The organism is Altererythrobacter chaiwopuensis (assembly GCF_054957755.1).
Map to the genome: position 1 here is coordinate 667,135 of NZ_JBTXJG010000001.1, position 57,671 is coordinate 724,805.

Here is a 57,671-nt window from a genome sequence, read left to right on the forward strand (position 1 = left end):
ATGGAGCACCTTTCCTACGCATGGTCAATACTTATGCCACTAAAATCCAGCGTTTCCTTTGATTCCGTGTGACAAAGTGACAGTAGATCGCGCATAAATTGTATAGCAGCGACATTTTAATGATACTGCGCGTGTGACGGTGCATATGCCCAGTAAATCAGCGCGGCAGTTCGGTTGCGCCCATCAATGCTTCGTCAACCGCGCGCGCCGCCTGCCGCCCCTCGCGGATCGCCCATACCACCAGGCTCTGCCCGCGCCGCATATCACCGCAGGCAAACACATTCTCGATGCTGGTCGCGTAATTATCGGTATCGGCGGAGACATTGCCGCGCGCATCGAGCTTGACGCCAGCCTGGTCGAGCAATCCTGCCTTCTTCGGCCCGACAAAACCCATAGCCAGCAGGATCAGGTCAGCCTGGATCACGAAAGCACTGCCTTCGATCTCCTGCATTTGGCCGTCTTTCCATTCGACGCGTATGCATTCCAGCCCGGTCACGGTTTCACCGTCGCCTATCACCCGCTTGGCCAGCACGGCCCAGTCGCGCTCGACCCCTTCCTCATGGCTCGAGGAGGTCCGTAGCTTCATGGGCCAATCGGGCCAGGTCAGCGCCTTGTCCTCATGCTCCGGCGGCTTGGGCATGATCTCGAGCTGGACCACGCTCTTGGCGCCTTGCCGGTTCGACGTGCCCACGCAGTCGCTGCCCGTATCGCCGCCGCCGATCACCACCACGCGTTTGCCGGTGGCGAGCAGCGAACCGCGCGGTGCCGCGCGCACTTCGTCATCGCCCGCATTACGCTTGTTCTGCTGGGTCAGGAATTCCATTGCCAGCCGCACGCCGGGCATTTCCGCGCCAGGGATAGTCAATGTGCGTGCATCTTCTGCGCCGCCTGACAGAACCACCGCATCGAAGTTCTCCTGCAAGCTCTTGAACGAGATATCGACGCCCACTTCCTTGCTGGTTTTGAACTCGACCCCTTCGGCCTCCATCTGCACCGCACGGCGGTTGATCAGATGCTTTTCCATCTTGAAGTCGGGAATGCCATAGCGCAGCAGTCCGCCGATCCGGTCATTCTTCTCGAACAGGGTAACGGTGTGGCCGGCGCGGGCCAATTGTTGGGCGCAGGCGAGGCCGGCAGGGCCTGAACCGACCACAGCCACCGATTTGCCGGTCTTGTGCTTGGGCACTTGCGGCGTAATCCAGCCCTCTTCCCAACCGCGATCGACGATCGCGCATTCGATCGACTTGATCGTGACCGGCTGGTCGGTGATATTGAGCGTGCAGCTCGCCTCGCAAGGCGCAGGGCAGATACGGCCGGTGAACTCGGGAAAATTGTTGGTCGAATGGAGCACGTCCAGCGCGTTCTTCCAGTCGCCTTCATAGACCAGATGGTTCCAGTCCGGGATGATGTTGTTCACCGGGCAGCCGTTGTGGCAATAGGGGATGCCGCAATTCATGCAGCGGCTCGCCTGCGCCCGCAGCGTCGCATCGTCCGGCTGGACCACGAATTCGCGGTAGTTGCCCAGCCGCTCTTTCGGATCGAGATAATCCCGCTCACGCCGGTCGAGTTCGAGAAAGCCTGTTTCCTTGCCCATGTTCTGGCGTCCCGTCTCTTCTATTCCGCCGCGACCGAAGCGGCTTCTTCGCGCTCGGCCTCGAGTTGTTCCAGCGCGCGCTTGTAGTCGCGCGGCATGACCTTGATGAACTTGCCCACTTCGCTGTCCCAATTGTCGAGCAGTTGTGCTGCCTTGGCGCTGCCGGTGTGGAGCTTGTGGCGTTCGATCAGGATCTTCAGCCGCTCGCTGTCATGGCGCAGCATGTCGCCCATGCCGAAGTCATTGACCGAGCGCGGCCGCTGCGTTGGCCGCCCGGCCCCGTCATTTTCGTCGCGCACGCCGGTTATCGGCACAAGATCGACCTGGGCCGGATTGACCAGCTGAGCGAATGTGCCATCGGGATCGTAAACATAGGCCAGGCCGCCGCTCATGCCGGCGGCAAAGTTGCGCCCGGTCTGGCCCAGCACCACCACCACACCGCCGGTCATGTATTCGCAGCAATGGTCGCCCGCGCCTTCGACCACCGCAATGGCGCCCGAATTGCGGACCGCGAAACGCTCGCCCGCAACACCTTCGAAATAGGCCTCGCCCGCGATCGCGCCGTAGAGCACGGTATTGCCGACGATGATGTTTTCGCCCGGATCGCGCGACACGCTTTCGGGTTGCTTGACGATGATGCGCCCGCCTGAAAGGCCCTTGCCGACATAGTCGTTGGCATCGCCGGTGAGGTCCAGCGTCACGCCATGCGCCAACCATGCGCCGAAGCTCTGCCCGGCCACGCCGGTGAAGTTGATGCGGATCGTGTCGGCAGGTAGGCCTTCATGGCCATAGGCCCTGGCGATTTCGCCTGACAGCATGGTGCCAACGGTGCGGTTCACATTGCGGATTTCACGGCTCAGTTGGACCGGTTTGGCCTCCACAATCGCATCCTTGCAGGCAGCAATCAGCTCGTTGTCCAATGCTGCGGCAAGCCCGTGATCCTGGCTTTCGGTGTGATGCAGCGGCGCGCCTTCGGGAATCCTTACCTGCGTCAGCAAGCGCGACAGATCGACCCCGGCGGCCTTCCAGTGGCGGTGGGCCCGGCGCATGTCGACCCGGTCGACCCGCCCGATCATCTCTTCCACGGTGCGGAAGCCCATCTCGGCCATGATCTGGCGCAGTTCTTCCGCGACGAAGAAGAAATAGTTGATGACGTGCTCGGGCTGGCCGGTGAAGCGCGCGCGCAGCACCGGGTCCTGCGTGGCAACGCCGACCGGGCAGGTGTTGAGATGGCACTTGCGCATTATGATGCAACCGGCGGCGATAAGGGGAGCCGTGGCAAAGCCGAATTCGTCCGCGCCAAGCAGCGCGCCGATGGCGACATCGCGCCCGGTGCGAAGGCCGCCGTCGACCTGCACCGCGATGCGGCTGCGCAGATCGTTGAGGAGCAGAGTCTGCTGGGTTTCGGCGAGGCCGATTTCCCACGGGCTTCCGGCATGGGTCAGGCTGGTCAGCGGCGATGCGCCCGTCCCGCCTTCATAGCCGGAAATCGTGACATGGTCGGCGCGCGCTTTGGACACGCCCGCAGCCACCGTGCCCACACCCACTTCTGACACCAGCTTGACCGAGATTCGCGCCGGCGGATTTACGTTCTTGAGGTCATGGATCAGCTGAGCCAGATCCTCAATCGAATAGATGTCATGGTGCGGTGGCGGTGAAATCAGGCCCACGCCGGGGGTCGAATGGCGCACTGCGCCGATCCGCTTGTCAACCTTGTGGCCGGGCAGCTGGCCGCCTTCACCAGGCTTCGCGCCCTGCGCCATCTTGATCTGGATATCGTCCGAATTGACGAGATATTCGGTGGTCACGCCAAACCGGCCACTCGCAACCTGCTTGATCCGGCTGCGCATCGAATCGCCATTTTCCATCGGGATAAAGCGTTCAGGCTCTTCGCCGCCTTCGCCGGTATTCGACCGGCCCCCGATGCGGTTCATCGCGATCGCCAGCGTCGAATGCGCTTCGTGGCTGATCGAGCCGAAGCTCATCGCGCCGGTGCTGAACCGCTTGACGATTTCGGATGCCGGTTCAACTTCGTCCAGCGGGATCGACTGTTCGGCCTTCCTGAATTCCATCAGCCCGCGGATCGTCAGCAGCCGTTCTGACTGCTCGTTGATCGATCTGGCGAATTCCTCGTAATCCTTCGGCTTGTTGCCGCGCACGGCGTGCTGGAGGAAAGCCACATTCTGGGGCGTCCAGGCGTGGTCCTCGCCGCGCAGGCGGTATTGGTAGATCCCGCCCGCGTCGAGCATGTTCCTGTACAAAGGATTGTCGCCATAGGCCTGCGCGTGGCGGCGCACGGTTTCCTCGGCCACTTCGATCAGGCCGACGCCTTCGATCATTGTCGCGGTGCCGGTGAAATAACTCTCTATGAACTCGCTGGACAGGCCAACGGCATCGAAGATCTGCGCCCCGCAATAGGACTGATAGGTGGATATGCCCATCTTGGACATGACCTTGAGTATGCCCTTGCCAACCGCCTTGATGTAGTTCTTCTGCACTTCGGCAGCAGTCATTTCGGGATGCTTGCGGGCGCGCACGTCTTCGAGTGTCTCGAATGCGACATAGGGATTGATCGCCTCGGCGCCGTAGCCGGCCAGCACGCAATAATGGTGCACTTCGCGCGCTTCGCCGGTTTCGACGACCAGGCCGGTCTGCATGCGCAGGCCCTGACGGACAAGATGATGATGCACTGCGGCGGTGGCGAGCAGCGCGGGCATGGGAATCCGGTCCGCCCCCTGCGCCCGGTCTGACAGCACCAGGATGTTCTTGTCCTGCAGCACCGCTTCGGTGGCGGCCCAGCACATTTCCTTGAGCGCCATCCTGAGGCCCTTGGCACCCTTGCTGGCGCGCCAGGTCATGTCGATCGTCTCGGTGCGGAACGCGCCATCCAGCGCCACTTCGACCGAGCGGATCTTTGCCAGGTCTTCATTGGTAAGGATCGGCTGGCTGATCTCGAGCCGCTTGTGCGTGCCGGCCTCCATGCCCAGCAAATTGGGGCGCGGACCGATCATCGACAGCAGGCTCATGACCAGTTCCTCGCGGATCGGGTCGATCGGTGGGTTGGTGACCTGGGCAAAGTTCTGCTTGAAATAGTCGTAGAGCAGGCGACTGCGGTTGGAGAGCACCGCGATCGGCGTATCGGTGCCCATGGAGCCAATCGGATCGTCACCGCTCACGGCCATCGGTTCGAGGAAGCGGCTGATGTCTTCCTGCGTATAGCCAAAAGCCTGCTGGCGCTGGAGCAGCGTGGTCTCATGCTGAGCCACCTGGCTCAGTTCGGGCTCGATATGGTCGATATCGCCAAGCGTATATTGCGCCTTTTCCAGCCATTTGGCATAGGGCTGGGCAGCCGCGAGCTCCGCCTTGAGTTCGCCATCCTCGATGATGCGTCCTTGGTTGAAGTCGATCAGCAGCATCTTGCCCGGCTGGAGGCGCCATTTGCGCACGATGTCCTCTTCGGCGAACGGCAGCACGCCGCTTTCCGATGCCAGACACACGATATCGTCCCTGGTGACGCAGAAGCGTGCGGGGCGCAGGCCGTTGCGGTCGAGCGTCGCGCCGATCTGGCGGCCATCGGTAAAGGCCACCGCGGCCGGGCCATCCCACGGCTCCATCAAGGCGGCGTGATATTCGTAGAATGCCCGGCGCGCAGGATCCATCAGGTCGTTCCTGGCCCATGCTTCGGGCATCAGCATCATCATCGCATGCGCGAGGCTGTATCCGCCCGCGAGCAGCAGCTCGAGCGCATTGTCGAGACATGCCGTGTCAGACTGCCCATGCGGGATCAGCGGCCACATCTTGTCGAGATCGGCGCCCAGCAGCGGGGATTCCATCGTGCGGCGGCGTGCGTTCATCCAGTTGACGTTTCCGCGCACGGTGTTGATCTCGCCATTGTGCGCCATGAAGCGATAGGGGTGGGCGAGCCGCCAGCTGGGGAAGGTGTTGGTGCTGAAGCGCTGATGCACCAGGCCCAGCGCGCTGACGCAATCGGGATCGCGTAGATCGTCGTAAAAGCTGCCGACCTGGTTCGCCAGCAGCAGCCCCTTGTAAACGATCGTGCGGCTTGAAAAGCTTGCGATATAGGCCTGCGTCAGCCCAGGCAGGCCGTGCTTTTCGGCCTGCGCGGCAAGCGGGTTCAGCGTCTGCTTGCGAATCACGATCAGCTTGCGCTCAAAGGCATCCTGATCGGCGCAATTCTCGCCCCGCGCGATGATGGCCTGCTGGATCACCGGCATCGAATCGACCACCGCCTTGCCCAGCCCGTCGAGCGAGGTTGGCACATCGCGCCAGCCGATCAGGCGCTGGCCCTCCTTGGCGGTGAATTTCTCGAACTGTTCGGTCACGAAGGCGCGCGCCGATTCGTCCTGCGGCATGAAGCACATGGCAATGCCATAATCGCCGGGCGCGGGCAGTTCCTTGCCTTCGCTCTTCGCCCATTTGCGAATCAGCGGATCGGGAATTTGCAGCAGGATGCCTGCTCCATCGCCCAGCAAGGGATCAGCGCCCACTGCGCCGCGATGGTCGATGTTTTTGAGGATCTCGAGCGCCTGGGTAACGATGTCGTGCGACTGTTTGCCCTTGATATGCGCGACAAAACCGACGCCGCAGGCGTCATGTTCGTTGCGCGGATCATACAAGCCCTGGGGCGCCGGGTATCCCATTTTGCAAAGTCCATTCTGTCAGATGCCGGAAGTTGCGACCGTCCCGAAGGTGCCGACCGGCAATTAAGCGCAATTCTTGCTGCCGCAGCGCGCAGCATTTCCATTGCTGAGGGCCCTCATGGCGACATGAAATGATTTTTGCAACCGCGAAGAGAATAGCAATGTTTGAGCCGCCCAAGGCCCTGCTATCGCAGTTTGCGTGCTTTGGTCCCGGCTGGCCGGGGCCGGAGACTGTCAGGCCGGATTGAGCTTGCGCAAGCGAGTGGCCAGATCGGCTGACGGGCGCAGGCCGGTATACGTATGCGCGGCCCCTTCACCACGCCGGCGATGGTCATCAAGCGCGACTGCAAACCGCTCGATCAATTGCGGCATGGCGAGATCGGCGGTGTCCTGGGAACGCAGCAGGCGGACGGCCTTGCCGTGGCGCGTGGGTGGCTCTGCAAAGGGCGGGCCTTCGGGTTCAGGCGGTGCTGCCTCAGCATCGGGTGGCCGGGGCGGTTCAGTGTCAGCTTCAACGAGCGATCTGGCGCGCACCGTTGGCGCTTCGCTAAGCGTTGCCGTCTCCGCCGGCTTGAACGACTGGAGCGATGCGGCAATGCGTGCCGCCGCAAAACCCACCAAGCCGCCGATCAACATAGCTGCCACAGCGATCATGACCTCGCTGTTAAATACAGAGGGCGGCAATATGAGCCCGAAACCTTGCGTAAGTCCGGTTGCCCGTCCGGCCGGCATGACTGCCACCGATCCGCCCAGCAGCGCGGCAAACCACAGGGTTACCAAGGGCACGAATGCTGGATGTCGGCTCAGCGGTGCGGCTTTGCTGCGGTAGAAACTGTTTTGGACCATGGCTGGTGCGCGCTCCCTGCTTCGGCGGCATGATAGCAAGGCAGGGTAAAGCACTCGATAACGGCCAGGCTTGGGGGGCAGGGTCACGAATCGATGCAGGGCCGGGCGCTGCCGCTGCGCGCGTGCACAAGCTCGCCTTGTTTCTGCCCCGCCATGCCGTAGCGGCAGGTTGACGTTTACGGAAACCGCGTTGCCATCCGGCTCGGGATGCGCCATGAAGCCCGGGTGTCGGGTGGCCGGAGTCGCCCGGATTTGCGCAATTTCGAGATCCGCTTTTTGAGGAGAGAGCCGCATGAGCCCGCAGGATTTGGCCGCCAGGACCGGCGAAGTAATCGGAACCAGTCAATGGGTGGAAATGAGCCAGGACCGCATCAACATGTTTGCCGATGCGACCGGGGACCACCAGTTTATCCATGTTGATCCGGAAAAGGCCAAGCTGACACCGTTCGGCGGCACGATCGCGCATGGCTTCCTGACATTGTCGATGATCCCCTATCTTTCCGCCAACAGCGACATTCCCAAGGTCGACGGCGTCAAGATGGGCGTGAACTATGGCGGCAACAAAACCCGCTTCATCTCGCCGGTACGTGCAGGCAAGCGCATTCGTGGGCACTGGAAGCTGGCCGAAATGGTCGAGAAGCGCCCCGGCCAGTGGCAGCAGACCGCCGAAATCACGATCGAGATCGAAGGCGAGGAAAAACCTGCGCTGATCTGCGAGTGGATCACGCAGTTCTTTATCTGACCGTCATCCCAGCGAAAGCTGGGATCGCTCTCTACCGAGCGCCAAACCGAAAATGATCCCAGCTTTCGCTGGGATGACGAGCTAGGAATTCCCAATGTCACGCGACGCAGTTATCGTTTCAACCGCCCGTACCCCGCTAACCAAGGCCGGGCGCGGCGCATTCAACAATACCACCGGCGCCACGCTGGGCGCATGGTCGATCAAGGCTGCGGTTGAGCGGGCGGGCCTCGAAGGCGGCGAAGTGGATGACGTGCTGATGGGCTGCGCGGTGCAGCAGGGCTCGACCGGTACCAATGTTGCGCGCCTTGCCGCTCTGCGTGCCGGCCTGCCAGTAACGGTTCCGGCGATGACGATTGACCGCCAGTGCTCCTCGGGCCTGATGACCATCGCTACTGCCGCCAAGCAGGTGCTGGTCGACAATATGGATATCTGCGTTGCCGGCGGGGTCGAAAGCATTTCCAAGGTTTCGGGCAGTGGCAAGCTGTTCGTGGAACCCGATCGGGAACTGCTGGAAATGCATCCGCATATCTACATGCCGATGATCGGCACGGCGGAAGTCGTGGCCAAGCGCTACAATATCAGCCGTGAATACCAGGACGAATACTCGCTCCGGTCGCAGCAGCGCACCGCCGCCGCGCAGGCCGCAGGCAAGTTCGATGACGAGATCGTCCCCTGCGCTGCCACCATGGCCGTCGTCGACAAGGAAACCAAGGAAGTCTCCTATCAGGAAGTCACGGCAGATCGTGACGACTGCAACCGGCCCGACACCACGCTGGAAGGGCTCGCCAGCCTCAAGCCCGTGATGGGCGAAGGTCATTGCATCACCGCAGGCAATGCCAGCCAGCTTTCAGACGGCTCCTCGGCCTGTGTGGTGATGGAAGCCAAGACGGCTGAAAAGCGCGGGCTCCAGCCGCTGGGCCGCTATGTCGGTATGGCGGTTGCGGGCACCGAGCCCGATGAAATGGGCATCGGCCCGGTCTTTGCCATCCCCAAGCTGCTCGAACGCACCGGCCTCAAGCTGGACGATATCGGGCTGTGGGAACTGAACGAAGCCTTTGCCGTGCAGGTGCTTTACTGCCGCGACAAGCTCGGCATTCCTGACGAGCTGCTCAACGTCAACGGCGGCTCGATTTCGATCGGGCACCCCTTCGGCATGACCGGTGCGCGCTGCACCGGCCACGCGCTGATCGAAGGCAAGCGGCGCGGGGCGAAGTATGTGGTTGTTACCATGTGCATCGGCGGCGGCCAGGGCGCAGCGGGCCTGTTCGAAGTGCTTTGAATGAGCGCCTACGGGCGATGCAGTTCAAGACGGCGCGGGAGCAATCTCGCGCCGTTCTTTGTTGGGCGGGTGGCAGCGACCTAGACTTCCGCTTTCGGGAAGCGATCCAGAAGCTCATTAGGCAGGAAGTGGGTGGGGCGCGGGCAATTTATACCAGAAGGGTTCAGCCAACTGGGAAGAATGCCTGTTCCGGGCCTGTAACTTCTACTGCGCGCTTGATTTCTGTCCTGAAGTCATAGCCAAGGTCTTCTCCATCGGCACAGTCTGGCCAGATGTCATGCGCAATCCAGAATTGGGCCAGACCAAGTCTCGCGCAAAGTTGTGCAAAACGGCGATCAACACGCAATTCAGGCCAATGCCTGATAAACAGTATCAAGGTAGCGTTGGCAGTGTAGTCCGAGCCTGTCTGACCGCTGCTCGCTAAACCGAGTTCAAGTTGCTCGATGAGATCGTAGGCTGCGGCGGTCGAACTATAGCGGGCCAGATAGAGCGCGCTGGCCAGATCGAATTTCTTGGACTCCAAGAACCGATGGCGAATTGCTTGCGCGATTTGCTCTCGCTGATCGGAGTTCTGAGAAAACTCGACACGGGTTATGGTTTCAAGGAAAGCGTATTCCCTGAGCGGATAATCCTTCAGCCTATCCAGAAGGTCGTTCGCTAACCCTTCGTCCGGCAGAACAGTTGCACAGGCAAGCAGCGTTGCGAGGACATGATGATCCGTTGGGTTCCTTTCGTGTTCAGCGAGCAACTGCGGCCGCGCCTTCTCCAATTGGCCGGAGAAATATAGGCAAGACCCGGTAAAGCTCGAATATATCAAGTCATCCGGGTCCAGTTCAGCGGCCTTGGCTGCTGATCGACAGGCCGCCTCCATGCGTCCTGTTTGAACCAGGCTGAAAGCTTCGAAAAAATGAAAGGGAGCGGAGTTGGCCATCGCCTCCCTCATGCTGATAAGCAATTCCCTGGCTTGTTCGAACGCTCCATAAGGCGGAAGTAACTGATATTCGGCGGCCAGTGCTCCCGGCTCGATGGGATCGATCGCTTTGGCTCGATTAACCGCTTCCAGCGCATCTGACCTGATCCGTTCCCAGTCGTTAAATGGTCTTTCAATTCGATAGACAGCGTGAGTGGTTGCCAATTTCCCCCACGCGGGTGCGAATTGGGGCGCTTCACGAGTGACGCGCTCAAGCAAAGCGATTGCGGTTTCGCTGATCGGTCTTTTGCTCGCTGCTTCGTTTGCTCGGAGATAAAGATCATAGATCTCTGGCCTGATCTCTCCCCTTTCTCTATGATCGAACCGAGCCGACAACGTCGCGGAGATTGATGCTGCGATCGTCGTCTGCGTTCGAAGAAGATCGCTTACGCTTGCATCGAAAGTATCCGACCAAAGTGTCTTGTTTTCCTTGAGATCGAGCAGATGGGCGCTGATTCTTACTTGGTCCTCGAATTTACGGACGCTCCCGTCCAGGATGTGAGTCGCATCGAGCGTAGTCTGCGCTCGGGCCTTATCCGCTCCGCGAAAGGCAAAGCTCGATGTTCTACCTATTGTTTCAATATTTGATCCGCGAGACACAACGGACAGGATCTCTTCGCTCATTCCGTCGGACAGATAGGTCATGTCTCCGTTCGGAGAGAGGTCGTCGAACGGGAGGACGGCAAGTTTGGGAACCGGTTGCCTATGCGTCGGGTCTGATGAGCCTGAACTGTCCGCGTCACGGATGATTTTGTCAGTCTCAAGGCGGTAGCCTTTGCCGTAGACTGCGCGGATCATGCCATCCTTGCCCCGGTCGTCCAGAGCGATGCGCAATTCGCGGATGACCGAAGTCAGCGCAGCGTCGCTAACAGCCAGTCCCTGCCAAACATCCGCAAACAGCTGATCCTTGGTGACGAGCCGACCATCTGCTTCAAGGAGCGACCAGAGAACATCGAAAGCCCGTCCGCCTATATGGATTGGGCCACCAGGGCCGATGAGACGCCGGTCGGCGGGATCGACGGTAAATGCGCCGAACTGGATGGGGTGCGGCTGTTCTCCCATCCCTGGTGCATAGCATCGGTTGCGGTCAGGGGTGAGATGGTAATTCTGGAAAGATTCTGAGTCAGAAAATTCCCCGGCTTCTCTCAAGATAGCAGGGAAGGCCGCGGCTATTCCCTCTCCATCGCATCCAAACCCTAATCCGATGGAGATAGAAAATGATCCGCTTTACGTCGCTCTCTGCTGCAGCCATTGCCGCTGTCGTTGCTGCCACGCCGGTGCAGGCGGAACAGCTTCAGATATCTTTCCAATACAATCCGGCCGAGCTGGCCACGACCGACGGGGCGGCGGCCGTCTACCAACGACTGCGCTTGAGGGCCAAGCGCGCTTGCGAAGTTCCCTCGCCAATCCAGAAACGGCAACAATTCGAATGCCGGCGCGACATCGAGAACGATCTGGTTGCCCAGGTCGGCAGCCCAATTCTCCTTGCGATGCATCGCGATGCCCAACATCCGGTGCGTGTCGCCAAGACCGACTGACAGATTGCTCTCCATTCTGCAGTCAATTGACTGAGACCCTGGCGGCCAAGGGCTGCTAGGGTCTTTTTTCGCAGGTCGGCGGCTTGAGATCTCGCGCCTTGTATGCAGCGAACGCGAATGTCCGAAAGTGGGTCGCTAGCTGGAAGGCGGGTTTGGGTACAAGGCTTGCCAAACCTGCCAGTCCAGCTCCGTCGGATCTAGCCCGCATGCGCCGCGATAAATTCCTCGACCACCGGTGCGACTTTCGTCCGCCACCTGCTGCCATTGAAGATGCCGTAATGTCCGGCACCTTCGGCCATGTAGTAGCGTTTCTTCTTCGCTGAGAGGCCAGTCGCGAGGTCCAGCGCCGCCCTGGTCTGGCCGAGCCCCGAAATATCGTCACGCTCGCCTTCGATCGCCAGCAAGGCGGTGTCGGCGATCTTGCCCAGATCCACGATCTCGCCCTTGTGGCGGAACTCGCCATTGGGGATCGAGTGTTTCTGGAACACCTCCTCAACCGTCTGGAGATAGAATTCTGCGGTCATGTCGCACACGCTGCGATACTCGTCGTAGAAATCCTTGGTTGCCTGCGCGCTGTCATCGTCCCCTGCCGTGAGGTGTTTGAACATCTCGTAATGGCTCATCAGATGGCTGCCCAGATTCATGCTCATGAACCCGGCAAGCTGCAGGAAGCCGGGATAGACCCGGCGGCCGCCGCCACTATGGTTCATCGGTACTGTCGCGATCACCGTCTGCCGGAACCATTCTATCGGTCGTTCCATCGCCAGATTGTTGACCGTTGTGGGCGAGCAGCGAGTGTCGATCGGCCCGCCCATCATGGTCAGCGTGGCGGGTGTGGCCGGATCCCGGTGCAGGTTCATCAAGGCGGCAGTGGCAAAGGCCGGCACGGATGGCTGGCACACCGCCATCATATGCGGCCGTTTGCCCTGAGAATCGACGCCGATATACTGCAGGAACTCAATCAGATAATCGATGTAGTCGTCGAGATCGAAGCTGCCTTCGTGCAGCGGCACCGTTTTCGCATCGGCCCAATCGGTGATGTAAACCTCGCAATTTTCGATCATACGTTCGACCGTGCCGCGCAGCAGCGTGGCGTAATGACCGCTCATCGGAGCTACGATCAAAAGGCGCGGCGCATCTTCGGGCAGGCCATCGCGGCGGAAGCGCATGAGATCGCCGAACGGCTTGTTGACGACAATTGCTTCTTCGACCTGGTGTATCTTGCTATCGACCGCGACGCTTTTGATGCCAAAGGCCGGCTTGTCATAGCTTGCGGTGGCGTGGGCAAATACGTCCAGCGCGCTCGCCGCCATCGGGCCCAGGCCGGTATAACCCACCGGATTGACCGGATTGGTAAGCAGTTCTGCCCCGATCGAGGCCATGGCGCTGGCGCTGGAAAGCCAGGCGCGCTGCAACTCATAGGCGTGGTAAAGCAAGGCGTTCCCCTGTTGTTATTTTTCAAGCGGCGCCTTTGCCCAGGCGCCTGAATGCCACATCTTGGACCTGTGATCGCCCTTGTGCAATGCACAATTACCGGCACACATTGCTATTGAGCGACACCGCGCGGATTTAGCGCGTGAAATTTGTGCGCTGTAAGTCTACCTGTGGCCACCAATGGACGGGCATGAAGATACAGAACAGGCGCAAAGGCGCCGTTGGGGCTTGTTTCGCAGCCGCGAGGCCGAAGATCTGGACAAGGATGCGTTGCCCAGGGTGAAGAGCCTGGGGCCGCTCAAGATGGTGTTTGCGGCCGCAGCCCAATATCCGGCGCAAATCGCGCTGGCCTTTCTTGCGCTGCTGACAACCGCCGGGGCGACGCTGGCAATTCCATGGCGCTTCAAGGTGATCATTGACGAGGCTTTCGGAGGCACCACCGGACCTGACCAGATCGCCCATGCCTTCCAGTATCTGCTGATGATCGTGCTGGTGCTGGGGATCGGCACTGCGTTGCGGTTCTATTTCGTCAGCTGGATCGGTGAGCGCGTGGTGGCCGATATTCGCACCAGCGTGCAGCGCAACCTGCTGCGGCTGGCGCCGGCATTCTATGAGGAAAACAGCCCGAAAGAGATTTCGAGCCGCATGACCAGCGACACGGCGGTTATCGAGCAGGTGGTTGGCACCACAGTTTCGATCGCGCTGCGCAACACCTTGACCGCGATTGGCGGCACGCTGCTGCTGCTCTATCTCGCGCCCACGCTCACAATCGGCCTGCTGATAGGGATACCGCTGGTGATCGCGCCAATCGTGTTTTTCGGCCGCCGCATCCGCACGGTGTCGCGTTCGAGCCAGGACCGGGTGGCGGATGTTGGCGCGATGGTGACTGAAGTGCTCTCGGCGATGAAGATCGTCCAGGCCTTCGGGCAGGAAGGTCGAGAGGGTCAGCGTTTCAGCGATGCGGTGGAGCGCACCTTTGCCACTGCGAAACAGCGCATCCTGCTGCGCGCGGCGATGACAGCGATTGTGATCGTGCTGATTTTCGGCGGGATTACCATGGTGATGTGGCGCGGCGCGATCGCCGTTTCCGAAGGCGCGATCTCGGGCGGGACGATCGCGGCCTTCGTGATCACTGGCGGGCTGGTGGCAGGCTCGTTCGGCTCTCTCACCGAGGTTTATGGCGATCTGCTGCGCGGCGCTGGGGCGGCCAGCCGCTTGAGCGAACTCCTCAACGCTCGGCCTTCGATTGCGCCGCCATTGCGGGCCGAAAAACTGCCTGAGCCGCCGCGCGGCAGCCTGTCATTCCGCAATGTCACCTTCCGTTATCCCACGCGCCCCGAAGCCGCCGCGCTCAAGGATTTCACGCTCGAGGTGGAGCCTGGCGAGACAGTGGCGATCGTGGGGCCTTCGGGCGCGGGCAAATCGACCATTTTCCAGCTGGTCGAGCGCTTCTATGACCCGCAGGCGGGCACGATCAGGCTCGACGGCATGCCGCTGACAATGGTTGATCCTGCCGATATCCGTGCGCGGATCGCCTTTGTGCCGCAAGACGGCGTGCTGTTCAGCGCCAATGCACGCGACAATCTGCGCTATGGCCGCTGGGACGCGGGCGAAGAGGAAATCTGGCAAGCCGCGCGCGCTGCCAATGCGGAAGGCTTCCTGCGCGACCTTCCCGAAGGGCTCGATACCTATCTGGGGGAAGGCGGCACCCGGCTTTCAGGCGGGCAGCAGCAGCGCATTGCCATCGCCCGTGCACTGCTTCGCGACGCGCCGATCCTGCTGCTGGACGAAGCGACCAGCGCGCTTGATGCGGAAAGCGAACAATTGGTCCAGCAGGCGCTTGACGGGCTGATGAAGGATCGCACCACGCTGGTGATCGCACACCGCCTGGCGACGGTCAGGGCGGCGAACCGGATTGTGGTGCTCGATAACGGCCGGATTGTGGAGCAGGGCACGCATGATCAGCTTGCCGGGGCGGGCGGGCTATATGCGCGGCTGGCAAAGCTGCAGTTTACAGCGGGCGAGGCCGCCTGATCCGCTGGTTTGCGCTGTAACTATTCGACGAACTGCAACTTCAGCCGACCAATGCCGCCTGCCGGGCGGCCAGATAGTTTATGCCCACCCGCATGGAGCGCGCGCAAGCGCCGGTCGCAAACTGCAATAGGGACGCATTCACATGATCAAGACACTGCTTGCCGCAGGTGGCAGCGCGATCGCGCTGGCGCTCGCCACACCCGCTTTCGCCGATGACCAGGGCGATGAGAGCACACAACAGCCTGCCGCCGCACCGGCGATGGACTTCGGCTCCTGGGGGGTCGATCCGGAATTGCTCGATGACAGCATCGATCCGGGCGATGACTTCTTCGCCTATGTCAACCAGAAGTGGCTCGATGCCAATCCGCTGCCGCCCGAATTCAGCCGCTTTGGTGCGTTCAATCTGTTGCGCGAGAAATCGACCAGTGATGTCAAGGCGCTGATCGACGATCTGGTGGCCAAGGATGTGGCAAGGCTCAGCAGTGACGAGAAGCGCATTGTCGATGCCTACAACGCCTATCTCGATGTCGCGGCGATCGATGCAGCGGGCATGTCTGCGGCGCAGCCCTATCTCGACAAGATCGTGACCGCGAACTCGCTGGCCGACCTTGCAATGCTGTGGGCGACACCGGGGTATCCTGGCCCGATCGGCGGCTTCGTAAGCGTCGATGCCAAGCAGCCGGACCGCTATGTCACCTATCTGGGCAGCGGCGGGCTTGGCCTTCCTGACCGTGATTACTATCTCGATGAAACCGACAAAGGCCGGGAAATCCAGACCAAGTACCGCGAATATCTCACCTTCCTGTTCGGCGAGGCGGGTTATGCCGATCCCGCCGCCGCCGCGGTGGCGGTATATGCCTTTGAGGACCGAATTGCGCGCGAAGTGTCATGGGCGCGCGACGTTCAGCGCAACCGCGATCTGACCTACAATGCGCTCACCGCCGATGAGCTGAGCAAGATGGCGGGCGACCTGCCCTTCGCCGCGATGATCGAGGAACTTGGCTGGACGAAGTCGCCGATCTTCGTGGTCAGCGCGATCCCACCCAGCGATGAACGGGCCAAGGAACTGGGGCTTACGCCCGAAGTTCTGGCGAAGATCGGCAAGGGCCTGCCCGGTATGCTGGAGCTGATCAATGAAACGCCGCTAGCGACGCTGCAGGCATGGACGATCAAGTCATTCCTGTCGAGCCATGCGGATGTCTTGCCGAGCCGTTTCGACGATGCGCGGTTCGATTTCTTCAGCCGCACCTTGCAGGGCGTGCCAGAGCAACGCCCGCGCTGGAAGCGCGCGGTTGATGCCACCGAAGGCGCGCTGGGCGAGCTGATCGGCAAAAGCTATGTCGCGCGCTATTTCCCGCCTGAAAACAAGGCCGCGATGACGCAGCTGGTCGCCAACCTTCGCCGCGCCATGGCGCAATCCATCGACGAGATCGAGTGGATGGGCGAGGAAACCAAGCAGCAGGCCCGCGCCAAACTGGCAAGCTTCGATCCCAAGATCGGCTACCGCGACAATCTTGAAACCTATGAAGGGCTGGCGATCACCCCCCATGATCCGCTTGCCAATGAAGTGGCGGCGCAAGCCTGGCAATCAGCCGATAATTCCGCCAAGCTGGGCCAGCCGATTGACCGCACCGAATGGTTCATGCTGCCGCAGACGGTCAACGCCTACTACAATCCGACCAAGAACGAGATCGTATTCCCGGCGGCGATCCTGCAGCAGCCCTTCTTCGGCATCGGCGCCGACATCGCTGTCAACTACGGCGCGATCGGCGGGGTGATCGGCCACGAAATGGGACACGGCTTTGACGATCAGGGCTCCAAGAGCGATGCCGCAGGCCAGCTCAGGAACTGGTGGACAGACGAAGATCGCAAGGCCTTCGATGCGCGCGGCGATGCGCTGGTTGCCCAGTATAACGCCTTCTGCCCGCTCGATGAGGGCAAAACCTGTGTCAACGGCCGGCTAACGCTGGGCGAGAACATTGGCGATGTCGGCGGACTTAGCATGGCCTACCGTGCCTACAAGCTTGCAACCGAGGGACAGGACGTGCCGGTGATCGACGGGTTTACAGGCGATCAGCGCTTCTTCCTTGCCTGGGCGCAGGTATGGCGTTCGGCTCAGCGCGAGGACGCCTATCGCCAGCGGTTGCGGACCGATTCGCACAGCCCTGAAGAGTATCGTGCCAATGGCGCGGTGCGCAATTTCGATCCGTGGTATGAAGCATTCAACGTCACAGAGGACGATGCGCTTTACCTGCCGCCGGAGGAACGCGTGCGGATCTGGTAAACAGCAACAGGTCAGTATTATTTGTTGGGGCAGGGCAGGTCGCTTGACTTGTCCTGCCCTTCGCTCAAGAGGCGAATTCCATGACCTTGTTCCAGCAGCTAATCATCGCCATCGTCCAGGGGATCACCGAATTCCTGCCGATTTCCTCGTCAGGCCACCTGATCCTGATCCCCTATTTCACCGAGTTGCCCGATCAGGGCCCGATGATCGATGTCGCGGTGCATGTCGGGTCACTGCTGGCGATCATCATATATTTCTGGCGCGATGTGCTGGGGCTGGCGCGGGGCGGCTTTTCGGCAGTCGGAATTGGCAGCGATCCGCTTCAGAAGCGGCTGTTCTGGTGGGTAGTGATTGGCACGATCCCCGCAGTCGCGCTGGGGCTATTCTTCAAGCTCAACGGCTATCTCGAAAGCTTCCGCAGCACCGATCTCGTGGCGATCAACCTGATCGTCTATGGCGTGCTGCTGGGTCTGGCAGACCGGTTCGGCAGGCAGGAAAAGCGTTATGAGGATTTAACACTGCGCGATGCGGTGCTGGTTGGCATGGCGCAGGCGCTGGCGCTGATTCCCGGCACCAGCCGTTCGGGGTCGACCATGACCATGGCGCGCTTCCTGGGATACGGGCGGGTTGAAGCTGCACGCTTCTCGTTCCTCCTCGCTATCCCCGCAGTAGCGGGTGCAGGCCTGCTGGCCGTGCTCGACCTGGCTGAAGCAAGCGCGCAGATGCAGTGGGACGCCTTGCTGACCGGCGCCTTCACATTCATTGCCGCTTTCGCGACCATGGCCTTCCTGATGAACTTTCTCAAGAAGGCCTCAATGATGGTTTTTGTGGTCTACCGGGTGCTGCTGGGGGCGGGGCTGTTATATTTCTTTTGAACCGCCGGTTTGGAACCATTCGTCTTGTGTGCTGTTCAAGGGCATAGAGCGCAGGAAAGTGAACTGGCCCGAGTATATGTACGAATGTCGATAATCATCCTGATCCTGATCGGTGTGCTGATCGGCTGGTTGGCCTCGATCCTGACCCGGGTCGAGGATGTTCCGGGCATTCGCCGCGACATCGCGCTGGGCGTGGGCGGCGCCTTGATCGGCGGTTTGGTTGCCAACAAGGGCGTGCTGCTGGGTGGGCTGAACTGGACGGCGCTGATCGCTGGCATTGCCGCCGCAATGCTGGTGCCTGCGATTTACAAGTTTGTGCAGCGAAGAGGCACTTCCTGAGCCGCTAGACCGGCTTGGCGCCGCTGCCGCGCCCGCCGCGCAGCAGATATTCCTGCGTTCCCTGATGGATCACATTGTCGACATCGATCACCGCCGTATTGGCATAGGTAAAGCTGGCGCCAAGGCTGCGATAAAGCCGGTCGAAATCGCGCTCCACCGTCTGGCGATAGAGGTCCTCGAAGCTCTCGATCACGAAATAGGTCGGCTGCAGATCGCTGATCACGTAATCGGTGCGCATCACCCGGTCGACATTGAGCATGATCCGGTTGGGGCTCTGCGCCTCGACTGAAAACACCGCTTCGGTGGGGCCTGACAATATGCCTGCGCCATAGGCCCGGATATCTCCCGGCGCCTCCTCGATCAGGCCGAATTCCACCGTGTACCAGTAGAGTGCACCCAGTGCCTTCAAGTGGTTGTAGCGCATCGCCTTCCACCCGGCGCGGCCATATTCCTGCATGTAATCGGCGAACACCGGATCAGTCAGCATCGGGGCATGGCCGAACACATCGTGGAACACATCGGGTTCCTGGATATAGTCGAATGTCTCGCGCGTGCGGATGAAATTGCCGGCGGGGAAACGGCGATTGGCGAGGTGCCAGAAGAACACGTGATCGGGGATCAGCATTGGCACCGGCACCACGCTCCACCCGGTCAGCGCCCCGAGTTCTTCCGATAGCTGGCTAAATTCGGGCACTCCGCCGCGCCCCAGATCGAGCTTTTCAAGCCCGGCCATGAAGGCGCTTGCGGCGCGGCCGGGCAGCACTTGCATCTGGCGGGCGAACAGATCGTCCCAAATCGCGTGGTCTTCGGCAGTGTAATTGGTCTGTTCGGGCTCGAGCCAGTCGTCGCCGACATGCGCGGGCTTTTTCAGCGGAGCGGTAAAGACATCCGCCGGCAAATCGGGCAGGATCGAAAAGTCCTGCTGTGGTTTTGCGATCGTAGCCATAGTTTCAAATGCAACTATATCACGTCACCGCGCGTGGTGCAAACGGGAGGTGCGCTTGGAAACGCTCAAACGCAAGCAGTATGAGGAGCTGCTCGAACCGCTCGAGGAAGAGCTGGTGGCGATGGCGCGTTGGACCAAGGCTGTGGGCGCGCGCATTTGCGTGCTGTTCGAAGGGCGCGATACCGCGGGCAAGGGTGGAGCGATCCGGGCAATGAGCGGGCAGCTCAATCCGCGCCAGTGCCGCACCGTGGCGCTGTCCAAGCCGAGCGATGACGAGCAGACCCAATGGTATTTCCAGCGCTACATCAAGCACTTGCCCAGCGCGGGCGAAATCGTACTGTTCGACCGCAGCTGGTACAACCGCGCCGGGGTCGAGAAAGTGATGGGCTATGCCAGCGAAGAACAGGTTGAGGCATTTCTGAAACAAGCGCCGGTGTTCGAAAAACAGCTCGCCGATGACGGTATCCTGCTGTTCAAATACTGGCTCACGACCGACCAGGCCCGGCAGGAAGAGCGGCTGGCAGAGCGGCTGGCAGACCCGCTCAAGCGTTGGAAGCTCTCGCCGATCGACCTCGCTGCGCGCAGCCATTACGATGCCTATACCGAGGCGCGCGAGGCCATGCTCAAGGCAACCCATAGCGCATGGGCACCGTGGACACTGGTCGACTTCAACGACCAGAAACGCGGACGGCTGACGCTGATACGTGACCTGCTTGACCGGCTGCCCGATACCAGGATCGATCCCCCGCCGATTGATTATCCCGAGCTGGGCCGCCAGCCGCAACCCGAGAGCTATTCAGTGCTGCAGCCGATTGCCGATTATCCGGTTGCGCAAGAGGGCTAGGCGCTGGCGGTCGCCTTCACGCACTGGCGGCCGTCACTGGCGAAAGTACCCAGCTCATATCCCTCATCGCCCTGTCGCAAGGCAAGATGCAGCGGCTCATCGGCGATGGCCGGGCTCACGGCGCGGAAGGAAAATCGCTTCAGTCTGTTCTCGCCCAATTCACGCGCCGCCATCTGCAGCAGCAGGCTCGCCATTAGCGGTCCGTGGACGACGAGGCCGCGATAGCGCTCGACATCGCGCGCATAAGGCAGGTCATAATGGATGCGGTGCGTGTTGAAAGTGAGCGCAGAAAAGCGGAACAGCAGCCGCGGATCGGGCGTGATGACATTATGCACGTCCCAGCCCGAAGGATCGAAGGCGCCATCGCCCGGTTCCGGCGGGCTTAGCGGCGCATCGGGCGGCACCGCGCCACGATAGACCAGCGTTTGCACCTCGCGGATCGCCGCCGTGCCATCGGCATGCGTGACATGCTCCACATCGACGAAGCCGAGCTTACCGGTCGATCCTTCCTTCTCGGCAATCGAGGCAATCCGGCTGATCCGTTCGATCCGTTGACCGATGACGAGCGGCTTCAGGAAGGCGATATCGCTCGCCGCCCACATGCGGCGCGGCAGCGGGATCGGCGGAAAGAAACTGTCTGCGCTGTTGCCGCGTGCCGGGTGCCCGTCCTCGCCCAGCGCAGCTTGCGCGGCCTCGGGCGTGCACAGGCACAAATGGATGCCCTGCGGCATCACACCATCCGCCGGCGGTTCGAGATCGAAGGCGCCGCACCAGCGCCTTGCCAGCGACGCACCCAGCCTGTCCTCCTGCCGGGCCTCGCGCCCGATCCAGGAATCCCACCGTCCCATGGTCAGGCTGCCCGCTCGAAGATCGCGGCAATGCCCTGCCCGCCGCCGATGCACATCGTCTCAAGGCCGTAGCGCACCTTGCGGCGATGCATTTCGGCGGCCATGTCGGCCAGGATGCGCCCGCCGGTCGCGCCGATCGGGTGGCCGAGCGAAATTCCCGAACCATTGACGTTGAGGATTTCGCGGCGGCTGTCATCGTCAGACCAGCCCCAGCCCTTGAGCACGGCGAGCACTTGCGGCGCGAAAGCTTCGTTGAGTTCGACCAGGCCGATATCGTCCCAGCCGATCCCGGTGCGCGCAAACAGGCGCTGGGTCGCCGGGACGGGGCCGATGCCCATGCGGCTGGGATCGCAGCCCGCCGCCGCCCAGCCATGGAACCACAGCGACGGTTCGAGGCCCAGTTCTTCAAGCTTGTCCTCGCCCACCACCAGGCAGGCCGCCGCCGCATCGTTCTGCTGGCTGGCATTGCCCGCAGTGACGATGGCATCGGGATCGCGTTTGAGGTCGATCGCACGCAAGGATCCGAGCGATTCCATGCTGGCGTCGGAGCGATAGCCTTCGTCGTGGTCGAAGGTTAGCGGATCACCGCGCCTCTGAGGGATTTCGACAGGGACGAGGTGGCCGTCGAACTTGCGTTCGGCCCAGGCCGTGGCCGCATTCCGGTGCGAACGAACGGCAAAGGCATCGGCTTCCCCACGGCTGATATCGTAATCCTTGGCAAGGTTCTCCGCAGTCTCGATCATACCGGTGATGACGCCGAAACGCTCGATCGGCTGGCTCATCAGCCGCCCGCGCGTAAGCCGGTCATGCAGCACCATGTCGCCCATGCGCACACCGCCGCGCAGATCGGTGGTATAGTGCTCGACGTTCGACATGCTTTCGCATCCGCCCGCGACCACGACATCGGCCATGCCGGTCTCCACCATCATCGCGGCGGTGGCGACCGCCTGCACGCCCGAGCCGCAGCGCCGGTCAAGCTGGAAACCGGGTACTTCCAGTGGCAGCCCGGCGGCAAGCCAGCTCCAGTGGCCGATCGCAGGGGCCTCGCCATTGCCATAACCCTGGCTGAACACAACGTCGTCAACCCGTGCGGGGTCGATTCCGCTGCGCTCGACCAGCGCCTTCAGGATGACCGCGCCCAGCTCGCCGGCATTGAGCGGGGCAAGCGAACCCCCGAACTTGCCCACCGGCGTGCGCAGGGGTGAAACGATTGCGGCGCGTCTTTTGCTCATCACCTGTCCTTGTCTGAAAGAGCGACTGTCCCGGTGTCGACCAGCCTGCCGATTGCGCCGGAGGAAAGGCCCAGCTTTTCCGCCAGCACTTCTTCGCTGTGCTCGCCGAGATAGGGTGCGGGCGCCGGATCGCCCGCCTGCTTTTCCGGCATGCTGGCAAAGCTGCGCGTGGCCGGATATGCGAACCCGCTGGGGTTGGCGGGTGATGGCCCGAACAGAGGATTGTCCGCCACCAGCACCGGATCGTTCGCGGCTTCGTGCATGGTGCGATAGCGCTCGAAAGTGCAACCCTGCTCGCCCATGCGCGCCGCCAGCGTGTCATAATCATGCGCCGCGGCGGCCTGCTGGAACAGCGCGAACAGGCGCTTGCGATGGGTGAAGCGCGGGGTATCGCCGTCGGCGAAGCGCACGCCCAATTCGGCTTCAAGCGCGGCGATGTCTCCCGCGATCCCGAAGGCGGCGACCAGCCCGTCCCACTGTTTCGGCGTGAGCGCCGCGACCATGAAGCGTTTGCCGTCCCTGCTCATGAAGTCGCGCCCGAACGCCCCCCAGATGGCATTGCCAAGCCGCTCGCGATCCTCCCCGCGATAGAGCATTTCGGCCATCGAGCCCGAATTGGCCATGGTGCCGATCGCGACATTGCCCAGTGGGATGCGCACTTCGCTGCCTTCGCCGGTGGCATCGCGGTGGCGCAGCGCGGCGAGCAGGGCGAACGCGCCATAGGCACCGGTGATGAAATCCCACGCGGGCAGAACCTGGTTTACCGGCGGGGCAGTGGACTGATCCCATTCTTCCGGCCCGCACATCAGCGGATAGCCGCTGGCGGCATTGACGGTGAAATCCATTGCCTGGCGCCCATCATGCCAGCCCATGATCCGCACGCTCACCATGTCGGGCCGCCCGTCTGCCATGGCGCCGTGGCTGAGGAAGCTCTGTTCGGGCAGGTTGGTGACGCATTGGCCAACAGTGCGCGCCAGCTCGACGCACAGCTCGCGCCCTTCGCCCGAGCGCAGGTCGAGCGCGAGCGATTTCTTGCCGCGGTTTAGATTTTCCCAGCTGAGCGAGCGGCCTTCCCGCGTCAGCAGATAGCGGTCGTAATCAAGCCCGCCCGCCTTGTGATCGACGCGGATTACCTCTGCGCCCATCTGCGCGCAGTAGAGCCCGATGGTTGGCGATGCGACGAAGCTGGAAACTTCGATGATCGAGAGGCCCTTGAGGAGTTGATACATCTGATCGGCAGCCTATCGTGATTGTCGCAGCGAACGGCTCGCTAGCGAGCCGCAAGGGCGCCAAAGTCGTCCGGCGCCCGCCCGCAGCGATGCGATCTTCAGATCGCGTGAGCGAGGATTTCGCGCGCCGGATGGCGTGCGGAGAATCAAGAAGCATTCCATTCGCGCAGCATGTGCTTGGCAATCTGGAGCTGCAGGATCTGCGTAGTGCCTTCATAGATGCGGTAGATGCGCGCATCGCGGAAGAAACGTTCGGCGTCATATTCCGCCAGATAGCCCGCGCCGCCATAGATCTGCACCACGCGGTCGACCACCCGGCCGCACATCTCGGACGCGAAGACCTTGAACGCGGCCGCCTTTACCAGGATATTCTCGCCCGCGTCGGCACGCGCGGTGACATCGGCCATCATGGCTTCAGCGGCGTAGATCTCGGTTTCGCTTTCGGCCAGCATCTGCTGGATCAGCTGGAAATTGGCGATCGGTTCGCCGAAAGCCTTGCGTTCATTGGCATAGCGCAGCGCGGAATCGAGCGCGCGGCGGGCATAGCCGGTGCTGGCTGCGCCCACCGAAATTCGGCCATTGTCGAGGCTTTTCATGGCAAAGACAAATCCCTTGCCCGTCTCGCCGCCCAGCAGCGCCTCGCCCGGCACATGCACATCGTCGAGCATGATGTCGGAGATATGCGCGCCCGCTTGCCCCATCTTCTTGTCCGGGCTGCCGGTCGAAACGCCCGGTGTATCCATTGGCACGATGAAGGCGCTGACATGTGCGTTCTTGGGCAATGCCTCCTTTTCGGTGCGCGCCATGATTAGCGCGACATTGGCGTGGGGGGCGTTGGTGATGTAGCGCTTGGTGCCGTTGAGGATCCAGCCGTTGCCGCTCGGGTCGGGCCGGGCGAAGGTCTGCATTGCAGCGCTGTCCGAGCCAGAGCCGGGTTCGGTCAGGCCGAAGCAGGCGATCTCGCCGCCCGCGATGCGCGGCCACCATTCGCCCTTCTGCGCTTCGGTGGCGCCGTTCTTGATCGCCGAGTTGAACATTCCGACATTGATCGAGAAGATTGAGCGGAAGGCCGGCGCGGCGTAGCTCATGCACTTCACAGTGCGGGCATATTGCGAGGTGTTGAGCCCCGCGCCGCCATATTCTTCGGGCACGGTCAGCCCGAACAGACCCATTTCCTTCATTTCGGCGAGGATATCGTCAGGCAGGCGATCGTTCTCGATCACATCCTTTTCCGCCGGGATCAGCCGCTCGCGCACATAGCGGTCAAGCTGCTCGATGAACTGTTCGAAGGTTTCAGGGTCCATTCCGGTGTGTTGTGTCACTCTGTGTTCCTCTCGCCGCAAGCCAAGTGTGCATTTCGACTGCGCTCGCCCATCGGGCGTGCGAAACCGGCTGTCACCTGCCGAATCCGGCAGTGTTCGTACACCCTGCCGCGCAGGCTTGCTGCCAGTAAATGAAAAAGCGGACGAATCGCCCGATGGCAACCCGTCCGCTCGACTATTTTGCGCTCTGCCACATCGGGCAGGGCGGTTATTGCTCGTCGCCTGCCGCCTCATCGGCTGCCATATCTGCAGCTGCTTCTGCCGCAGCAGCTACATCTGCTGCAGCGTCGGCTGCATCCGTAGCCATCTCTTCACTCACTGTTGCATCCGCTGCGTTGGCATCGGGATCTTCGACCGGAACATCCGTAATGTCGTCAAGCGCTGCGTCAGCCGGCATTTCAACCGTGTCGGCCTCGGCTTCTACCGAAGCGTCATCGGACGAGCCGCACGCGGCCAGGGCCATGGCGCCGGCACCAGCCAGCAGCGTAAAGGCGATTCTTCTCATCGTGGGTTCTCCCAAGGTCCAGGAACTTGTGCGCTTTTGCGCGGCTTGCTGGCATAGCCTTAGCAATTGCACCGAGCCAAGTATTAATCGGTGAACCGTTTGCTGCGACTACTCGAGCAGGTGACCAGACCTGTCGCGCTTGGTCGCCAGGTAGCGGGCATTGTGCGGGTTGTCGGCCAGCTGATGCGGCACGCGCTCGCTGACGGTTATGCCTGCGGCTTCGAGCGCAGCGACCTTCTTCGGATTGTTGGTCATCAAGCGCACTTCGTGTGCGCCAAGCAGTTCCAGCATGCGTGCAGCGGTGGGGAAATCGCGCGCTTCATCGGGCAAGCCGAGCCGCTCATTGGCTTCGACGGTGTCAAAGCCCTGGTCCTGCAAGCGATAGGCGCGCAGCTTGTTGACAAGGCCGATCCCGCGCCCTTCCTGTCGCAAATAGAGCAACGCCCCCCAGCCACCTTTGTCAGCTTCTTCGGCCATTGCCGCGAGCGCCGCATCCAGTTGCGGCCCGCAATCGCATTTGAGGCTGCCGAGGATGTCGCCGGTCAGACATTCGGAGTGCAGCCGCACCAGCGGCACTACATCTCCGCGCTGCTCGCCAATCACCAGCGCGACATGCTCGCGCGTGTCATCCGCGCTGCGGAAAGCCACGATTTCGGCACTTTCGCACGCTGCAACCGGCAGGTGGGCGCGCGTGGCGATGCCCAGCTGCGCGCGGTCAGCCCATGCGGCAAGATCGCTGGCTGCAACTGGCACAGCTTCTCCCGCTCCAGCCGGATCGACGAGATATGCTGGCAGGATACCCGCGATCCGCGCCAGTTCCAGCGCAGCCTCCGCTACTTCGCGCCAATCCAGCGCTTCGGCCTTGTATGGGCCCTTGAGCGGATGGATCAGGTCGAGCGCCGGGTCTGCTACGGCGCGCGCCTCCGCAAGGGTGAATGGCTCACCCGCTCGGATCAGCACCGGGGCATGCGGAACTGCCGCCTCGCGCTGGTTGGCAAGCTTGAGCGTGGCGGCGCGGGCTGCGGAGATCAGCATGTGCTGCGATGCCGCGTCAGCAGCTATTGCGGTTTCAGCGGGCAACAAACATGGCCCCCCGACAAACTGCAATGGCCAGCCGTGACGCAAGGCATCCACCGCTTGCGCGACCCGGCGCGAAGGGGAAGGCGTGACCAAAGTCAGAGCGTAAACTCCGTCACCAGCGGGATATGGTCGCTGGGCTTGCCCCAGTCGCGTGCATCTTCGCGCAGGCGGTGGCTGGTAGCTTGTTTCGCAAGCTCGGGGCTGGCCCACATGTGATCGAGCCGTCGCCCACGGTCATTCGCTTTCCAGTCCTTCGCGCGGTAGCTCCACCAGCTGTAGTAACGCTGGGGGTCACGAATAAACTCTCGCCCCAGGTCAACCCAGCCATGAGCCTGCTGGAAGCGTTCGAGCGTTTCGACCTCGACCGGTGTGTGGCTCACGACCTTGAGCAGCTGCTTGTGGTTCCACACATCGCTTTCGAGCGGGGCAATGTTGAAATCGCCCACGATCATCGTCGGGCGATCAACCTTTCCGGCCCACGCGGTCATCCGGGCCAGGAAATCGAGCTTCTGACCGAATTTGGGGTTGATCTCTCGGTCGGGCTCGTCGCCGCCTGCGGGAACATAGACGTTCTCCAGAATCATCCCCTGGCCAGGGCCGAGCAGTTCCACGCCCACATGGCGCGCCTCGCCATTATCCTGCCAATCGTGGCGGCTGAATTCCCTCAGCGGAATGCGGCTTACAGTCGCGACCCCGTGATAGCCCTTTTGCCCGTGGATCGCCTGATGCTCATAGCCAAGCTCGGCCAGCGCCTTGGCCGGAAACTGGTGTTCCTGGCATTTGATTTCCTGCAGGCATAGGACATCGGGTGCCTCCTCCTTGAGGAAGCGCTCGACGATCGGCAGCCGCAGCCGCACCGAATTGATGTTCCAGGTAGCGATAGAAACCATGCGCACAGCACTTAGGGTGCGCAATCTTATCGGTCCAGTCGCAGCTTTCTCTTTCCCGTCACATTGGTTGCCGATAGCGAAGCTCCCAAGGCAAGGAGATTACCCCGTGACCCGCCTGCACCTTTCGATCATTCTCACGGCAGCATTGGCATTGCCGCTTGGCGCTTGTGTGCCGGCGCCCCAGACCCGGAGTTCGGTTGCCAGTGCTTCTGCCGTGCCAATCAAAGCCCCGGCGCCAAAGGCAAAGAATGTCATCCTGTTCATCGGTGACGGGATGGGCATCTCCACGGTTACCGCCGCGCGGATCTATGCCGGGCAGAAGCTTGGCCTGAGCGGTGAGGAACATGTTCTGCCGTTCGAGAGGTTCGGCAATGTGGCACTGGTGAAGACCTACAATACCAATGCCCAGGTGGCTGACAGCGCGGGCACGACCAGCGCGATGCATACCGGGAAAAAGACCAATATCGGCATGCTGGGCGTTGGCCCGGAGGCGCGGCGCGGCGATTGCGCGGCCTCGCTGCAGCACCGGCTGCCGTTGCTTGGCGAACAGGTGAAGCAACGCGGGCTGGCGCTGGGAATTGTCACGACCACGCGGATCACCCATGCGACCCCGGCGGCGGTCTATGCCCATGCGCCCGATCGCGACTGGGAATCCGATGCCGCGATTCCCAAGGCACAGCGCGGCAAGGGCTGCACCGATATCGCCAGCCAGCTTGTATCCAAGCAGTTTGATGTCGCCTTGGGCGGGGGGCGTGCAGTTTTCTTCGGCGGCGAGCAGGGCGGGCGAAGGCTTGACCCCGGTGCCGATTTGCCCGCTGCATGGACCGCGGCAAGCGGGGGCAGCTATGTTGAAACTGCGGCGGAGCTCGAAGCGGCCCCGCAAGGCAAGCCGGTGCTGGGCCTGTTTTCACCCAGCCATATGACCTACATGGTTGACCGGGCCGGGGACTCGGCCGAGCCAACGCTGACCGAAATGACCGCCGCTGCCATCGGGCGGCTCGATCAGGACCCTGACGGCTATTACCTGATGGTTGAAGGAGGACGGATCGATCACGGCCACCATGCCGGGCAGGCGGGCTATGCGCTGGGGGAAGCGGTCGAGTTTGCCCGCGCGATCCAGTATGCGATCGACAACACAGATCCAGACGAGACGCTGATCCTGGTGACGGCGGATCACAGCCATGTATTCACCATGGCCGGATATCCCAGGCGCGGTAATCCGATCCTGGGACTGGTCGTGCCCCCGGGCGAGAGGGATGCGGAGCATGCCGGTACCGCAGGCGGGCCGAGGCTGGCCGCAGACGGCAAGCCTTACACTACCCTGGGTTATGGTAACGGCCCGGGCGCGATTGCGAACATGGCTGAGCGACCGATGCCCGAAACCGGAGTTCATGCGCACCAGCAGGCGACCGTTCCCATGGGCAGCGAAACGCATGGCGGCGAGGATGTGGCGCTATACGGCCAGGGCCCTGGTGCAGAGCGCGTGCGCGGCGTGATCGAGCAAAACCTGATCTACGACATTATCGTCAAGGCACTTGGCTGGAATGATTAGCGCAAACCGCAGCCAACCAATACCGAATCCAAAAAAGAAACCCTCGTGCCGGGGGCATTGGCACGAGGGTCCTTTTTGAGCGTTCGTCACGCTGTTGCAAGGCAGCCTTGTTGAAGGTTGGGGCAACAGGGGGGAAACCCGCCTTCGCTTGCCTTGCCCATGTAAACTAGGCGCTTTCAGCTTTCGCGTAAATGAATGGGATGCAGCGTCTTGTCGTATTCTTACAACCGCGCGCGGTCGAACCGTTCAGCGCGGTCGACGAGACGATTGGCGCGGATCGCGGAAGCGAAAAGCACTGTCATCCACCGCGACTCCATAGCGATGGTTGCGCAGCCGCACGGTGGTGCGATTGTTCTGCGCATCGAGAGCCACCCATGTATTGAGCTCGAGCCCGCCCGGCGCCTTGGCGTCGCGCACGAAGATCATCGTTATCATGCCGAATTCGGGGCGCTTGGGGTCGCGAACTTCGATGCTGACCACGTCGGGATTGCCCGTCGGCACCAGCTTGCCATAACGCGAGATGTCGCGATCAGGATCAAGCAGTGCGCCGAGCGGCGAATTGCGGATCGGCCAGCGCTGAACCTGATTGACCTCGTAATCGATGAGGTAGAGCGATTTCCCGTTCGAAACGATCAGCAGGGGAACGTCATTCCCGTACTGGAAGCGGATCTTGCCGCCACGCGCAAGCGTCATCACCCCCGTCGCAACCTGACCCTGGCGGTCTGTCTGTGAAAAGTCTGCGCGCAAGGTTGACACTGCACGCAGCGCGCTGACCGCGCGGTCAAGATCGCCGGCGGCAGATTGAGCCGTAGCAGGCGGTGCGATGACTGCTCCTGCGGGCAGCGTGCATAACAAAGCGCCCGCCAGCGCGGTGCGCAACGGGCGTTTGGTAAAGGGTTTGAACTTGTCCATGCAGCGCGCCTTACCGGCGTTGCGTTGAACTGTCACTGAACCTGTTGGCGTTCAGCCGTTCAGCAAGATCACTTGATCTTGGCTTCCTTGAACTCGACATGCTTGCGCACGACCGGGTCATACTTGCGGAAAGTCATCTTCTCGGTGATGTTGCGCGGGTTCTTCTTCGTCACATAATAGAAGCCCGTGTCCGCGGTCGAGACGAGCTTGATCTTGACGGTTGCTGGCTTCGCCATGACGGTATCCTAAAGCTTGCAAAAAGGCTGGTCATCAGCCGAAAAAATACGGGCGGCGCGTGCCGCACCGCCTTCCAGAGGCGCGCCATTGGGTGATTCTGCCGCGAAAGTCAAGCAAGACTCACCAATCTGAACGGTTGACCTTGCCCCGTTTGGATTTCACGTCGCCGCGCGCTTTCTTCTGTTTCAGTCGCTGGGCTTTACCCACGCGGTTCAGCCGTGATCGGGCGCGCTTCTTCGCAGGGACAAGCGCCTCCTCCAGCAGCGCCGCGAGCCTTTCGCGCGCCGCCTCGCGGTTCTGTTCTCGGGTGCGGTATTCGCGCGCGGTCAGCACGATCTCGCCATCCTTGGTCAGCTTGCTTCCGGCAATATCCTTCAATCTGCCGAACGCATCCGGCGGCAATCCAAGCTGGAACACATCGACCCGCAATTGCACTGTGGTGGCCACTTTATTGGCGTTCTGCCCGCCCGGCCCGCTTCCGGCGAGGAAGCTTTCCTCGGCCAGCGCGAATGCGCGGTCTATCAAGCCGGGCTTGTCCATTGTTCCATCGGGGCGATACCGAATGCGGAAAAATCCGCCGGAACCGGGCTGGTAGCGATGATCGGGGTTTTGGCCCCTCGCCGTACCACCAGCGAAGAGGCGTGCAGCATGGTACGGCGGCAACGCGGATCAACCTGGCCGTAAACCGGATCGCCTACCAGTGGGAAGCCCAGTCCGGCAGCGGCATGTACGCGGATCTGGTGCGTGCGGCCCGTAACCGGGCGGAACTGGACCAGCGAGAATCCCTTGCCCACCCAGAGAAGGTGCCAATCCGTGATCGACGGTTTGCCCTTTCGGGCCGGGATCATGCGCCAGCCAGCCTCTTTGGAGCTGATCTTGGACAGCGCCAGCTCGATCCGGCCTTCCTTCTCGCTCAGCTCGCCCGCCACCAGGCCAAGATAGCTTTTCGAAACCGCCCGATCCTCGAACGCGCGGGACAGGCGCGCCAGTGCCTTGGGGTTGCGCGCCAGCAGCAGGCAGCCACTGGTATCGGTGTCAAGCCGGTGGACCGGCATCGGCGCGCGCTGGAAGCCGAGCTTCAGCTGGTCGAGGTGGTCTTCAAGCGAAGGTCCGCCCCGGCGCGGTCGCTCGATCGGTAGCCCGCCGGGTTTGTTGATGACCAGTGCCTCGCCATCTTCATAAAGTATTTCGATCATATCAGTAGCCTTGCCTTTACCAGCCCGCGCACGGCATTGCCGAGCCAGAAACCATCCGCAAGGTCATCCAGCGCCAATTCTGCTTCGTGCGCCTTGCCCGCTTCAATCAGCGATCGGCGCAGCACGCCGGGCAGCAGGCCGAGTGCGGCGGGCGGGGTAACCAGCGCCCCGTTCCGCTCGACGAAGATGTTGGTGAAGCTGCCTTCGCTCACCAGGCCTGATGGATGCACCAGCAGCGCTTCGTCTGCGCCCTCGCTGTGTGCTGCGGCCAACGCCTCTTCATAGAACCCGCGGTCGCTGGTCTTGTGCCGCAGCCGCCAGTCGCCCGGATCGACCGGCAGCGGCAGCGCGATGCAGGCCAGGGGCTCGCCTGCTGGTTCGGGAGCAGGCCCAGCTTCCAGCGCCAGCGCGCCCCGGCGCGAAGCCAGCAGGCGCAGTTTGGCGCGCGTCTCCAGGTTAAAGCACAGCGCCTGAATCTGGTTGCGCGCGGCATGGCGATCGAAAGAAAAACCCAGCTCATGCGCCGAGGCCTTGATCCGCTCCAGATGCAGTTCGAGCAGGTCGATGCCGCTCTCGGGATCGAACAGCATGGTCTCGATCAGATCGCAATCCGCCGCGCGGTGATTTGGCGCGCTGCGGCGCAGGAAGCCTGCCTTGACGTCGCATTCGCGCCGTTCGGCCATGGCTTCGCTATCTGCCACGATGGCTGAGCCCACCCCCATAACCGCGCGCCCGCGATCGTTTTCCTCGGGCGTCAGCCGCAGCGTGCGGATCGCCACATTGAAGGCAGCATCGCCATTTGGATCGATCCGCCCGATCGCCCCGCAATAGGGGCCGCGCGCATCGCGTTCGATCTCGTCGATCAGTTCCATCGCGCGGATCTTGGGTGCACCGGTGATCGAGCCGCAGGGGAAGATAGCGCGGATCAGGTCAGCCGCGCCGATGCCGGTTTGCAGCCGCGCCCGCACGGTGGAAACCATCTGGTGAACCGTTGGATAGGATTCGACGGTGAAGGGCGCGTCCACCCGCACGCTGCCCGCTTCGGCCACGCGGCCAAGATCGTTGCGCATCAGGTCGACAATCATCAGGTTTTCAGCCCTGTCCTTGGCCGAATTGGCCAGGTCATCGGCCAGCGCACGATCCGCCGCCTCGGTTGCACCGCGCGGGCGAGTGCCCTTCATCGGCTTGACCTTGGCTTCGCCGCCTCGGAGCGAGACGAACAGCTCGGGGCTGAGGCTCAGCAGCCAATGCGACCCGTCGAAGATCACCCCGCCGTAGCCCGCTTCGGCGGCGGGGCGCAGCGCAGCATAGAGCGCGAGCGGATCGCCACGATATGAGCCGGCGAGCCGGTAAGTCAGGTTGACCTGAAAGATGTCGCCTGCGCGGATCGCTTCCTGCAACCGCGCGAATGCCGCCTGGTAACCGCCGGCGGAAAGCTGCGGCTCCAACGGGCCAAGCGAAGCCTCGCCGCTGGCGCGCGAGGCAAGCCATAGCGGCACTTCATCGGCGGCAAGTTCGCGCGTCTCATCGAACAGGCCGAGCCACACAAGCGGGCCTGCCGCGCCGGTTCGCGCATCGGCCAGCGGCGCCAGTTTTGGCTCAAGCGCCAGCCCTGCCTCGTAAGCGAGATAGCCCGCCAGCGTTGCACCACTTGCGAGCCGTGCGGCATCTGCCGCGGCCAGCACATCGGCCACTTCATCTGCCCGCTGCGCGACGAACAGCTTGCGCGGATTCTCGAACAGGTGCGCCGCAGCGGGATCGACGCCGCGCGCATCGTCAAGCAGGATAAAGGGAGCGGCCTGGCTCATGATTCACGCCTTAGCTTATCGCGCCAGCAAGTCGAGCACTTGACCGCGCTGCCTGCGGTGCGCCACACAGAATGTCGCAATTCTCGGGCGAAGGGACACCGGCAACCATCATGAATAGCATTTTCATGGGCCTCGCCGCCAATGGCGAGAAGCAATATCTCGATTTGTCGCGGGCCAACCGTCATGGTTTGATCGCGGGAGCCACCGGAACCGGCAAGACGGTGACTTTGCAGGGACTGGCTGAGAGCTTCTCTGCCGAGGGCGTGCCGGTCTTTGTCGCAGATGTGAAAGGCGATTTGTCGGGCGTTGCCCTGCCCGGATCGCCTACTTTCAAGCATGCCGACAAGCTGGAGTCGCGCGCGAAGGAACTGGGCATGGAGGATTATGCCTATTCCGACAACCCGGTGGTGTTCTGGGACCTTTATGGTGAACAGGGCCACCCGATCCGCACTACGATTTCCGAAATGGGGCCGCTGCTGCTGGCGCGCCTGCTCGATCTCAACGACACGCAGGAAGGCGTGCTGCAGATCGTGTTCCGCCACGCTGACGAGAACGGGCTGTTGCTGCTGGACTTTGCCGATCTGCAGGCGGTGCTGGCCTGGGCAGCGGAGAATGCCGCTGAACTGTCCGGCAAGTATGGCAACGTGGCCAAGCCCACAGTTGGCACAATCCAGCGCCAATTACTGAGTTTCGAGGCGCAGGGCGCGGACCGGTTCTTTGGCGAGCCGGCGCTCGAAATTGACGATTTCCTGAAGCTGGACGAACAGGGCCGCGGCATAATTAATGTGCTGGCTGCCGATCAGTTGATGCGCAGCCCCAAGCTTTATGCCACTTTCCTGCTGTGGCTGCTGGCGGAATTGTTCGAAAGCCTGCCCGAAGTGGGCGACCCGGAAAAGCCCAAGCTGGTGTTCTTTTTCGACGAGGCGCACCTGTTGTTCGACGATGCGCCCAAGGCGCTTGAGGACAAGATCGAACAGGTCGTGCGCCTGATCCGGTCGAAGGGCGTTGGGGTCTATTTCGTCACGCAGAACCCGATCGACATCCCGGAAGAGATCGCTGGCCAGCTCGGCAACCGTGTGCAGCACGCGCTGCGTGCCTTCACCCCGCGTGATCAGCGCGCAATCAAGGCTGCGGCTGAAACCTTCCGCATCAATCCCGATCTCGATGTCGAACAAGCGATCACCCAGCTGAAAGTGGGCGAAGCGCTGGTTTCCACGCTCGATGAAGACGGCGCACCCACGGTGGTGCAACGCACGCTGATCAAGCCGCCGCGCTCGCGGCTCGGCCCGGTCACGCCCAAGGAGCGCGCGATCATCCAGTCTGTCAGCCCGCATGACGGCAAATATGACATGCGGGTCGATCGTGAAAGCGCGATGGAGGTGCTTGCCGCCAAGGCACTCGACGCGGCTGCAACCGCCGCGGAAGTCGAGGCAAAGGGCGAGGAAGAAGTGCGCAAGCGCAGCCGCAAGACCACTTCGGTGTGGGACAAGGCAATCAAGCGCGCGACCGCTGCCGCGGCCGGCTCTACCGCCTCGATCGCCGCTGCCGCTGTGCTGGGCAAGAAATCGCGCGCTAATCCGATGAGATCCGCGGCCACTTCGGCGGCCGGCGCAATCGCAACCGAGTATGGCGGCGGTATCGCCGGGCGCTTTGTGCGCAATTTGATCGGCGGGCTGATGCGCTAGCGCGCAATGCCAAGACGATGGTTTTCGAACGTCAGCCGCAGCGGCAAATCGAAATTCAGCAGCGCTTCGCCGCCCACCTGGCGCAGCAGAGCCTCGCATGCGGCGCGATCCGCACCTGAAAGCGATGCCAGATAGTCAAGGCCGCGTTGCAGCATCCACAAGCTGAACGGGAAGGCCATCCGCTGCGAGCCTATTCCCTCGATAGTGAAATCTGCCATGCCCAGCCCGCGCGGCGGCTCATTTTCCTCATTGTGGCGGGCCCATTCCCCCAGCATGCGTGCCACGCCCTGCAGATGCGGGACTTGCTCCTCCATCATCCGCCGCAAAACGGGATGAAGCGTTTCCGGCACTTCGTCATTGGGCAGGAATTCACCTGACTGCGGCGCTTCGACATTGACCATGCGCCGCACCCATGCCGCGACGCGCGGGGCCAACCGCTCCATGATCTCGCCCGAGGCTGGATCGCGATAGAGATGGGCATAGAGCGGACCGATAAGGCCATAATCGCCGATCGAAGGGCGTGTCCCGAAGAGGAAGGCGTGCTCGGCAAAATGGGAGTCCAGATCGGCCAGCAGCGCTTCATAGCCGGCTTCGATCGCCGGGACAGTCTCATCGTTGACGCCAAGAATGGGCAGCGAGCCGCGAAACGGCCCTGCGCGTTCCTTGCCCAGCCGATATTGTTCCTCCGCCGATGCGCCGGGCGCGGCAGTCTTGCCGAACTCGCCATAGGCAAAGTCTTCATTGTAGTGCCAGCGATAGTGCATCGCCGGGATCACCAGCCATTCATCACCGAAACATTCGAGCAGCAGCGCGGCGAGCCGCTGGCGCGGTGTTTCAGGATAGACCGAGGGGCCGGGTTCGGCCTGTTCGAAATGGTCGATTATGCAGGTGGTATCCTGCAGGATCTCGCCGCCGGATGTTTGGACAACCGGGATGACCGGCCGCCCGACATTGGGCAGAATCACGTCACGATAGACATCCGGCGTAGGCAGCCGTTCCTCATATTCCACGCCTTTCCAGTCAAAATAGGCGCGTGCCTTGCCTGAAAAGAGCGACAGCGGGGCGCCATAAAGAATGTTCGGCAAATTGTTTCTCCCATGTCGGCTCGTGAATGTGGAAATCTGCGGCGGTCGATGGTTGAGCGCCTGTCAGCCTGTTGGCAAGCGGATATCCGCGCGAAGGCCGCCTTCCGGGCGATTGGCGAGCTCCAGCTCGCCGCGATGCTGAAGGGCGATCGCGCGGGCGAGCGTCAGGCCCAGGCCCGCACCGCCAGTGCCGCGGTTGCGGCTTGCCTCGCCGCGCTGGAAAGGTTCGAGCATGACAGCAATCTGCTGCGCCGGGATGCCCGGGCCTTCGTCTTCGATGCGGATCACTGCCCAGCCTTGCTGCTGCACCACTGAAACCCGGGCACGCTTGCCGTAGCGCAGCGCGTTGTCGACAAGGTTGCGGATTGCGCGGCGTAGCAATGTCGAGCGAAGCGGCAGTGCAATTCGAGGTAAGTCGCCCGCTTCGACCGGTTTTTCGAGATCTTCGTATTCCTCCACCACCGAAGCGACCAGCGCGCCGAGATCGGTTACCTCTACCGCTTCACCAGGCCGGCCGATCCGCGCCAGTTCAAGGATATCGTCCAGCGTGCGGGTGATATCCTCGATGCTTTCGGCCATGCGGGCACGCTGCGTTCCATCCGGAACGCTTTCGATCCGCACCCGCAGTGCGGCGAGCGGTGTCTTGAGATCGTGCCCGATCGCGCCCAGCATAACGTCTTTCTCGTCGAGCATGGCGGCGATGCGCGCTTCCATTGCGTTGTGCGCAGCGATCAGGCGGCGCATGTCCTGGGGGCCGCGTTCTTCCAGGCGGACCGCATTTTCCGGCCGAAGCGAGAAATCGCCAACTCGCGCGGTCAGTTGGGCCAGAGGGCGGGTCATGCGCCGCAGAACCAGGAACAGGGGCACGAACAGCACCGCAAAGATGACCAGCGTCTGGAACAGGATTGTCCTTGCCGCGCCCTTCGGGCGGTCAGGCAGCGGATGGCGGACGATCGTCCATCCGTTCCCGTCGGCGCGCTCGATCCCCGCAACCAGCACCTTCTTGTTGCGCCAGTCGAGATCGCCCAACCGCCGCTTCAGGCGGGGGCTCGCGGCGATCAACGGGTCATCATTGCCCCGCCGCGCCACGATCTGGATGCTGCGCGGCGACATCCCCTGCTCGGCCAGTATCTCGCCAAGCGCGGCTTCGAAGCGCGGCATCCGCACTTCGCCGGGTAGCATTGGCGGGGTGTCGCTTTGTTCGATGCCCGATCGTTCCAACCGCATCATCCGGCGCATCGGCCCGATGTGATCCTCCTCGTGCGGCATTACAGGCCGCTCGCGCGCGTCACGAACGGCTTCTCGCATGGCGCGGCGCTGGGCGGCGCGTTCCTCGGCGGTGAGGAGGTGCAGGGCGATCTGGTTGACTGCATTTGCGTCACGGCGCTGTTCGGCGGCGCGATAGAGCAATATGCCCGAGATCGCCTGGCCCACCAGCAGTCCGACCGCAAGCACCAGCATGACCTGGCCCTGCAGGCTCCGGGGAAGGAGGCGCGCCATTACCTTGCGTCCGGAGCCGGGCGTGTGACATCCGCCGCCAGGCGGTAACCTCCGCCGCGAACGGTGAGGATCAGCTGCGGATCGCGGCTGTCGGATTCGATCTTGCGGCGCAGGCGGCTGATCTGGTTGTCGACCGCGCGATCGAACAGGTGCGCTTCACGGCCCTGAACCATATCGAGCAGGCGGTCGCGATCGAGCACTTCGCGCGGATGGTCGAGGAAAGCGCGCAGCATACGGAATTCGGCGGTCGATATCGGCACCAAAGTGCCCTCGGGATCAGTCAGGCGGCGCTTCAGGGGATCAAGCCGCCAGCCTTCGAAACTGTAGTGCCGATCGCCGTTTGCCGGATCGCTGGCAGGTGGCTGCGCCGCTCGGCGAAGCACGGAGCGGATCCGTGCTACCAGCTCGCGCGGTTCGAATGGTTTCACGATGTAGTCGTCCGCGCCCATTTCCAGCCCCAGTATCCGGTCCATTGCTTCACCGCGTGCGGTCAGCAGGATCACGGGAACGCGTTGAGTTTCGACCAGATGGCGGGTCAGCGAAAGTCCATCCTCGCCCGGCATCATGATATCGAGCAAAACAAGGTCAGGCCGCTGAACGCGCAATTCACTGCGTGCCAGCGCGGCGCTTTCCGCCTGGCGCACGCTGAACCCCTGACCGGTTAGGTACTCGGCCAGGGGTTCGCGCAGGGTCGGTTCGTCATCGACCAGCAGTAACTGCGTGGGTGCGTCAAGCGTCATGCCAGATCACCTTGCCGCAGCTTTGCCTGTCGCTCAACCGGGGGCATACACCCTATTTGCCATCACGGCGCTGCTGCATGCGCTCCTTCATTGCGGTGTGAGCGGCAGCGCGCTCTTCGGCGGTAATCGTGCCAGAGCCATCGCTATCTGCCTGTTTGAAGCGCGCTTCGACGGCTGCATCGAATTCGGCGCGAGTCACGGATTTGTCACCATCGGTGTCAGCCTGGCGAAGCATCGCCATGCCGCCGCCGCGGCCATGGCCGAGCATCATCTTGCCGTCGTGATCGCCCTTGCCCCCGCGTTCGCCCCCGTGTTCGCCCATCCGGCCATGCCGCATGGACTGCCGCGCCTCGTGGGCCGCGCGCATTTCTGCTTCGGACAAAGTGCCATTGCCATCGGCATCAGCGCGGGCGAACATCGCGGCGTGCCGATCGGCGCTGCGTTCCTGCATCCTCTCTTTGCGCGCTTCGCGTGCTGCCTGCATTTCTTCCTGCGAGACTTCACCGTCAGAATTGGCATCGAGTTCAGCGAAGCGCTCGGCATGATGTGCCGCGCGGTCTTCGGCATTGATCACGCCGTCGCCGTTGGCATCCATTCTGGCGAACATGGCGGCGGTGTGCGCCTTGGTTTCAGCCAGCGTCACAATGCCGTCGCCATTGGCATCTGCTCCATCATGCTTGCCGCCGTGATGCGCGGCATAGGCGATGGACGCAGCGCCGAGTGCCAGGGCGGCTGCGGATAGGGTGAGTGTCAGTTTGCGCATGATTCAATTCTCCTGCAATCTTTTCGGGGGAGCCGCGAAGGTTGGCCCGGCCATCAGGGGGACAGGCCGAAATTCGTTGCCAGATCCTTCGCAGCTCGTCCTGTTGTTCTAACCCCGCCACGTCGCAGGATTATGCCGGTTTTGCAGGAAATTGTCGCGCAATGTATCGCGCTATGCGCGGCATTCATCCGCGCGCAACGTAGAAGTCACGCATCCGCCATGCAGAATGCGTTGAGCTTGTTACCGTCAGGATCGCGGAAATAGCCGGCGTAGAACACCTTGCCGTTCTGGTCGGGCTCGCCGCGCGGCCCGGGTGCGCCCTCGTCACTGCCGCCATGCGCCATCGCGATATCGTAGAGCCGGTGGACTTGCGCCTTGTCGGCCGCCCCGATCGCCACCATCGTACCATTGCCCACTGTGGCCTCTTTGCCGTCAAACGGCTTGGTCGCGGCGATTCCAGCGCCGCCATCCCACGTTCCCCAGGCAATGAATGTGTCGAAATCCATCATCCGCCCGACGCCCATCTCTTCGGCTATCGCATCATAGAACTTCGCCGCGCGCGCAAGGTCATTGGTGCCAAGTGTCACATATCCGATCATGCTTGCTCTCCTGATGGAGTCGCCCCAATTGCGACTCGAACAGGCGGAACGTTACGTGAACAAATCTGACCTTACAAGTGTAATTGCATGCCTTCGCAGGCTCATAACGGGGCGCAATGGCGCTCAAGCCAGGCGAGATCATCTCCTTCAAGCTGCGGAGCGAGAATGCCAAGAACCTTGGCGTGATATTCGTTCCACCAGGCGATTTCATCGGGCGTTAGCAGAGCCTTTTCCACCAGCGTGCGGTCGATCGGCACGAATGTAAGCGTTTCGAAGCCGAGGTAATCCCCCTCCGCCGCTTCGATTTCGCGCTGCACGGTCAGCACAAGGTTTTCGATCCTGATGCCAAAGTGGCCCTGCTTGTAATAGCCGGGCTCGTTAGAAAGGATCATCCCGGCAAACAGCTCCTGATCAGCGCCTGCCTGTCCGCCGCCCAGCTTGGCTATACGCTGCGGACCCTCATGGACCGAAAGGAAGCTGCCCACACCGTGCCCGGTGCCATGCGCATAGTCGACGCCTGCTTGCCACAGATACTGGCGGGCAAAGGCATCCAGCTGACCGCCCACGGTACCTTGCGGGAATACCGCCCGATCAAGCGCGATATGGCCCTTGAGCACGCGGGTGAAGCGATCCTTCATCTCTGCGGTCGGTTCGCCCAATCCATCTGGCGTCCCGATCCATACGGTGCGGGTGATGTCGGTTGTGCCGGCGGGATATTGCCCGCCCGAATCGACCAGATAGATCGAGCCCGGCGGGATCGGGATATTGCTGCTTTCGTCCACTTTGTAATGCGGCAGCGCGGCATGACCGGCAGCCGCCGAAATGGTGTCAAACGAGAGATCCTTGAGGTTGCCGAGCTCTTCGCGCAGCTGCTTGAGCTTGGCTGCGGCGCCCAGTTCATCGATCTCGCCCGAGGGGGCGTTTTCCTCAAGCCAGCGCAGGAAACGCGCAACCGCCACGCCGTCGCGGGCCTGCGCATCGCGGTGCCCCTGCTGCTCGACCGGGTTCTTGATCGCGCGTGGCAGGATCGTGGGGTCGCGCTCGAAGCTGACCTTTGCCCCGCCAGCCTCCAGCAGTTGGGCAATCGCCGCCACGCCATACTCGGGATCTATCGCCACGCGCTTGCCCGCCATTGAGCCAAGCGCATCGGCAAATGCCCCGCGATCACGCAGAGTCACGGCATTGCCGAGATGCTGGACGAGCGCGGGCGTGAGTTTTTCAGGCGCAATGAACAGTTCCGCCGTGCCGTCGGCATGTGCGATGACATAGCTCAGCGCCACCGGTGTGTGCGAAATGTCAGCGCCGCGGATATTGAGCAGCCAGGCAACCGAATCGAGCGCCGATATGACCACCGCATCGTGCCCTTCGGCCTTGAGCCAATCGGCAATTTCGGCCCGTTTTTCGGATGATGAGCGTCCGGCGTGCCGGTCATCCTGGATCAGTGCGGCGGCGCCTGACGGTTCGGGCTGGTCTTGCCACACCGCGTCGATCGGATTGCTTTCAAGCGCAATCAGTTCCACGCCGTTCCTGGCCGCGGCTAGGCGCACCGCGTCCACCCATTTGCGGCTGTGGAGCCAGGGATCATAGCCGATCCGCGCGCCTTTCGCGGCGTGCTGGGCGATCCATCCGCCGATCGTGTCCTTGGGTACGGAGCGGTATTCGAACAGTTTTTCATCTACCTGATCGCGCACCTGCACCGTGTAACGCCCGTCGACGAAGATCGCGGCCGAATCCTGCAATACGACAGCGCTGCCGGCGCTGCCGCCAAAGCCGGTCAGCCAATTGAGCCGCTGGGCATAGTCGCCGACATATTCGCTCATGTGCTCGTCGGATATGGGCACTATGAAGCCGTCGAGCTCGCGGCGCTTCAATTCCTTGCGCAAGGCGTTTAGGCGGGCTTCGTGGGTTTGCATGAGCATTTGGCTGATCCTGATTTGTGGCGCTTAGTGCTTGCGGCACACACGCCATCCTCTAAATATACCCGTCATAGTCTTCCGGTGCGCATGTTTCCAGCCGCACCGGGTCGCAAGGAAGGATGCCCGTTCTCATGACGTTTTCTCGCATCGCATCGAGCGCGATCGCAGCCTGCATGGCCATTGTGCCGCTTGCTGCAGCCAGCGCCGCCACAGACAAGGATAATGCACCAGTGACAGCCAAGGCTCCGTCCGCTCCGCCCATTGCCGAGAAGCGCGAGCACAATTACACTCATCACGGCATCACGATCAGCGACCCGTATCACTGGCTGAAAGATCAATCCTATCCCACGGTCGATGACGAGGACGTGCTCGATTACGTCAAGGCCGAGAATGCCTGGTTCGAAACGCGCATGGCGCCGCAACAGGCGCTGACGGACACATTGTTCGAAGAGATGAAGGCGCGGATCAAGGAAGACGACAGCACCGTGCCGCAAAAGGATGGCGACTGGGTCTACTGGTCCGAATTCGAGGAAGGCGCGCAATATCGCAAGCACTATCGCCGTCCTGTGGCAGGGGGCGATGCGGTGCTGATGCTCGATGAGAACCAGTTGGCGGAAGGGCATGAATATTTTCGCCTCGGAGCAGCCTCGGTCAGCAAGAACGGGCGCTTTCTCGCCTATTCGACCGACACCAATGGTTCGGAACGTTACACCGCGCGGATCAAGGATCTCGAAACCGGCGAATTGCTGCCCGATGAGCTGACCAATTTGCGCGGGGGCCTGACCTGGGTCGCAAATGATACCGCGCTGGTTTACGGCCCGTCGACCGAGGAATGGCGCACGCTTGAGGCAAAGCTGCACGTGATCGGCACACCGGTTGATGCGGACGTCACACTCTACAAGGAAGACGACGAGAGTTTCGGGGTGGGCACCGGCCTGTCGGCGCAGGAAGACTGGCTGATCATCGCCACCGGCGACAATGAGACGAGCGAAGTGCGGCTGGTGCCAGCCGCCAATCCCACTGCCGAGCCGATTCTGGTCAAACCGCGCAGCAAGGGCGTCGAATACGCGGTCGATGTGCGCGACGGTGTTCTCTATGTCCACACCAATGACGATCACATCAATTTCCGCCTCGCCAAGGCCTCGCTCGACAAGCCGGGCGAGTGGCAAACGGCGATCGCCGGGTCCGACGAGTTCTACTTGACCGGATTCGAGCTGTTCAAGGGCTTCTATGTCACCGAAGGGCGCCTGAATGGCCTCGATCAGATCCAGATCCGTTCCTATGCAGATCCATCGAAACTGACGCCGATTGCTTTCCCCGAAGCCAGCTACAGCACCGGCCTGTCGAACAACCCGGAATATGACGTGAGGAAGCTGCGGCTGTCCTACCAGAGTATGGTCACGCCAGCTTCGGTCTATGATTACGATATCGGATCGGGACAGCTTGAACTGCTCAAACAGCAGGAAATCCCCAGCGGCTATGATCCCTCGCTTTACACTACCGCGCGTTTCGAAATCGAAGCGCGCGATGGCACCATGGTTCCGGTCAGTGTGGTAATGCGCAAGGATCGCGCGCCGGATAAGGATGGGGGCGCCGGCCCGCTGCACCTTTATGCTTATGGCGCTTATGGCTATGCCGTGCCGCCGGGCTTTTCGACCAGCCGCCTAAGCCTGATCGACCGCGGTTTCGCCTATGCCATCGCGCATATCCGTGGCGGCGATGATCTCGGCCGTCGCTGGTACCTGCAGGGCAAGATGTTCGAGCGGCGCAACACCTTCAATGACTTTGTCGATGTGGCGAAAGGCCTGGTCGAGAAAGGCTACACCGAAAAGGGCAAGATCACGGCCAGCGGTGGCTCGGCTGGCGGCGAGCTGATGGGGGCGGTGATCAACCAGGCGCCCCAACTGTTCGGGGCGGTGGTGGCGCATGTGCCCTTCGTCGATGTGGTCAATACAATGCTTGATGAAAGCCTGCCGCTGACGCCGGGCGAATGGCAGGAATGGGGCAACCCCATTATCGACAAGGAAGCCTTCGCCTATATGCTCAGCTATTCGCCTTACGATCAGGTGGTGGCGAAGGACTATCCGCCGCTGCTGGTGACCGCCGGGCTCAACGATCCGCGTGTGACCTATTGGGAACCGGCCAAATGGGTCGCCAAGCTGCGTGATGTGAAGACCGACAGCAACGAGCTGCTGCTCAAGACCAATATGGGCGCAGGGCATGGCGGCAAGTCAGGCCGCTGGAATTCGCTTTACGAAGTGGCGGAGGAATACGCCTTCATCCTGTGGCAGATGGGGCTGGCCGGGAAAGCGGATAAGGATTGACCGCGCGCTTCACCCGCTCATTCACAGCGCTGCCCGGGCACATCGACGAGCTGGGGCATGTCAACAATGCGGTGTGGGTCAGCTGGGTGCAGGATATTGCCACCGCGCATTGGGACGCAGTGGCGCGGCCTCAGGATCGCGCCGCCTTCTTCTGGGTCGTGGTGCGGCACGAGATCGACTATCGCGGCAATATCGCGGAAGGCGAAAGCGTGACCGGCGAAACCTGGATTGACGGGGCAGCGCAGGGGGCGACCTCGATCCGGCGGGTCGATTTCTACGGCGCAGCGGGCAAGGTGATCATTTCAGCGCGGACAAACTGGGCAATGCTCGATCGGGAAACGCAGCGCCTGGTGCGCGTACGCCCTGAAGTGATCGCGCCGTTCATAGGGCCGAACACGGACTGAATCAGGCCGCCGTTGCCCTTCTCTGCTGCGCCCTGCGGCGATCGCCTGTCCGGCGCTCAAACCCGCGCAGCTTTTCGCAGGCGATCCGGTTTCGCCCGCGCGATTTCGCGTCATAGAGCAGCCGGTCGGCATGGTTGTATAGCAACGAGAATTCAGCCTTGGGCAAGGCGCGGCGGGGCGCAACGATCATGCCCACACTGGCAGTCACGAGTCCTTCAAGCTGGGGCACGGCATGGGCCACCCTGATGGGGATCTGCTTGCGCAATTGCTCCAGCCGTAGCTCGGCATCGTCTCCACGCATTAGCAGCAGAAACTCCTCGCCTCCCATGCGGATCGCGATACTCGCTTTGTCATCGTTAAGGACTTCGGCAACGATCTGCAGCACCCTGTCACCCGTGCTGTGGCCGGCGGTATCATTGACCCGCTTGAAATGGTCGAGATCGATCAGCGCGAAGGTATCATAACCGGCAGCATGCAGATCGGCGAACCGCGCATCGATGGCGCGCCGGTTGAGCAGGCCGGTGAGCGGATCGCGCTCGGTCAGTTCGCCCAACGCGTCTGCCCGCGATAGGGCAATGTCCCGCTCGCGTTTGATCACAAAGAAACGCTCAGCCACCGCCAGCGAGATGACGATCACCTCGAACCCGATGGCAATGAAAAGCAGCAGTTCGAGCGAGGGCGACCCGACATGGCTGCCCAATCCGCGCATCAGCCTTTCGATTGATGCGACCATGATCGGCAACCAGGCCAGCGTGACGAAACGCGCACCCCTGCTGCCACGCAAGAGCGCTTCGGCGAGCGCGATTGCGAGAAAGACGAGCGTGGCTGTGATGCTGTAGAAATACCCCTGATCATCGAATGCCTGGGTTGAGTGGAGCTGCAAGGCGAAAAACCCGGGCACCAGCAGCGTCCATATTACGAACACCTTGCTCAAAAAGCGCATAAGCGGCGATTGCGCGCTCTTTTCCAGATAGGTGAGGAGAAATAGGATCGAGCAGCACACGCCCAAAATCCAGGCAAAGATTCCAGCAACCGAAATCACCGCCACCGGCAGTTGCACAAAGGCAGAAATCAGCCCGCCTGCAAACAGCACGTAGTTGATCATTGCAACGACCATGGCCGCGTGCACCAGCACAAATTTCTCGCGCAGGACGATGTAGAAATTGACGTCGAAGAATAACGGCAGGATCAGCATCCCGCACAAGATTGCCAGGATTATGACATCTCGCTGCGACCAATGGCTCTGCCCGGCAGTTGCGGTGAGCCGCGCTTTGGTCAGCAGCGGAAGGCTATGCGGCAGTTCGATCCGTACCAGGACATGTCGAGTATCGGGCCTGATTTCGGGCAGGGTGAGTTCGAACACCGGCCCATTGGCCAGCGCTCGACCATCTGCTTCGTTCCAGTGCTTTTCGCGAATTGTCCCGTCAGTATCTATCGCCGCGATGGCAATGCTTTTATGGCGCGATATCCGTGTGAAAAAGTTCTGCGGCAGTTGGTCTGCACGCCACCCGGTTGCATCGAAGCGCAGCCATGAAACAGGCTGGTTTGCCTGCCAGTTGCTGTTGCTGCAATTCCACCCCGCATCACGAGCAGCCATGTCCGCAAAATTGCGCGCGAGATCCGAATTGGCATGACAGGCAGGCTTGATGGCCGCGCCTTCCGTTTGGGCGTTGCCCGGCGCAATGAGCAGCAGGGCTGCAAGTGCAGCCACGGCAGCCAGCAGCGCCGCTGCAATGTAAATCACCCTTCCCATCAACCGGCCTATGGCAGGAAGCGATTGATGGACGGTTAAATCTACCGAAGACTTTCCTAGGTATTAACCCTAGGTATTAACCACTATTCTCAATCATAGCCAGTCCGGCGCGGCCCACAAGATAGCGGCCTTTTTCTTCCGTCAAGGACTCAGCACAGCTGTGCATGCAGGCATATTTTCATGCTTATATTCAGCATATTATATGGATCTTTCGGCTCCGCCGCTGTGGACGCAAAATGTCATCAAACTGTCGCATCAGCGCCGTAATCACGCCATCAAACCTCAACCAAACGGAAACCAATGAGTAACATTGTGAAGCACACGGCCCCCCTTCTCGCGCTTGGCCTTGGCCTTGGCCTTTCTACACCCGCGCTGGCGCAGCCGGATGACCCGCAACTGCGCGCCGAACTGGCTGAAATGCGCGCGGCCATGGCCGCGATGGCGCAGCGCATCGACACGCTCGAGGCCGAGCTTGCCCAGGCAGAGGCCAAGTCTGACGCGGCCAGCGCTGAAGCGAGCGCTGCGAATGAAGCCGCGGCAACCGCCGTTGCAACGGCAGAGAAAGCCGATGATGGCGTCAGGATCGCCTTCAAAGGCGCACCCGAGATCAAGGGCGAGGGCGGCTGGAGCTTCAAGCCGCGCGGTCGCCTTCAGTATGATGCAGGCTTTACCTCGGTACCTTCCTCGACCGGCCGCAGCGATGGCTTCGGCAGCGAAGCGCGCCGCGCGCGGCTGGGCGTTTCGGGCGATATGCCGGGCGGCCTTGGCTACAAGTTCGAAGTCGACTTCGCCGGAAATTCTGTCGCTGTGACCGACGCTCTCATTTCCTATGACGCTGGCGGAGCCGAGATCAGCGTCGGCCAGTTCAACAATTTCCAGTCGCTGGAAGAACTGACCAGCTCGCTGCATACCAGTTTCATCGAACGCGCCGCCTTCACAGATGCCTTTGGCTTTGAGCGCCGTGTCGGTGCGGCGGCTGAATTTGGCGGCAAGGACGTGCTGGTCCAGGGCGGCCTGTTCACCGACAATATGGAAGACCTCTCCAACAAGAAATGGGGCGCAGACGGCCGCGTGGTGTTCATGCCCCGGCTTGGCAATGCGCAGCTCCATTTCGGCGGTTCGCTGCATTACACCGATCTCGAGGCGGGCGAGACGGTCCGCTATCGCCAGCGTCCACTGGTCCACTTCACCTCGGAACGTTTTATAAATACCGGCAACCTCGGTGGAGGCAGTGAATTCGGCCTCGGGCTCGAAGGTGCGGTTATCTCTGGCCCGTTCCACGCGGCGGCAGAAGGCTTCTGGCAGAACGTCAACATGCCCACCGGGATGGCCGATCCGACCTTCTTCGGTGGCTATGCCGAAGTCGGCTACTTCCTGACCAAGGGCGATACGCGCGGTTACAAGGGCGGCAAGTTTGACCGCACCAAGCCCGCCAATCCTGTTGGCGAAGGTGGCATGGGATCAGTGCAGCTCAATTTGCGTTATGATCGCCTTGACCTCAGCGATGCCGGCATCCTTGGCGGTACGCAGGACGGCTATTTCCTCTCGCTGGTGTGGAAGCCGACCGATTACACCATGCTGCTCGCCAATTATGGCAGGCTCGATTATTCGGGCGCAGTCCATCCGGCGGCGGGCGGTGACACCGATTATGGTGTCGATGTTGTGGGTGTGCGTGCGCAGGTCGATTTCTGACCGGCACCACCTCAAATTATTGTCACACTCTTGTCACGGTTGACGCCTAGTCGGGCGTCTAATCCAACCGGGAGCAAATCAAGGATAATTCCATGCGTCACTTCAAGACCACCTGCCTGATCGCCCTTTCAACCCTAGCGCTTGCTGCCTGCGGTGAAAGCGGCAATTCGGGCACACGCGATTCAATCCGTGCCGTCGGCTCTTCGACCGTATTCCCCTTCGCCAAGGCGGTGGCGGAGAGCTTCCAGAACACCAATCCGAATTTGAAGTCGCCGCTGATCGAATCGACCGGCACCGGCGGCGGCATGAAACTGTTCTGTTCGGGCATTGGCGCCAGCACGCCTGATGTGACCAATGCATCGCGCCGGATGAAACTTTCCGAATTCGAGACTTGCCAGAAGAACGGCGTAACCGAAATCATCGAAATGCAGATCGGGCTCGACGGGCTGGTGTTTGCCTCGAAAGCGGGCGGGCTCACGATGAACCTGTCACCCAAGATCGTTTATGAAGCGCTCGCGGCCAATCCCTACGGCGAGCCGCAGGCTGCCAAGACATGGGCGGATGTCGATCCTTCGCTGCCGAATGAACCGATCCTTGTTTACGGCCCGCCGTCCACTTCGGGCACACGCGATTCGCTCAAGGAACTGATTCTCGAAAAGGGATGCCAAAGCGATCCCGCGATGAAGACGCTCAAGGAAACCGACGAAGACAAGTATGATCAGGTCTGCACCGAGGTCCGCTCCGATGGCAGTTATGTCGATCAGGGCGAGCAGGACAATCTGATTGTCCAGAAGCTGACCGGCAACTCCAAGGCTGTCGGGGTGTTTGGCTACTCCTTCCTCGAAGAGAACCTGGGCAAGGTGCAGGGATTGCCGATGAACGGCGTTGCGCCAACCTACGAAAATGTCGTGAGCGGGGCCTATCCGGGCGCCCGTGAAATGTTCATCTACACCAAGAAGGCGCATCTTGGAGTAATTCCCGGGCTGAATGAATTCCTGGTGGAATGGACCCAGTCATGGGGGCAGGGCGGTCGGCTGGCGAAGATCGGACTGATCATTTCGCCCGAGGACAAACTCACCAAGTATGAAAAGGTTGCGAAAGAAGCCATCGTTATGACGGCTGACGAGCTGAAGTAAGTTTCTCACTCGCTACTTCATCGAGAAGCGCCGCTCCGTCACGCAGACGGGGCGGCGTTTCGCGTTTTGGCGAGAGTTTTCCGCAGCATCGCTTGCCACGCCATCGCAATAGGTTAGTCTGCGCCGCGATGGGTGTGCGCAAGCTCAACGGCTGGATCGAAGCGGGCCTGATCGACGCGGCCACGGCGGAGCGTATCCGTGCGCACGAGGCCCAGCATGCGCGCCCGCTGGCGCTGTGGGCGGCGTTCGGAATCGGCGCACTGGCGATCGGGCTGGGCGTGATCTCGGTCATCGCCGCCAATTGGGAAGACGTGCCGGGGCAGGTGCGCCTCGCAATCCACCTGGCGCTGATCGGAGCGCTCGCGGGTTTCATCCTGCTGCGCGGCGGGCGGATCGGGCACGACCAGCCGTGGGCGGCGGAGGTGACGCTGTTCCTGCTTGGCGTGCTGGGCCTGGCCTTTTTCGGGCATCTGGGACAGGTCTATCAGACCGGTTCACCTTTGTGGCAACCGCTCGCCGTCTGGCTGGTGCTGTTTGCACCGCTCATGCTCTCGCGCGGGCAAAGCTGGCTGCTGGCCGTGCTGGTCATGGGCGTGCTCGTCTATGCATGCTGGGATTATGCCTTCGCATACGATCGATATTTCGGCGCGGATCAGCAGCTTCCCGACAGTTGGCTGGCGCTGGTCACCGCGGTGCCGGTGCTGGCCGCCCCGCTGGGGGCATGGATGCGGGGACGCAGCCCGCGGGAAGTGTTCTGGAAGCGGATCGAGCAGCTTGCCTTTTTCTATGCAGTAGGCGGCGCATCGCTGGTCGCGATTGCGGCAGGGATCGAGAAATTCGACGAAAACGTGATGGCGCTCGATGCGCAAACGGTGCGTACGGTTCTGGCGCTGGCGGCGGCGGCTCTCGTCTATCTGACGCGGCGCAATCCTTCGGACGAGGCGAGCGCGGCGGTCATTGCGGGATCGGGGATCGTATGCCTGATCGCCTATCCCCTGTCGGGCGAGGAGTTGGCGGGCGGATTGCTGCTGATGGCGCTGTGGTTCGGCATCGCGGCGTCGGCGCTGCACGCGGGGTGGCGCGGGGTGTTCCAGGCCTCGGTGGCGGTGGTGGCGCTGCGGCTGATCGTCCTGAGCTTCGAACTGGCGAGCGACCTGCTCACCAGCGGCTTCGGCCTGATCCTCGCCGGGCTGCTGATCCTGGGCATTGCCTGGGCCGCGCTGCGGATTTCCAGGCAATATGCGCCCGCCTCGGGAGAGGCGAAATGACGGGCAAGCCATGGCACATCGCAGCCCTTGCCTTGCCGGTTGCCGGCCTCGCGGCCCTGTGGGGCTGGAGCGATTACAAGAGCCGTCAGGGCACCGATTGGGACGTGCCGGTTGCGGGGTACGATCCGCGCGACCTGCTGCGCGGACACTATGTCGAATTCACCTACGAATGGCCGGGCGAGACGCGCGATGACAATTTCTATCTGACACAGTTCTGCATCGAGGGCGAAGCGCCCGTGATCGACCGAATCGTGCCTGTAGACGATCTTGCCGTCTGCGCCCATCCGGCGCGCATCAGCACCGGTTCGATCTATGGAGACACAGGGCTGCGGAACGGCCGACTGTACATCGCGCAGACGCGCTCAGGCGAACTGCAGGAAAAGCTGGCCGATCGCGACCTGCGCGGCATTGTCCGCATCCGCCAGCGCGATGACGGGCTGATCACGCCGCGGGAGATCAGCTTCCGCCCGTTGACGGACGAGGAGCGCGCGGCCCGCGATCCGCAGCGCGAAGACGATGCGCTGCCTCCGCCGCCGGTGGTAGTCACGCCTGAGAATTAGGGTGGGCTGCGGTGACGGGCTGCGGTGACAGTGCATTTAATTGACGGCAGAGCGCGTCCCGCGCCCCGCGCGGTCGTGCGGATCGATCCAGACGACGCTAACGGTATGGCCGTTGAGGCGTGCTGCGCGGCAGATCAGAGCGGGTTGCCGTCCTGGTCGCGGAAGATCTCGCGCCTTCCGACATGGTTGGCCGGCCCAACCAGCCCCTCGCTCTCCATCCGCTCGATCCATTTGGCTGCGGTGTTGTAGCCCACGCCCATCTGGCGTTGCAGCCATGAGCCCGAAGCCTTCTGGTTCTCGATCACGATCTGGCACGCCTGACGGTATTTGCGCTCTTCGGGATTGTCGCTGGCGGTGAATTCATCCTCGTAGGAGAAGCCGCCGTCTTCGGGCTCTTCAGTGACCGCATCGACATATTCGGGCTTGCCCTGAGCGCGCCAGAAATCGGCCACGCGCTCCACCTCGTCATCGCCTACAAAGGGCCCGTGCACGCGGATCAGTGCACCGGTATTGGGTTTGTAGAGCATGTCGCCCTTGCCCAGCAGCTGTTCTGCCCCCTGTTCGCCCAGAATGGTGCGGCTGTCGATCCGGCTGGTCACCTTGAAGCTGATGCGGGTGGGCAAATTGGCCTTGATTACCCCGGTGATGACGTCGACCGATGGGCGCTGCGTCGCCATGATCAGATGGATGCCGGCGGCGCGCGATTTTTGCGAAAGCCGCTGGATCAGCACTTCGATTTCCTTGCCCACTGTCACCATCAGATCGGCCAGCTCATCGACGATCAGCACGATCTGCGGCAGCGGTTCGTAATCGAGCTGTTCTTCCTCGAACAGTTCCTCGCCGGTCTCAGGGTCGAATCCGGTTTGAACCCGGCGGCCAAGCGGCTTGCCCTTGGCGGCGGCCGCAGTGATCTTCTCGTTGAAGGAATTGATGTTGCGCGAATTGACCGAGCTCATCATGCGATAGCGCCGCTCCATCTCCTCCACCGCCCATTTCAGCGCGCGCACCGATTTGTGAGGTTCGGTAACCACTGGAGAGAGCAGGTGCGGGATGTCGTCATAGGTCTTGAGCTCGAGCACCTTGGGATCGATCAGGATCAGCCGGCATTCGGCCGGGGTAAAGCGATAGAGCAGCGACAGCAGGATCGCGTTGAGGCCTACCGACTTGCCCGATCCGGTGGTACCCGCGACCAGCAAGTGCGGCATGGCGGCAAGATCCGCCACGATCGGTTCGCCCGCTATATCCTTGCCCAGGATAATCGGCAGATTGCCCTTGGCTTCGGCAAAGGCGGCGCAAGCGGCCAGTTCCTTGAAGCTGACCATCTGCCTTGCGGTATTGGGCAGTTCGATCCCCATTACCGTCTTGCCCGGGATCGGTGACACGCGGGCAGAGATCGCACTCATGTTGCGGGCGATGTCTTCTGCCAGGCCAATCACCCGGCTGGCCTTGATGCCGGGGGCAGGCTCAAGCTCGTACATGGTCACCACCGGGCCGGTGCGCACCGCAGTGATTTCGCCCTTCACATTGAAATCGTCGAGCACATTCTCAAGCAGGCGGGCGTTGCGTTCCAGTGCCATCTTGTCGAGCTTCACACCCTTGTCCTCGGGCGGGTCGGCCAGCAGGTCGAGGCTGGGCAAATCGAAGCTGGCGAACATGTCGCGCTGTCTGGTTTCGGCCAGAACCGCCTTTTTGGGCGGCGCGGAAGGATCGCTGATTTCCGGTGCGCGCCGCGGAGCAGGCTCTGGTCTGGGATCGGTTACGGGTTTGGTCCGGCGCGCTTTGCCGCGCGCCAGCGCAAGTTGCCCGGAATCATCGCTGATTTCGCGGGTAGCGTGGTGGGGCCTCAACCGGTGCATGAAATCGGGCAGCGTCAGCAGGCTGCGCCAATCGATCGCGAAGACGCGGGTGGTGAGTGCAATGCCAATCGCCAGGCTTGCCAGCGCCAGACCCAGTGTAACCCAGCCCGATGCCCCTTCGCCGAAGCGCGCAGCCACCGCTTCAATCGCTGCGGCACCCAGCAGGCCGGACATGCCGCCCATTTGCGCGGGAAGCGTGCTGCCCGGTCCTTCGAACGTCAGACCCAGTACGCTTGAAAGCAGGATCATGGCCAGCACCAGCATTGCCAAGGGCAGCCACCAGCGGGTGGTATCGGGCTCATCCTCATGCTCGACATCGCGCCACAATTTGCGCGCGCCGATATAGAGAAGCGGCAATAGCAACACCGACGTTATGCCGAAAGTTGCCAGCACCTTATCGGCCACCCATGCCCCGCTCGCGCCCATCCAGTTGCGGATGTCCTCTCCCGAGGCGGCGGTTGAGCCAGAGGGATCGGTTTGAGTATAGCTCGCCAAGGCGAGGGCAAGGAACAGCATCAGCGCGAATAGGCCGCCGGCACCGGCCATCTGCGCAGCGCGGCGCATCGAGCGGCGAAACGCCGCGCGCCAATCTGTCGCGCCCTTCTTGCTCATCGCGCGGGTGGCCATGCCTTTTTCCTCCTGCTGGAACACACCATGAATCCTTGGCGAGTCCCGCGTCAAGAGGCGTGCGGCCAAGCGAGTCCCCTATAAGAGCCCGTCAATCGCCGCCCAACGCGGCCAATCGAGTTCCTTTGCACGTTCTGCATTCATACCGCCCAAGGCGATAACCGGCATCTCCGCCTGCAAAGCGAGTGCCTTGAAATGTGATATTCCGAGACAAGCGCCACCTTTATGGGAACGGGTGGGAAAAACCGGCGAAAGAAACACGCCATCGACCATTGCGCGATTCGCGAGGAAGATTTCGCGCGCATCGTGCGCGGTTGCGAGGCGCAGGAGGCGGGGATCCTTGCCCAGCTTTCCCGGCGACCCATAAATTCCGTCTGCACCCCATTCGATTGCTGTGTCGGCGTCACCCGACAAGATGACCGAGTGGTGGCCAACGCGGGCAATAGCGGCCAGTTCGTCAAATCTCCGACGTCGGGCGCCAACGCTCAAATGATAGTGACGGAACACAAAGGCATTGCCTTTGGGTAGCGTGGCCAAAGCCCACTCGAGCTTAGCATCGTTGCGCTCGTCTGAAATGAGCCAAAGGTACGGGAGAGGCTGGCCTTGTGTCACGCACCCGCTATAGCGCAGCGCGATGGAAATGGCAGACAATCCGCTCGACCAGGTGCGCGCCAGCATCGCCCGCGCCTGCAAGTCCGCGCGCCGCGATCCTGCGGACATCACCCTGATCGCGGTCAGCAAGACGCAACCGGCCGAACGGATCGTGCCGCTGCTCGAACAGGGGCAGCGGGTATTCGGCGAAAACCGGGTGCAGGAAGCGCAGGGCAAATGGCCCGCGCTGCGCGAAGCTTATCCCGATGTAGAGCTGCATCTCATCGGCCAGCTGCAATCGAACAAGGCGGATGAAGCTGTTGCGCTGTTCGATTATATCCACGCGCTTGACCGGGCCAGCCTCGTCAAGGCGTTGGCCAGGGCGATGGACAAGGCTGGCAAACGCGTGCCGTGCTTTATCCAGGTCAATGTCGGCGAGGAAGAGCAGAAGGGCGGCTGCGCCATTGCCGATCTGCCTGCATTGATCGAACAGGCGCGCGACGCCGGTATCCCGATCGCCGGGCTGATGTGCATCCCGCCCTTCGATATCGAACCCGCACCCTTCTTTGCGCTGCTCGCAAAACTCGCGGCGGACAATGGACTGGACAGAGATGCGGGCGGCCTCAGCATGGGGATGAGCAGCGACTATCCAACCGCGGTGATGCTGGGCGCGACGCATGTGCGTGTGGGCACCGCGCTGTTTGGGGATAGGGCCTAAAATGAAACGGGCGACCCGAAGGCCGCCCGCTTGTGAGTGCTGGAACGATGCTTCAGAACTGGCCGCGCAAGGTCACCCCATAGGTGCGCGGCTCTGCCAGGAAGGCCGAGAAGGTCTGCTGCGGAGCAACGAAGGGCGTGTTGAACGCAACCTGCGTATAATCCTTGTTGAGCAGGTTGTTGGCCCAGAATTCGACTGCCCAGGCGCGGTCGGGGCCGACTACCCCGACACGGCCGTTGACGATGACATATCCGTCCTGCTCCTTGCCGAACAGCAGGTCGGAACCGGTATTGAAATCATCGGTCATGCGGGCGTTGACGAAGAACAGGCCGGTAAGGCCGGAATCACCGATCGGCGGGCTCCAGTTGAGCGAAGCCGTGCCCACCAGTTCCGGTGCGTTCGACAAATTGTCGCCCGGAAGCAGGCGCAACGCCGGATCAAGCGGCGTGCCGGTGTCATTACCGATCAGATTCTTGCCATAGCTCGTATCCGCGTAGGTGATGCCAAAGCTCGCCGATAGATCCGGGATCGGTGAAACAGTGGCTTCCAGTTCGAAGCCCTGGGCCACCACGCCAAACTTCACGTCATCAGTGTCGCAGGCGCCCGTGGCGGCGCTGGCATCGCGGTCAGCTCCACCAAGATCGGCGCTGCAGCCATTGATGTTCTGCACCAGGAATACCGAGCCATTGAAGGTATTCAGCTGGAAATTGCTGAACTGCTGGCGGAATGCGGCAATGCTGGCCGAAAAAGCGCGGGTTGAATATTTTGCGCCGATTTCAAAGGCATTGACCGTTTCCTCGTCGAACTGAAGATTGGCGGTGTTGAGATTGTTGGCATCAAGGAACAGCGGATTGGCCAGTGCCGAACGATCGAGGTTGAAACCGCCCGCCTTGTAGCCGCGCGAATAGCTGGCATAGAGCAGCAGATCGGGATCCACCTTGTACGAAAGCACCGCTGTGCCGGTGAATTCATTCTCACTCCGCTTGTCATCGATCGAGACACCGTCAAGCTCGGCGTTCGAATTGCCCTGGCAGGACAGCGCGATCAACCCGCCTGCCAACCCGGCAAGAGGGCCGCCCAGCAACCCGCTCAGCAACGCCCGGTTCTGCGGACAGAACACGTTGTCATTGGCGAAGGTGGCATCCAGCTTCTTCGATTCATCGGTGTAACGCAGGCCGAGTGTGAGATCGAGCTGGTCAGTGATGTGGAAGATGTTGTGCGTGAACAGGGCGATGCTTTCGCTCTTCTGGTTGAACACGTCACCTGTGCCGCCCACATCGCGAACGTTCGATAGATTGGTGATGCCCTGAACGATCAGCGGTGTTGCCGCACCAAATGCGCCCGCGCCGCCATTGGCATTTGTCAGGGCAGCGATATTCGCGCCGAAGCAATCGGTCGCACCGGGATTGGCCAGCGCCGGATTGATCGCCAGCGCGATGCGGCATGCGGCAAAGGTGCCATACTGCGTGCCAAAACGCAGATTGTCGCGCGTCTGCAGCTTCTCATTGGTGTAGAAGCCGCCAACCAGCCAGTCGAGCCGACCGCCGAAGGCGCTGCCGTTGAACCGCAGTTCCTGCGTAAAGGTTTCAAAATCGCGCGCGCCGGCGTTGCGCCCCGGAGCCCGGTACAGGATGTCGACCCCGGTGTAATCGGTGTCGGAGGCCTGGGTATTGAAATATTCGCGATAGGCGGTGATCGAAGTCATCGTAACATCGCCAAAGCTCCAGTTGAGCTCGCCCGAAATGCCGTAATCTTCGGTCACCCCGTCATAGCTGCGCCCCTCCGTGGGATAGATAGTGCGCTCGAACGTGCTCTGGTTGAGGGCTGCCGGGTTCTGCCCCAGCGCCAGCAGGATCGGAACGATCGGGTTCGATGTGCTGGTCAGCGCCGGACCGCCCACGGGCCGGGTGAAAGAGTCCAGGCCGGGGCTCATCCTGGCCAGCGGAGCGAAGTCGGGCTGCACGAAAGTTGCAGCGCAGCAGGCTTCTTCCTTGCGGGAATAATCGCCGATCAGGTGGAAGCTTATATCGCCAGTCGGTTCGAACAGCGCTTGCGCGCGGATCAGATAGCGGTCGCGATCGTTGACCGTCGTATTGTTGACCGCGTCCTCGATAAAGCCGTCACGCTCGAAATAGACACCATCGATCCTGGCCGCGATTTTGTCGCTGAGCGGTGCGTTGACGCCAGCCTCGACCCGAATGGCGTCGAAATTGCCATAGGTAAAGGCGCCATGGCCGCTGAAGACGAATTCGGGAGGTGCGGTGTTGACACTGATCACGCCTGCGCTGGAGTTGCGCCCGCCCAGCGTACCTTGCGGACCGCGGCGAATTTCGATCGACTCGATCGGCCCAAGCTCGCTGAGCGCATTGCCCGAACGCGAACGATAGACGTTGTCGACAAACACCACGACCGAGCTTTCGAGGCCCGGGTTGTCACCCACGGTGCCGATCCCGCGAACGCGGGCAGAGCCATTGGCTTCGTTGCCGGTTGAGGAAACGAGCAGCGAAGGAGCGATCTGTGTCAGATCGCGGATATCGTTGACCCCCGACTTCTCGAGCACTTCACCCGATACCGCCGATACTGCGATCGGAACATCTGCCAGAGACTGTGCGCGGCCTTGTGCCGTAACGATGATCTCGCTTGCGTAAGGGATATCGCCAGCTTCATCCTGTGCTGTTCCGGCGTTGTCCTGCGCCATAGCCGCCGGAGCAAGTGCCATTCCAGCGCCCAGCATTGCCAGCGCAGAAAGCGAACTGAATCTATGGATCATTTCCGTCTCCTCTCAAAAACTTGCCGGTATGATAAGTTAACGGTAGCCCGATGCAACCGGCATGCCGCACCCACAGGATGCAATTCGCAGGCCGGTATCGTTTTTGCCACACCTGCCTGACCACATCTGCCCGCACCCCCGTTCAGGCTTGTTCGAGCTGCCTTTGGCGCGTGTCGCTTGCGGCATAGAGCAGGCGTTGCTCGATTTCGGCGAGCCGGTCAGCCGCGGTAATCTTGTCGCCGGTCAGATCGGTCACGTAGAAGGTATCAGCCGCGCGCTCGCCGTATGAGGTGATATGCGCGGACTGGACCACAAGATTGCTTTCGAACAGTGCGCGTGCGAGCCGATTGAGCAATGCCGGGCGGTCCCGCGCATTGACTTCGATGACCGTGAAACGGTTCGAGGCATTGTTGTCATAGGTAACGCGCGGCGCAACATCGAAGGTTCCCGCGCGGCTGCGTGGCAGCGGACGCGCCGCCAGCTTTGG

At 61.8% G+C, this 57,671-nt stretch carries 46 protein-coding genes (1 of these 46 running past the window's edge); 16 read left to right on the plus strand and 30 right to left on the minus strand.

Annotated elements, in window-relative coordinates; all coding sequences use genetic code 11:
- Positions 1-157: 157 nt before the first annotated feature.
- From ACX2DJ_RS03370 to ACX2DJ_RS03380, 3 genes are all read right to left on the minus strand, one after another.
- Entirely contained in the window at positions 158-1,594 is a 1,437-nt protein-coding gene (locus ACX2DJ_RS03370) for a glutamate synthase subunit beta (RefSeq protein WP_462571000.1), read from the minus strand.
- 20 nt (positions 1,595-1,614) lie between these two features.
- Entirely contained in the window at positions 1,615-6,255 is a 4,641-nt protein-coding gene (gene gltB, locus ACX2DJ_RS03375) for a glutamate synthase large subunit (RefSeq protein WP_462571001.1), read from the minus strand.
- 234 nt (positions 6,256-6,489) lie between these two features.
- Entirely contained in the window at positions 6,490-7,101 is a 612-nt protein-coding gene (locus ACX2DJ_RS03380) for a hypothetical protein (RefSeq protein ID WP_462571002.1), read from the minus strand.
- Between the two features lie 292 nt (positions 7,102-7,393).
- On the opposite strand from ACX2DJ_RS03380, the gene ACX2DJ_RS03385 reads away from it, so the two are divergent.
- Positions 7,394-7,843, plus strand: coding sequence for a MaoC family dehydratase (locus ACX2DJ_RS03385; RefSeq protein ID WP_462571003.1), 450 nt, complete (start codon positions 7,394-7,396; stop codon positions 7,841-7,843).
- A 94-nt stretch (positions 7,844-7,937) separates the two neighbouring features.
- The gene (locus ACX2DJ_RS03390; RefSeq protein ID WP_462571004.1) at positions 7,938-9,122 is read left to right on the plus strand and encodes an acetyl-CoA C-acyltransferase; all 1,185 of its coding nucleotides are present in this window, start codon (positions 7,938-7,940) and stop codon (positions 9,120-9,122) included.
- Positions 9,123-9,285: 163 nt separating this feature from the next.
- Here ACX2DJ_RS03390 and ACX2DJ_RS03395 read toward each other — a convergent pair whose 3' ends face one another.
- The 3 genes from ACX2DJ_RS03395 to ACX2DJ_RS03405 all read right to left on the minus strand — a co-directional run bounded on the left by ACX2DJ_RS03395 (position 9,286) and on the right by ACX2DJ_RS03405 (position 13,066).
- A complete protein-coding gene (locus ACX2DJ_RS03395) occupies positions 9,286-11,154 on the minus strand; it encodes a winged helix-turn-helix domain-containing protein (protein ID WP_462571005.1) in 1,869 nt (622 codons plus the stop codon).
- 134 nt (positions 11,155-11,288) lie between these two features.
- The gene (locus ACX2DJ_RS03400; RefSeq protein ID WP_462571006.1) at positions 11,289-11,645 is read right to left on the minus strand and encodes a hypothetical protein; all 357 of its coding nucleotides are present in this window, start codon (positions 11,643-11,645) and stop codon (positions 11,289-11,291) included.
- 182 nt (positions 11,646-11,827) lie between these two features.
- Positions 11,828-13,066, minus strand: a complete 1,239-nt coding sequence (locus ACX2DJ_RS03405) for a polyhydroxyalkanoate depolymerase (protein WP_462571007.1) — start codon at positions 13,064-13,066, stop codon at positions 11,828-11,830.
- 301 nt (positions 13,067-13,367) lie between these two features.
- Between ACX2DJ_RS03405 and ACX2DJ_RS03410 the strand changes: the two genes are divergently transcribed.
- The 4 genes from ACX2DJ_RS03410 to ACX2DJ_RS03425 all read left to right on the plus strand — a co-directional run bounded on the left by ACX2DJ_RS03410 (position 13,368) and on the right by ACX2DJ_RS03425 (position 18,596).
- Complete coding sequence (locus ACX2DJ_RS03410) at positions 13,368-15,098, plus strand: ABC transporter transmembrane domain-containing protein (RefSeq protein WP_462572537.1); 1,731 nt, start codon at positions 13,368-13,370, stop codon at positions 15,096-15,098.
- A 142-nt stretch (positions 15,099-15,240) separates the two neighbouring features.
- Entirely contained in the window at positions 15,241-17,382 is a 2,142-nt protein-coding gene (locus ACX2DJ_RS03415) for a M13 family metallopeptidase (protein ID WP_462571008.1), read from the plus strand.
- A gap of 80 nt (positions 17,383-17,462) precedes the next feature.
- Positions 17,463-18,257, plus strand: coding sequence for an undecaprenyl-diphosphate phosphatase (locus ACX2DJ_RS03420; protein ID WP_462571009.1), 795 nt, complete (start codon positions 17,463-17,465; stop codon positions 18,255-18,257).
- 84 nt (positions 18,258-18,341) lie between these two features.
- Complete coding sequence (locus ACX2DJ_RS03425; protein ID WP_462571010.1) at positions 18,342-18,596, plus strand: GlsB/YeaQ/YmgE family stress response membrane protein; 255 nt, start codon at positions 18,342-18,344, stop codon at positions 18,594-18,596.
- Between the two features lie 4 nt (positions 18,597-18,600).
- Here the strand turns inward: ACX2DJ_RS03425 and phhA are convergent, their stop codons facing one another.
- Positions 18,601-19,542 carry a phenylalanine 4-monooxygenase gene (gene phhA, locus ACX2DJ_RS03430; RefSeq protein WP_462571011.1) on the minus strand — a complete coding sequence of 314 codons (942 nt, stop codon included), beginning with the start codon at positions 19,540-19,542 and terminating at the stop codon, positions 18,601-18,603.
- Between the two features lie 55 nt (positions 19,543-19,597).
- On the opposite strand from phhA, the gene ppk2 reads away from it, so the two are divergent.
- Positions 19,598-20,386 carry a polyphosphate kinase 2 gene (ppk2, locus tag ACX2DJ_RS03435; RefSeq protein ID WP_462571012.1) on the plus strand — a complete coding sequence of 263 codons (789 nt, stop codon included), beginning with the start codon at positions 19,598-19,600 and terminating at the stop codon, positions 20,384-20,386.
- Here the strand turns inward: ppk2 and ACX2DJ_RS03440 are convergent.
- The 7 genes from ACX2DJ_RS03440 to ACX2DJ_RS03470 form a co-directional block, all read right to left on the minus strand.
- Positions 20,383-21,234 carry an HTD2 family dehydratase gene (locus ACX2DJ_RS03440; RefSeq protein ID WP_462571014.1) on the minus strand — a complete coding sequence of 284 codons (852 nt, stop codon included), beginning with the start codon at positions 21,232-21,234 and terminating at the stop codon, positions 20,383-20,385. The genes ppk2 and ACX2DJ_RS03440 overlap by 4 nt on opposite strands.
- Positions 21,235-21,236: 2 nt before the next feature.
- The gene (locus ACX2DJ_RS03445; RefSeq protein ID WP_462571015.1) at positions 21,237-22,466 is read right to left on the minus strand and encodes an acetyl-CoA C-acetyltransferase; all 1,230 of its coding nucleotides are present in this window, start codon (positions 22,464-22,466) and stop codon (positions 21,237-21,239) included.
- Positions 22,466-23,695, minus strand: a complete 1,230-nt coding sequence (locus tag ACX2DJ_RS03450) for a CoA transferase (RefSeq protein WP_462571016.1) — start codon at positions 23,693-23,695, stop codon at positions 22,466-22,468. Before ACX2DJ_RS03450 ends, ACX2DJ_RS03445 begins: the two co-directional genes overlap by 1 nt.
- A 146-nt stretch (positions 23,696-23,841) precedes the next feature.
- Entirely contained in the window at positions 23,842-24,999 is a 1,158-nt protein-coding gene (locus ACX2DJ_RS03455) for an acyl-CoA dehydrogenase family protein (protein ID WP_462572538.1), read from the minus strand.
- Positions 25,000-25,225: 226 nt separating this feature from the next.
- On the minus strand, positions 25,226-25,522 hold the full coding sequence (locus tag ACX2DJ_RS03460) for a hypothetical protein (protein WP_462571017.1): 297 nt from the start codon (positions 25,520-25,522) through the stop codon (positions 25,226-25,228).
- A 108-nt stretch (positions 25,523-25,630) separates the two neighbouring features.
- Positions 25,631-26,749: a GTP cyclohydrolase II gene (gene ribA, locus ACX2DJ_RS03465; protein ID WP_462572539.1), complete on the minus strand. Its 1,119-nt coding sequence runs from the start codon at positions 26,747-26,749 to the stop codon at positions 25,631-25,633.
- Positions 26,698-27,492: an exodeoxyribonuclease III gene (locus ACX2DJ_RS03470; protein WP_462571019.1), complete on the minus strand. Its 795-nt coding sequence runs from the start codon at positions 27,490-27,492 to the stop codon at positions 26,698-26,700. The genes ribA and ACX2DJ_RS03470 overlap by 52 nt, the downstream gene beginning before the upstream one ends.
- A 106-nt stretch (positions 27,493-27,598) precedes the next feature.
- Here ACX2DJ_RS03470 and ACX2DJ_RS03475 point away from each other — a divergent pair, with 106 nt between their 5' ends.
- Positions 27,599-29,044 carry an alkaline phosphatase gene (locus tag ACX2DJ_RS03475; protein WP_462571020.1) on the plus strand — a complete coding sequence of 482 codons (1,446 nt, stop codon included), beginning with the start codon at positions 27,599-27,601 and terminating at the stop codon, positions 29,042-29,044.
- Positions 29,045-29,290: 246 nt separating this feature from the next.
- On the opposite strand, the gene ACX2DJ_RS03480 is transcribed toward ACX2DJ_RS03475, so the two are convergent.
- The 5 genes from ACX2DJ_RS03480 to pabB form a co-directional block, all read right to left on the minus strand.
- Positions 29,291-29,956 (minus strand): LolA family protein, encoded by a 666-nt coding sequence (locus ACX2DJ_RS03480; RefSeq protein WP_462571021.1) that lies wholly within the window; start codon positions 29,954-29,956, stop codon positions 29,291-29,293.
- 68 nt (positions 29,957-30,024) lie between these two features.
- Positions 30,025-30,192, minus strand: coding sequence for a 50S ribosomal protein L33 (rpmG, locus tag ACX2DJ_RS03485; RefSeq protein ID WP_010233410.1), 168 nt, complete (start codon positions 30,190-30,192; stop codon positions 30,025-30,027).
- Positions 30,193-30,313: 121 nt separating this feature from the next.
- On the minus strand, positions 30,314-30,733 hold the full coding sequence (gene arfB / locus ACX2DJ_RS03490) for an alternative ribosome rescue aminoacyl-tRNA hydrolase ArfB (RefSeq protein ID WP_462571022.1): 420 nt from the start codon (positions 30,731-30,733) through the stop codon (positions 30,314-30,316).
- Complete coding sequence (locus tag ACX2DJ_RS03495; protein WP_462571023.1) at positions 30,715-31,389, minus strand: RluA family pseudouridine synthase; 675 nt, start codon at positions 31,387-31,389, stop codon at positions 30,715-30,717. The genes arfB and ACX2DJ_RS03495 overlap by 19 nt, the downstream gene beginning before the upstream one ends.
- Positions 31,386-33,197 carry an aminodeoxychorismate synthase component I gene (gene pabB, locus ACX2DJ_RS03500; protein WP_462571024.1) on the minus strand — a complete coding sequence of 604 codons (1,812 nt, stop codon included), beginning with the start codon at positions 33,195-33,197 and terminating at the stop codon, positions 31,386-31,388. Before pabB ends, ACX2DJ_RS03495 begins: the two co-directional genes overlap by 4 nt.
- Before the next feature lie 110 nt (positions 33,198-33,307).
- On the opposite strand from pabB, the gene ACX2DJ_RS03505 reads away from it, so the two are divergent.
- The gene (locus ACX2DJ_RS03505; RefSeq protein ID WP_462571025.1) at positions 33,308-34,882 is read left to right on the plus strand and encodes a helicase HerA-like domain-containing protein; all 1,575 of its coding nucleotides are present in this window, start codon (positions 33,308-33,310) and stop codon (positions 34,880-34,882) included.
- Here the strand turns inward: ACX2DJ_RS03505 and ACX2DJ_RS03510 are convergent.
- The 6 genes from ACX2DJ_RS03510 to ACX2DJ_RS03535 all read right to left on the minus strand — a co-directional run bounded on the left by ACX2DJ_RS03510 (position 34,879) and on the right by ACX2DJ_RS03535 (position 41,488).
- The gene (locus ACX2DJ_RS03510; protein ID WP_462571026.1) at positions 34,879-35,967 is read right to left on the minus strand and encodes a glutathione S-transferase; all 1,089 of its coding nucleotides are present in this window, start codon (positions 35,965-35,967) and stop codon (positions 34,879-34,881) included. The two genes, ACX2DJ_RS03505 and ACX2DJ_RS03510, sit on opposite strands and share 4 nt — an antisense overlap.
- Positions 35,968-36,030: 63 nt before the next feature.
- Positions 36,031-37,467, minus strand: a complete 1,437-nt coding sequence (locus ACX2DJ_RS03515; RefSeq protein ID WP_462571027.1) for an ATP-binding protein — start codon at positions 37,465-37,467, stop codon at positions 36,031-36,033.
- On the minus strand, positions 37,467-38,207 hold the full coding sequence (locus ACX2DJ_RS03520) for a response regulator (protein ID WP_462571028.1): 741 nt from the start codon (positions 38,205-38,207) through the stop codon (positions 37,467-37,469). The genes ACX2DJ_RS03515 and ACX2DJ_RS03520 overlap by 1 nt, the downstream gene beginning before the upstream one ends.
- A 52-nt stretch (positions 38,208-38,259) precedes the next feature.
- Positions 38,260-38,970 (minus strand): hypothetical protein, encoded by a 711-nt coding sequence (locus ACX2DJ_RS03525; RefSeq protein WP_462571029.1) that lies wholly within the window; start codon positions 38,968-38,970, stop codon positions 38,260-38,262.
- A 206-nt stretch (positions 38,971-39,176) separates the two neighbouring features.
- Positions 39,177-39,569, minus strand: a complete 393-nt coding sequence (locus ACX2DJ_RS03530) for a VOC family protein (protein WP_462571030.1) — start codon at positions 39,567-39,569, stop codon at positions 39,177-39,179.
- Positions 39,570-39,670: 101 nt separating this feature from the next.
- On the minus strand, positions 39,671-41,488 hold the full coding sequence (locus tag ACX2DJ_RS03535; RefSeq protein WP_462571031.1) for an aminopeptidase P family protein: 1,818 nt from the start codon (positions 41,486-41,488) through the stop codon (positions 39,671-39,673).
- A 128-nt stretch (positions 41,489-41,616) separates the two neighbouring features.
- Between ACX2DJ_RS03535 and ACX2DJ_RS03540 the strand changes: the two genes are divergently transcribed.
- Together ACX2DJ_RS03540 and ACX2DJ_RS03545 are read left to right on the plus strand one after the other, a co-directional pair.
- Entirely contained in the window at positions 41,617-43,809 is a 2,193-nt protein-coding gene (locus ACX2DJ_RS03540; protein ID WP_462571032.1) for a S9 family peptidase, read from the plus strand.
- The gene (locus tag ACX2DJ_RS03545) at positions 43,806-44,213 is read left to right on the plus strand and encodes an acyl-CoA thioesterase (protein ID WP_462571033.1); all 408 of its coding nucleotides are present in this window, start codon (positions 43,806-43,808) and stop codon (positions 44,211-44,213) included. Before ACX2DJ_RS03540 ends, ACX2DJ_RS03545 begins: the two co-directional genes overlap by 4 nt.
- A 1-nt stretch (position 44,214) precedes the next feature.
- Here the strand turns inward: ACX2DJ_RS03545 and ACX2DJ_RS03550 are convergent, their stop codons facing one another.
- Positions 44,215-45,966, minus strand: a complete 1,752-nt coding sequence (locus ACX2DJ_RS03550; protein WP_462571034.1) for a GGDEF domain-containing protein — start codon at positions 45,964-45,966, stop codon at positions 44,215-44,217.
- Between the two features lie 300 nt (positions 45,967-46,266).
- Here ACX2DJ_RS03550 and ACX2DJ_RS03555 point away from each other — a divergent pair, with 300 nt between their 5' ends.
- From ACX2DJ_RS03555 to ACX2DJ_RS03570, 4 genes are all read left to right on the plus strand, one after another.
- Positions 46,267-47,658, plus strand: a complete 1,392-nt coding sequence (locus ACX2DJ_RS03555) for an OprO/OprP family phosphate-selective porin (RefSeq protein ID WP_462571035.1) — start codon at positions 46,267-46,269, stop codon at positions 47,656-47,658.
- Positions 47,659-47,750: 92 nt separating this feature from the next.
- Entirely contained in the window at positions 47,751-48,794 is a 1,044-nt protein-coding gene (locus ACX2DJ_RS03560) for a substrate-binding domain-containing protein (protein ID WP_462571036.1), read from the plus strand.
- A 128-nt stretch (positions 48,795-48,922) separates the two neighbouring features.
- Positions 48,923-50,062, plus strand: coding sequence for a DUF2157 domain-containing protein (locus ACX2DJ_RS03565; RefSeq protein WP_462571037.1), 1,140 nt, complete (start codon positions 48,923-48,925; stop codon positions 50,060-50,062).
- Complete coding sequence (locus ACX2DJ_RS03570; RefSeq protein WP_462571038.1) at positions 50,059-50,622, plus strand: GDYXXLXY domain-containing protein; 564 nt, start codon at positions 50,059-50,061, stop codon at positions 50,620-50,622. Before ACX2DJ_RS03565 ends, ACX2DJ_RS03570 begins: the two co-directional genes overlap by 4 nt.
- A gap of 134 nt (positions 50,623-50,756) precedes the next feature.
- Here the strand turns inward: ACX2DJ_RS03570 and ACX2DJ_RS03575 are convergent, their stop codons facing one another.
- Together ACX2DJ_RS03575 and ACX2DJ_RS03580 are read right to left on the minus strand one after the other, a co-directional pair.
- A complete protein-coding gene (locus ACX2DJ_RS03575) occupies positions 50,757-53,105 on the minus strand; it encodes an FtsK/SpoIIIE family DNA translocase (RefSeq protein ID WP_462571039.1) in 2,349 nt (782 codons plus the stop codon).
- 78 nt (positions 53,106-53,183) lie between these two features.
- A complete protein-coding gene (locus ACX2DJ_RS03580) occupies positions 53,184-53,783 on the minus strand; it encodes a thiamine phosphate synthase (protein WP_462571040.1) in 600 nt (199 codons plus the stop codon).
- On the opposite strand from ACX2DJ_RS03580, the gene ACX2DJ_RS03585 reads away from it, so the two are divergent.
- Complete coding sequence (locus tag ACX2DJ_RS03585; protein WP_462571041.1) at positions 53,740-54,414, plus strand: YggS family pyridoxal phosphate-dependent enzyme; 675 nt, start codon at positions 53,740-53,742, stop codon at positions 54,412-54,414. The two genes, ACX2DJ_RS03580 and ACX2DJ_RS03585, sit on opposite strands and share 44 nt — an antisense overlap.
- A 52-nt stretch (positions 54,415-54,466) precedes the next feature.
- Here the strand turns inward: ACX2DJ_RS03585 and ACX2DJ_RS03590 are convergent, their stop codons facing one another.
- Both ACX2DJ_RS03590 and ACX2DJ_RS03595 read right to left on the minus strand, forming a co-directional pair.
- Entirely contained in the window at positions 54,467-57,184 is a 2,718-nt protein-coding gene (locus tag ACX2DJ_RS03590; protein ID WP_462571042.1) for a TonB-dependent receptor, read from the minus strand.
- Between the two features lie 142 nt (positions 57,185-57,326).
- Positions 57,327-57,671, minus strand: the 3' portion of a protein-coding gene (locus tag ACX2DJ_RS03595) for a [protein-PII] uridylyltransferase (RefSeq protein ID WP_462571043.1). 2,415 nt of this gene lie beyond the right edge of the window; only the last 345 of its 2,760 coding nucleotides appear in the window; its start codon lies beyond the right edge, outside the window; its stop codon occupies positions 57,327-57,329.

Bases quoted from the DNA above. Each gene is read 5' to 3' on its own strand.
- ACX2DJ_RS03370 (WP_462571000.1), bottom strand. From the start codon at position 1,594: ATGGGCAAGGAAACAGGCTTTCTCGAACTCGACCGGCGTGAGCGGGAT.
- gltB (WP_462571001.1), bottom strand. From the start codon at position 6,255: ATGGGATACCCGGCGCCCCAGGGCTTGTATGATCCGCGCAACGAACAT.
- ACX2DJ_RS03380 (WP_462571002.1), bottom strand. From the start codon at position 7,101: ATGGTCCAAAACAGTTTCTACCGCAGCAAAGCCGCACCGCTGAGCCGA.
- ACX2DJ_RS03385 (WP_462571003.1), top strand. From the start codon at position 7,394: ATGAGCCCGCAGGATTTGGCCGCCAGGACCGGCGAAGTAATCGGAACC.
- ACX2DJ_RS03390 (WP_462571004.1), top strand. From the start codon at position 7,938: ATGTCACGCGACGCAGTTATCGTTTCAACCGCCCGTACCCCGCTAACC.
- ACX2DJ_RS03395 (WP_462571005.1), bottom strand. From the start codon at position 11,154: ATGGGAGAACAGCCGCACCCCATCCAGTTCGGCGCATTTACCGTCGAT.
- ACX2DJ_RS03400 (WP_462571006.1), bottom strand. From the start codon at position 11,645: ATGGAGAGCAATCTGTCAGTCGGTCTTGGCGACACGCACCGGATGTTG.
- ACX2DJ_RS03410 (WP_462572537.1), top strand. From the start codon at position 13,368: ATGGTGTTTGCGGCCGCAGCCCAATATCCGGCGCAAATCGCGCTGGCC.
- ACX2DJ_RS03415 (WP_462571008.1), top strand. From the start codon at position 15,241: ATGATCAAGACACTGCTTGCCGCAGGTGGCAGCGCGATCGCGCTGGCG.
- ACX2DJ_RS03420 (WP_462571009.1), top strand. From the start codon at position 17,463: ATGACCTTGTTCCAGCAGCTAATCATCGCCATCGTCCAGGGGATCACC.
- ACX2DJ_RS03425 (WP_462571010.1), top strand. From the start codon at position 18,342: ATGTCGATAATCATCCTGATCCTGATCGGTGTGCTGATCGGCTGGTTG.
- phhA (WP_462571011.1), bottom strand. From the start codon at position 19,542: ATGGCTACGATCGCAAAACCACAGCAGGACTTTTCGATCCTGCCCGAT.
- ACX2DJ_RS03440 (WP_462571014.1), bottom strand. From the start codon at position 21,234: ATGGGACGGTGGGATTCCTGGATCGGGCGCGAGGCCCGGCAGGAGGAC.
- ACX2DJ_RS03445 (WP_462571015.1), bottom strand. From the start codon at position 22,466: ATGAGCAAAAGACGCGCCGCAATCGTTTCACCCCTGCGCACGCCGGTG.
- ACX2DJ_RS03450 (WP_462571016.1), bottom strand. From the start codon at position 23,695: ATGTATCAACTCCTCAAGGGCCTCTCGATCATCGAAGTTTCCAGCTTC.
- ACX2DJ_RS03455 (WP_462572538.1), bottom strand. From the start codon at position 24,999: ATGGACCCTGAAACCTTCGAACAGTTCATCGAGCAGCTTGACCGCTAT.
- ACX2DJ_RS03460 (WP_462571017.1), bottom strand. From the start codon at position 25,522: ATGAGAAGAATCGCCTTTACGCTGCTGGCTGGTGCCGGCGCCATGGCC.
- ACX2DJ_RS03470 (WP_462571019.1), bottom strand. From the start codon at position 27,492: ATGGTTTCTATCGCTACCTGGAACATCAATTCGGTGCGGCTGCGGCTG.
- ACX2DJ_RS03480 (WP_462571021.1), bottom strand. From the start codon at position 29,956: ATGGACAAGTTCAAACCCTTTACCAAACGCCCGTTGCGCACCGCGCTG.
- rpmG (WP_010233410.1), bottom strand. From the start codon at position 30,192: ATGGCGAAGCCAGCAACCGTCAAGATCAAGCTCGTCTCGACCGCGGAC.
- arfB (WP_462571022.1), bottom strand. From the start codon at position 30,733: ATGGACAAGCCCGGCTTGATAGACCGCGCATTCGCGCTGGCCGAGGAA.
- ACX2DJ_RS03495 (WP_462571023.1), bottom strand. From the start codon at position 31,389: ATGATCGAAATACTTTATGAAGATGGCGAGGCACTGGTCATCAACAAA.
- pabB (WP_462571024.1), bottom strand. From the start codon at position 33,197: ATGAGCCAGGCCGCTCCCTTTATCCTGCTTGACGATGCGCGCGGCGTC.
- ACX2DJ_RS03505 (WP_462571025.1), top strand. From the start codon at position 33,308: ATGAATAGCATTTTCATGGGCCTCGCCGCCAATGGCGAGAAGCAATAT.
- ACX2DJ_RS03515 (WP_462571027.1), bottom strand. From the start codon at position 37,467: ATGGCGCGCCTCCTTCCCCGGAGCCTGCAGGGCCAGGTCATGCTGGTG.
- ACX2DJ_RS03520 (WP_462571028.1), bottom strand. From the start codon at position 38,207: ATGACGCTTGACGCACCCACGCAGTTACTGCTGGTCGATGACGAACCG.
- ACX2DJ_RS03525 (WP_462571029.1), bottom strand. From the start codon at position 38,970: ATGCGCAAACTGACACTCACCCTATCCGCAGCCGCCCTGGCACTCGGC.
- ACX2DJ_RS03530 (WP_462571030.1), bottom strand. From the start codon at position 39,569: ATGATCGGATATGTGACACTTGGCACCAATGACCTTGCGCGCGCGGCG.
- ACX2DJ_RS03535 (WP_462571031.1), bottom strand. From the start codon at position 41,488: ATGCTCATGCAAACCCACGAAGCCCGCCTAAACGCCTTGCGCAAGGAA.
- ACX2DJ_RS03540 (WP_462571032.1), top strand. From the start codon at position 41,617: ATGACGTTTTCTCGCATCGCATCGAGCGCGATCGCAGCCTGCATGGCC.
- ACX2DJ_RS03550 (WP_462571034.1), bottom strand. From the start codon at position 45,966: ATGGGAAGGGTGATTTACATTGCAGCGGCGCTGCTGGCTGCCGTGGCT.
- ACX2DJ_RS03555 (WP_462571035.1), top strand. From the start codon at position 46,267: ATGAGTAACATTGTGAAGCACACGGCCCCCCTTCTCGCGCTTGGCCTT.
- ACX2DJ_RS03560 (WP_462571036.1), top strand. From the start codon at position 47,751: ATGCGTCACTTCAAGACCACCTGCCTGATCGCCCTTTCAACCCTAGCG.
- ACX2DJ_RS03565 (WP_462571037.1), top strand. From the start codon at position 48,923: ATGGGTGTGCGCAAGCTCAACGGCTGGATCGAAGCGGGCCTGATCGAC.
- ACX2DJ_RS03570 (WP_462571038.1), top strand. From the start codon at position 50,059: ATGACGGGCAAGCCATGGCACATCGCAGCCCTTGCCTTGCCGGTTGCC.
- ACX2DJ_RS03575 (WP_462571039.1), bottom strand. From the start codon at position 53,105: ATGGCCACCCGCGCGATGAGCAAGAAGGGCGCGACAGATTGGCGCGCG.
- ACX2DJ_RS03585 (WP_462571041.1), top strand. From the start codon at position 53,740: ATGGAAATGGCAGACAATCCGCTCGACCAGGTGCGCGCCAGCATCGCC.
- ACX2DJ_RS03580 (WP_462571040.1), bottom strand. From the start codon at position 53,783: ATGCTGGCGCGCACCTGGTCGAGCGGATTGTCTGCCATTTCCATCGCG.
- ACX2DJ_RS03590 (WP_462571042.1), bottom strand. From the start codon at position 57,184: ATGATCCATAGATTCAGTTCGCTTTCTGCGCTGGCAATGCTGGGCGCT.